The following is a 56,368-nucleotide window of genomic DNA, read 5'->3' as shown; positions in this document are numbered from 1 at the left end:
CGTCGTGGCGGCGCGTGCTCGACGCGTCGAGCTGGGTGAACGGCTGGAAGATGCGGGCGGCCTGCTCCTGCGGGAAGCCGGGCCCGGTGTCCTCGATCTCGATCGACAACTGGTCGCGCTGCTCGCCGCGCAGCAGCGCCGCGTGCAGCGCGACGCCGCCGCGCTCGGTGTACTTGATCGCATTGGTCAGCAGATTGGTGACGACCTGCTGGATCCGGTAGGGATCCGACACGTAGACCGCCTCGTCGTCGGGAACCGTCTTGTCGAACCACAGCGCCTTGTGCCGCGCCCGGTCCGCGACGCTCTCGATCGCCGCGAGCAGCACGTCGCGCGGCACGAACGACTGGCGGCGCAGCGCGAGCTTGCCGGCGTTCATCCGCGACAGGTCGGTGAGATCCTTCATCTGCGCGTCGAGCTGGTCGGCCGCGCGCGCGAGCCGGTTGATGATCAGCTGGTCGGCGGGCGGGAAGCTGCGGTCGGCCAGCACGTCGATGGCCGCGGTGATGCTCTGCAGCGGGGTGCGCAGCTCGTGGCCGACCATGCCGAGGAACGCGTTGCGCGCATTGACCGCTTCCGCCGCCGCGTGCGTGGCCTCCTGCTCGCGCACCAGCACCGCGCGCTGCCGCAGCATCAGCGCGCGCATGCGCCGCGCGTTCAGCACCAGGCCGCTGATGAGGCCGACGAACACCAGCAGCACGCCGATGCTCACGCTCATCAGCGCACGGCGGCGGTGCGTGTAGTCGGTGTACATGCGGTCGCGCAGCAGGCCCTCCGCGTTGCCGACGTTCATCTCGAGATCGGCGAACGGTTCGTCCATCAGGCGGAACCGGCCGGCGAGCGGGATGGCCGCCGCGCGATCGCGGCGCGCGGCTTCGAGGCCGCGTTCCAGGTCCGAGGCGATGTCGCCGAGCCGCTCGACCGAGGCCGTGTAGCCGCGCGTCTGCAACAGCAGGTAGGTGGAATCCGAGGGCTCGCTCAGGCGCGCGAGCTTCGCCTTGAGGATCTGGAATTTCACGTCGACGGTGTCGAAGTCCTCCTGCCCCGCGCCGTAGCGCAGCAGGGCCGCCTCGGCCTTGAGCGCGGCCTGCTCGAACTGCGAGACGGGGACGTAGTAGTTCTCCTGCTGTTCGAGCCGCCCCGTGAGACTGGGCGGCGCGAGGCTGACGAGCGCGTAGCCGAAATACAGCCACAGGACCGTGACGGCCGCGAGCACGATGCCGACGAATGCGAGCATCCGGTCGCCGGCGGGCTGCGTGAACCATTTCATGGCTTGACGTCGATGCGGCGCACGTGGAACACGAAGCGGCGCTGGCTGGTCACGCCGCTCAGCTCGCCGGGATACTGGTCGCGCGGGAACACGATGAAGAGCGGACCGAAGTCGCTCAGCGCCAGACGCTTGCCGTCGCCGCTGTACGCGAGGATCGGGTGGTAGCGCGTGATCAGCGCCATCGGGATCTCCTCGCGGTAGTCGTCGTACGCGTAGACCTTGATCGCGCTGCCGTGCGCGCCGGCGCGCGCGAGCACGTCCTCGAGGCGGGGCCCTTGCCAGGTGCGCCGCGGCGTCCAGTTGGTCGAGGTCTCGATGCGCGCGGCGGGCAGCGCGAGCAGCGCGGCTTCGTCGAAGTGGTAGACGGGATTGCGCGGATCGGCGGGGTGGCCGAGGTTGCCGCCGATCTCGAGCGTCAGCGGACCGGCGTGCGCGCCCGCGCAGGCGAGCAGCGTGGCGCCGGCGAGGCGGCGCGCGGTGCGCGCGAATCGCGCGGCGCGGGTGGGCGGGACGGGATGCGGCTCGGGCATGGTGGTCGTCGACGGGCTGGCGGCGCTGCGCCGGTCCGCCTATTGTGCCCTACGGGCCGCGTTCAGCCGCTGAAGGTGTCGCAGACCCGGTTGCGGCCCATCGACTTGGCCTGGTACAGCGCGGCGTCGGCGAGCCTGACGAGCGCGACGTCGCTCGGCGCGCTGTCCTGGCGCGACGTCACCACGCCGATGCTGACCGTGAGCCGGCCGTAAGGGCTGCCGACATGTTCGATCTCGAGATCGTAGACGGTGCGCCGGACGTTTTCCGCGATCAGCGTCGCGCCCTGCTCGTCGGTGTCGGGCAGCGTGACGACGAATTCCTCGCCGCCGTAGCGCGCGACGTCGTCGGAGGCGCGGCGCACGCATTCGCGCAGGCACTGGCCGACCGCCCGGAGCACGTCGTCGCCCGACTGGTGCCCGTAGTAATCGTTGTACGGCTTGAACTGGTCGATGTCGACGAACAGCAGCGACAGCGGCCGGCCGGTGCGATGGGCCCGGTTCCATTCGCTGTGCAGCGTCTCGTCGAACGCGCCGCGGTTGCTGAGGCCCGTGAGCGCATCGGTGCGCGCGAGCCGCCGCAGCTGCGACTCGGCGAGCTGCCGCCAGCCCAGCTCGCGCGCGAGCAGCAGCGCACCACATACGATCACGGCGCTGAAGACCACCAGCAGCAGCGTGATGCGCCCGAGCCGCTTGTGCCATTCCGCATAGATGTAGCTTTCCGCCGGCGCCACGTCGACGATGATCGGCAGTCCCGGCAGGTGCTTGTAGACGAACAGGCGCCTCGTGCCGTCGATCGACGCGATGCCGCTGAACGCGCCTTCGCTCTCGACCATCGCGCGCTGGAACAGCGGCGAATCCGCGACATTGCGGCCGACGATCGCGCGGTCGTAGGGCAGGCGGTTGATCATCAGGCCGTTCGTCTCGATGATCGCGGCGGTGCCGCCCGGGCCGACCGACAGGCCGTCGAGCAGCGCGCGGAAATAGTCGATGCTGAGCGTGCCGACCACCACGCCGCCGAACGAGCCGTCGGCGCGCGTCACGCGCCGGCTGAGCGCGATCGTCAGCGCGCCGTTGCGCATGCGTGACGCATAGGGCGCGCTGATGAACAGCTCGCGGCCGGGGTGGGTGCGGTGATACCTGAAGTAGTCGCGATCGGCGAAATTACCGGCGCGGGCGGGAATCTGGTGCGCGTCGAGCACGATGTCGCCGAACTCGTTCATCACGTAGATGGTGCCGAGATACTTGCCGGACGCGGCGCGATCGAACAGCACCTTGGCGCGCATCGGCGCGGGCAGCGCCATCACCTCGGGGTCGCCGACCCCCTCGACCACCGCCTGCAGCGACAGGTCGTACAGCTCGATGTTGCGGGCGATGTCGCGCTCGAGCACGAGCACCAGGTTGCGGGCGTTCTCGCGCGCGCGCTGGTACGCGTCGTGGCGCGACTCGTACAGCACCCGCGCGCACAGCGCCCAGACGAACACCAGCAGCAGCATGCCGTAGATGACGACGCCCATCGGAGTCAGCAGGCGTGTCGCGGACGCGTTCAGGCAGCGGCTGGCTGAGGCAGAGGGCATACGCATGATCCCGGGGTGTCCTGTCTGCGGGTGGGCACGACGGCCGCCGGCGCGCAGGGTCGGGCGGCCGGCGGTGCTTGTGTATAAAGCGGTTGATTGTTCATTTCACTATAGCGCGAAAAGGTTGACGATCCGCATGACAAGCGGCTGACGAACGCTCGTGCGCAAGTGCTCGACGGGCGCCGGCCGCTCGTGGCGGGCCGCGCGGCAGGCCCGTCGGAATGGGCGTCGGCGGCGCAGTCGGTCGATTTGACCGATGCCTGCCGCGACGTATCCCGGTCGACGGGCTTGATCTGAATCAAGGCGTGGCGCACGCCGATTTAACAAGCAGAAAACGTGCCGTACCGGCCCGGCGACACATGTTTTCAATCGGCATGCAGGACGCGCGATGGTTGCGCGCGCATGGGTCCGGCGCGTTCAGGCGCGCAGTTCCGCGAGGATCTGGTCGGCGAGGAAATCGCACGGCGGCCGGTTCGATCGCGCGCTGCGCGCGAGCACGATGTCGAGGTCCGGCAGCGGCGGCAGCCCGTGCGCGGCCCCGTGCTGGGAGAAGTGCGCGGGCACCGCGCAGCGCGCGAGCGGCGCGACCGCGAGGCCGGCCTCGACCATGCTGCACAGGCCCATCAGGCTCGGGCTTTCGTAGGACGTGCGATAGGGGATCCGCGCGCGTTCCAGCGCACGGATCGCGTTCGCGCGCGCGACGCTGCCCGTGCCGAACAGCGCGACGGGCAGCGGACGCTCGCGCCAGATCTCCTTGCCGCCCGCGGGCGGCCCGGCCCAGACCATCGGCTCCGCGCGGATCGGGACGCCGCGCAGGCCGCGCATGCGGGTCGCGCAGGCGAGGTCGATCTTGTTGTCCTTGAGCAGCGGCACGAGCGTGCTGCTCGGCAGCCCGATCACCTGGATCTCGACGCGTGGATAGCTGGCCGAGAACTTGCGCAGCACGGGCGGCAGCAGCGACGACGCATAGTCGTCCGGCACGCCGATCGTCACGCGCCCCTTCACCTCGGGATGCACGAGCGAGGCCCAGGCCTCGTCGCGCAGCGCGAGCATGCGGCGCGCGTAGGCGAGCAGCGTGTGGCCGTCGGGCGTCGGCGTGACGCTGCGCGGGCCGCGCACGAACAGCGTCTTGCCGAGCGCGCTTTCGAGGGTCTTGATCTGCATGCTCAGCGCGGACTGCGAGCGATGCACGAGCGCCGCGCCGCGCACGAAGCTGCCCGCATCGGCGACGGCAACCACCATCGCCAGCACATCGAGGTCGAGGGCTTTCATGGCTATCAGAAAAACTGATTGAAAGGATCAATATAACGCGTTTGTCTGAATGCAAGGGCGCGCGCATACTGGGCCGATCGAAACCAGACGCCGCGCGCGGCCGGAGAGCTAGGGAATGACGATGACGTATGAAGCCTTCATGCAGTCGGGGATGCGCCTGGACATGTCGCGGGGCAAGCCCTCGCCCGAGCAGCTCGATCTCGCGACCGCGTGCTTCGACGCGGCGGGTGCGCCGGGCCATCTGTCGCGCGACGGCATCGATTGTCGCAACTACGGGCTGCCGCTCGGCTTGCCGGAGGCGCGCGCGTTCGGCGCCGCGCTGCTCGACGTCGCGCCGGCGCAGGTCGCGGCGATGGGCAATTCGAGCCTTGAACTGATGCACGACGCGCTGGTATTCGCGACCTTGTTCGGCGTGCCGGGCGGCGCGCCGTGGCGCGACATCGCGTTCCTGTGCCCGGTGCCGGGCTACGATCGCCACTTCTCGATCTGCGCGTCGCTCGGGATCCGCATGATCAACGTGCCGATGCGCGACGACGGTCCGGATCTCGACTTCATCGAGGCCCAGGTGCGCGACGATCCCGCGATCAAGGGCATCTGGTGCGTGCCCTTGTACGGCAATCCGACCGGCGCGATCTATTCGGCCGAGACCGTGCGGCGGCTCGCATCGATGCCGACGGCCGCGCCCGACTTCCGGCTGTTTTGGGACGACGCCTATCGCTTCCACCACCTGACGCCGACCGCGCACGCGACGCCCGACGTGCTCGCCGCGTGCGCGGCCGCGGGTCATCCGGATCGCGCGCTGGTGTTCGCCTCGCTGTCGAAGGTCACGTACGGCGGCGGCGGCGTTGCTTTCCTGGCCGCGTCGAAGGACAACCTCGACTGGTGGGCGCGCCATGTGTCGGTGCGCACGATCGGCCCCGACAAGCTGAACCAGCTGCGCCACGTGCGCGCGCTGCGCGACCGCGCCGGTGTCGATGCGCTGATGGCGGGCCATCGCGCCTTGCTGCGTCCGAAGTTCGATGCGGTGCACGCGGCGTTCGGCGAGCTGCTGGAGGGGGTGCCGGACGTCTCGTGGACACGGCCGGCGGGCGGCTACTTCATCAGCCTGTATGGGCCGCGCGGCAGCGCGCGGCGCACGGTCGAGCTGGCCGCGCAGGCGGGGCTCGTGCTCACGCCCGCGGGCGCGGCCTATCCGCACGGCCGGGATCCGGACGACCGGCACCTGCGGATCGCACCGTCGTTCCCGTCGCTCGACGAAGTCACGCTGGCCGCGCGCGGCATCGCGCTGGCGCTGCGCCGCGCGATTCAGGCGGACTGACGCGCGCGGTCAGCCGGGCTGGCCGGCCGGCTGGATTTCCGCCTGCGCGCGCGGCGCGGCCGCGACGTCGCGCAGCCATTCCGTGGTCGCGTTCGGTTGCGTGACGGGCAGCATGTGGCCGCCGTCGACCACCTTCAGGTTCACGCTGTCGAGCTTGCGCTTGAGCGCCTCGCCGTGGCGCTGCCAGTTGAGGATCACATCGCCGCGGCCGAACAGCATGTCCACCGGCACCTCGAGCGACGGGTAGCGGCGCTCCATGTCGGGCAGGTCGTCCGGCGCGGCGACGAGGTCGGACGAGGCGGCATAGAACGCGTCGGGCCGCAGGCCCATCAGCCCGCCGCCCTTGACCGCGAAGTCCTTCGGCACGGGCTCCGGCGCGAAGATCATGTCGATCGCCTTGCGCGATTGCAGGATCGACACCGGGATGCCGAGCGTGTACGACACCAGCCGGCGCACCAGCGCGAAGCGCAGCGCGAGCCCGCGGAACGGGCCGGGCGGCTCGGTCTCGACGTGCGTGAGCGGCGCGATCAGCGCGAGCCGGCTGACCTGGCGCGGATGGTTGAGGCCGACCGCGAGCGCGATCGCGCCGCCCAGCGAGTGGCCGACCACGACCGGGCGGTCGAGCCCGAGCGCGTCGATGAACATCGCGATCGTGCGCGCCTGCGCATACACGTTCGCGCCCGAACGCGCGCCGCGCGTCGCGCGGCCGGAACCGGGCCGGTCGACCACGATCACGCGGTGCGACTGCGCGAGCCGCCGCAGGTCGAGGTAGGCGAAATTGCGCAGCTGGCCGCACAGGCCGTGCACGAGCACGATCGGCGGCCCGCTGCCGTAGTCGACGTAGTGCAGGCGGTCCGCGCCGATGTCGATGAACTTGCCCTCGGGCGGGAACAGCCGCGTGATGCGCCCGGCGGTGTAAAAGGTGAACGCGACGAGCGCCGCGAGCACGATGACAAAAGCGGAGAGAAGCGTCGTTATCACGGGGTCACCTTGCGTCGTAGGCGGGTTGCGGGGTGTCGTCGAGGGCGGCGAGCGGCGCGCGGCGGCGCTCGAAATGCATCGCGTCGTCGATCAGCGAGCCGAAGCGCAGCGTCGCGAGATCGCGCGCGTAGTTCTGGTGGGAGCGCCACGGATTGCGCGAGCCCTGCTTCGGCAGCACGGCGGCGGCGCGCTGGATGTAGCCGGAGGTCAGGTCGACCGCGGGCGCGAGTGTCATGCCGGCGGCGTCGGCGCGCGGCACGCAGCTGTCGTAGCCGTGCGCCTGCATGTGGTTGAGCAGCCGGCAGACGTAGAGCGCGATCAGCTCGGCCTTCAAGGTCCACGATGCGTTCGTGTAGCCGAACGACGACGCGAGGTTCGGCACGCCGCTGTACATCATGCCCTTGTACGACACGCTGTCCGACAACTGCATGGGCCGTCCGTCGACGCTGATCGCCGCGCCGCCCAGCAGTTTCAGCTTGAGTCCGGTCGCGGACACGATCACGTCGGCGTCGAGGCGCTGGCCGCTTTTCAGGCGCAGCCCGGTGGGCGTGAAGCGTTCGATCTCGTCGGTGACGATCGATGCGTTGCCCGCGCGGATCGCCTTGAACAGGTCGCCGTTCGGCACGAGGCAGAGGCGCTGGTCCCAGGGCTGGTAGCGCGGCGCGAGGTGCTTGTTGACGTCGAACTGCGGGCCGAGCTGGCGGCCCGCCGCGCGGAGGATGAATTTCCGGGTCGCGTCCGGGCGGCGGCGCGCGAGATTGTAGAAATACATCGTCAGCAGCACGTTCTTCGTGCGCACCAGCTTGTGCGCGAAGCCGGCCGGCAGCCAGCGGCGCAGCGCGTCGGCGATCCTGTCGCGCGCGGGCAGCGACACGATGTAGGTCGGCGAGCGCTGCAGCATCGTCACGTGCCGCGCGGCGCCCGCCATCGACGGCACCAGCGTCACCGCGGTCGCGCCGCTGCCGATCACGACGACGCGCTTGCCCGCGTAATCGAGGTCGGTGGGCCAGTGCTGCGGATGCACGACGCGGCCCGCGTACTGCTCCATGTCCGGCCAGCGCGGCGCGTGGCCTTCCTCGTAGTCGTAGTAGCCGCTGCACATGTAGAGGAAGCGGCAGGTGTAGCGGATTTCCGCGGTCTGGCCCGCGCCGTCGTCGCGCTGCACGTGCACCGTCCAGCGCGCGCTCGCGGAATCCCAGTTGGCGGCCGTCACCTTGTGGTGATAGCGGATCGCGCGGTCGATGCCGAAGTGTCGCGCGGTGTCCTTGATGTAGTCGAGGATCGTGCCGCCGTCGGAGATCGCCAGCGCGCTGTGCCACGGATGGAAGCTGTAGCCGAGCGTGAACATGTCGGAGTCGGAGCGCACGCCCGGATAGCGGAACAGGTCCCAGGTGCCGCCCATCGCGCCGCGTCCTTCCAGGATCGCGACGCGCGCGGACGGGCAGCGTTCGCGCAGGTGATAGGCGGCGCCGATGCCGGACAGGCCGGCGCCGACGATCAGGACATCGAAATCCGTGGCGGCGTCGTCGCGCGCGGCGGGCCGATCGGCGGTGGGGCTCATGCGGGGTCCTTGCGGATGGAGGAATCGAGATCGCGCGACGAGGCGTCCGCGCCGCGCCGCAGGTGGCGCGCGCGCGATTGGCGGACGAAGCGCAGCACCAGCAGTTGATAGGCGGACCCGAGCAGGCGCGCGAGCCGGTCGAGGCGGCGCGCGTCCGCGCCGACCAGCACGCGCCGCGCATTGCGTTCGACGCCCGCCAGGATCTGGCGCGCCGCCGCATCGGCGCTCGTCACGTTGATGAGCCGGTTGGCCGAGCGGCGGTGCGCGTCGCTGTCCTGGCCGGTCAGCGCATGGATGCTCGTGTCGATGCGCGATGCGGTCGCGATGTTGGTCGCGACGCCGCCCGGATGGATGCTGGTCGCGCTGACGGGCGCGCCTTCGAGTTCGAGTTCCATGCGCAGCGCTTCGGTGAAGCCGCGCACCGCGAACTTGCTGGCGTTGTAGGCGCTCTGGGTCGGCATCGCGATCAGGCCGAACAGGCTCGACGTGTTGATCACGTGGCCGTCGCCCGACGCGCGCAGATAAGGCAGGAACGCCTGGGTGCCATGCACGACGCCCCAGAAGTTGATGCCCATGATCCACTCGAAGTCTTCGATGGACGCCTCCGAGGCGCTCGCCGCGAGCGACACGCCCGCGTTGTTGAAGACCAGGTTGATCCGGCCGTGCGCGTCGTGGGCGGCGCGCGCCCAGGCGAACACGGCTTCGCGCGAGGCGACGTCCACGCGCTGCGACGCCACCCGCATGCCGTAGGGCGTGCAGGCGGCGACCGTCTGCGCCAGCCCTTCCGGATTGACGTCGCTGAGCGCGAGATGGCAGCCGCGCCGGGCGAGTTCCACGGCGAGACTGCGCCCCATGCCCGATCCGGCGCCGGTGATCGCGGCGACCTTGTCCGAAAAACTCCTCATCCGACGTCCCTCCCTGGGGATTTGTCTGTCCGGCTTCGATGGCCTTAAATGTGGTGTATCGTGTCACCACTTTAGTTTTGGCGCTGGCTGTTGTCAAATCACGGAAATGGAGAAAACACTCGAAACACCCCGCAAGGGGCGGCCCTATGGCGGCGTGTCGTCGGAGGCGCGGGCGGCGGAGCGGCGCGCGGCGCTGATTCAGGCGGGCACCCGGCTGTTCGGCACGACCGGCTTTCGCAAGACCACCGTGCGCGCGCTGTGCAAGGAGGCGAGGCTGAACGACCGCTATTTCTATGCCGAGTTCGAGAGCGCCGAGGCGCTGCTGCGCGCGACCTACCAGCACCACGCCGAGGGCTTGAGGGCGCAGGTGCGGCAGGCGGTCGAGGCGGGCGGGCACGAACGGCTCGACGCGCGCATCGACGCCGGCCTGCGCGCGTTCTTCGCGTTCCTGCGCGATACGTGCGCGGCGCGCGTGTTGCTGTTCGAGGTGATGGGCGTGAGCGCCGAGACCGATCTGACCTACCAGCGCAATCTGCTGGAGTTCGGCTGGATGATCATGTCGTTCGCGCAGCCGCTCGAAACCGAGGATGCCGCGCGGCGCGCGGACCAGCGGCTGATCGGGCTGGGGCTGGTCGGCGCGATGACCAACCTCGCCGCGGCGTGGCTGCTGACCGGCTATCGCGATTCGGAGGAGACGATGGTGCGCAACTGCCGGCAGGTGCTGTTGGGGACTTTGCAGTATCGGGGGGCGTGAGGGGGCGGGGCGTGTACGCCGTGCGCGCTGCGAAGCTGATCAGCCGCCGATCAGCAGGGTGGTGGGCGCGGTGGTCAATTGCTGCTGGGGCGCTCGCACATCGATCACGTCTCGCCCTACCTGGAGGTGTCAGCACGAGAGCGGCGTGACGCTGCTGCGGCATTTGACTACCTACCCTGGGAGTGAAGATTTCGAGCCCGAGGCTGATATACCGATGGCGCGCGGTCGCGCGCCGGTGATCACCGTGATGTATGATACTCATTGAGTAGATTAAACGTGAGGCGACCGCGCATGCGCACCCTGGCTGAACACCCTATCGACGCCGATACCAAGCAGACGGCATTCGCCTTTCTGGACAGGGCCGCCAAGGCCTTTCCGGTCAAAGGAGCCATCCTCTTTGGTAGTCGTGCGAAAGGCGGATTCCGCCCGGACAGTGACGCCGATATCGCGGTTGTCCTGCCGGGGCCACGCGGCCAATTCATGGCGGCCAAACTGATGATGGCCGACATGGCGTTTGATGTCTTGCTGGAAACGGGAATCCGGGTGCAGCCCCTTCCCGTCTGGGAAGACGAATGGGAACACCCTGAGTCGTATTCCAACCCCGCGCTATTGCGCAATATCGAAAGTGACGGAGTTCGACTGTGGTAAGCGTCCACGACCTTCTGACGAAGGCCCTTAGGGCATCGTCCTCGGCGGCTTTGCTGCTCGATGATGGTGACATTAACGGAGCGTGCAATCGCGCCTATTACGCCATGTTCGACGCGGCGCGCGCCGCGTTGCTCGCCTCCGGTGCGCCGGTCGATCCGAGCGTCGTGCGAACGCACAACGGTGTGATCGCGGCCTTCGGCCTGCACCTGGTTAAGACCGGTCAGGTGCAGCCTGAGTGGGGCCGCACACTGAACCGGGCTCAGGAAATCCGCCAGGTGGCCGACTATACCGGCGACAGGGTGGACATGGAGCTGGCAACTTGGGTCGTCGAGCAGTCAGGCTTGTTCATTCAGGCGATTCGGGCCGCGTACCAGATTGATGCGCCGGGACCGGCTGACGAAGGTCCGCGACAGCCCCGCCCGTGAACCGCATGAACACGGTCATATGTCGAAATTTGGTGAGAGGATGGTGCGGTGAGAAAGAGTACACCGATGACGCAGCAGGACTTTCTGCGGGAGGCAATGGGCACGATGGGCATGACGCGCGAGCAGTTTGCGGAACGCATAGGTGCAAAGAAGCGCGGGTTGGATAACTGGCTTCTGCCCAGCGATTCCAAGGAGTTTCGCGCCATGCCCGAGATGGCGTGGAAGTTCATTCGCGAAATTTTGCAGAATCATCACGAAAAGGCTTGATAATACTCATTGAGTATATTTCATGAAAATATACTCAATGAGGCGGATGGATGAGAAGCGACGCGTATCGACTGTCTCTCATGCGTCGCGCCCTTGCGCGTAGCATCCAGTATTCACCTTCTACAAGCGATAGAGAAGCGGCGATATCGTCCCGTCATCGAAACAGGGAGGTGTCGTGGACAAAGTCATTCTCATCACGGGTGCATCGAGTGGAATCGGCGAGGGCATTGCACGCGCGCTGGCTGTACCGGGCGCGAAGCTCATGCTGGGCGCGCGCCGCACGGACCGGCTCGACGCCATCGCGCGCGATCTCCGCGCGGCGGGTGCCGCAGTCGAAACCCGCGCGCTCGACGTGACTGATCGCCGATCGGCGCAAGCGTTCGCGGATGCGGCGCTGGAGACGTGGGGACGGATCGACGTACTGGTGAACAACGCGGGCGTCATGCCGCCTGTCGCCGCTCGTCGCCGGCCATCACGACGAATGGGACCGCATGGTGGACGTCAACCTCAAGGGGGTCCTGTGGAACATCGCGGCCGTGCTGCCGCACATGGATTCGCGCGGCGCCGGGCAGATCATCAACATCGCGTCGATCGGTGCGCTCTCGGTGTCGCCGACCGCCGCCATCTACTGCGCGACGAAGTTCGCGGTGCGCGCGTTGTCGGACGGCCTGCGCCAAGAGCATCCCACACTGCGGATCACTTGCATCAATCCCGGTGTCGTCGAAAGCGAGCTGGCCGACACGATCACGCACGCGCCGACCCAGGCGTACATGCGCGAGTACCGCGCGATTGCGCTGCAACCGATGGATATCGGGCGCGCGGTGCGCCACGTGATCGAGTCGCCTATGAGCGTCAGCGTGAACGAACTCACGATCCGGCCTACGGGCCAGACCAGCTGACCCCCCGTTTCCTCAAGGAGCAACCGATGAACGATCAATCGCCCGTGTGGTTCATTTCCGGTGCATCGTCCGGCCTCGGCCGTGCGCTCGCCGAAGCCGTGCTCGAACGCGGCTGGCGCGCGGTGGTGACCGCACGCCGGCCCGACAGCCTGTCGGATCTCGCCTGCCGGTACAGCGAACGTGTGTTGCCGCTGCAGCTCGACGTCACCGATCCGGCGTCGATCGCAAGCGCCGTCGAGCAGGCGCGATCTCATTTCGGCGCAATCGACGTGCTCGTCAACAGCGCCGGCTTCGGGTATCTCGCCGCGATCGAGGAAGGCGAGGACCGCGAGATCCGCGCGCAGTTCGAGGTCAACGTGTTCGGCCTTAACGCACTGACGCAGCGGATTCTTCCCGGCATGCGGCAGCAGCGCCGAGGGCACATCTTCAATATGTCGTCGCTCGGCGGGCTCGTCGCGTTTGCCGCGACGGGCTACTACCACGCGACGAAATTCGCGGTCGAGGCCCTGTCCGAATCGCTGCCCCATGAAGTCGCGCCGCTGGGCATTCGCGTGACGATCGTCGAGCCGGGCGCGTTTCGCACCGACTGGGCGGGGTGTTCGATGCTTGAATCCGCGACTCGGATCGACGACTACGCGGACACGGCGGGAAAGCGCCGCGCGGCGACACGCGCGGTGTCGGGCAAGCAGCCCGGCGACCCGGCGCGCGGCTCTCGCGATCATCGCCGCGTACGAAGCCGACGAGCCGCCGCTGCGCCTGCTCCTCGGCGGTGCCGCGCTGAAGGTCGCGCTGGCGCGGCTCGATGCGCTGCGCGACAACTTCGATGCGTGGGCAGAAACAACGAAGCGCGCAGACTTTCCGGACCAGGAGTGATTTGCCGTAGCCGGCGCGATGTGTTCGGCACGATGCGCGCGGCGCGGGATCCGGATCGACCGCGAAGAATTCACGTTAGCGCAGCCAAAGACCGGCAAGCGGTACGTATCCGAGAGTCATATCTTTCGCGCCACCCACATGTGCTCCGACACGTACATGGGAAATCGTATGTGAAATCGGTATCGTCCAGCCCTCATTGACAAACTGCTTGTCCAGCTCCTTATAACGTTCCATCCGCGTTGGAGCATCCGGGCATTCTCTGATCGCCAGCAATTTTTTATCGATGGACAGCCGGTGCTCCTTCGCTATCCATCGACGGAAGACGGGCTCCTCTGAAAACTGCCAATGGCAGCACATTTCTTCGTTTGAATTGCTATAGCCGCCGCACACAACGAGATCGGCGGACTCCACCCAATCGCATCGAAGGTACTCTTCGTGCGACAGCACTGCAACGGCAACGTCCACATCTGCGGCCTGAAGCCTATTCAGAATCAAATTAAATATCTCCTCGTCTTTGCTGGTCAAGATCGCCACCATCTTCAACTTGGCTGTCTTCGGAATACGTGGTCGACGAGTCCCAAGCGTAGCGACACGATGCCGCCACGCAGGCAAATATCCGAACGCGGGGCGCCGGGAGATACCTTGCGTCGAGATCAACTCGGTCCGCGCAAGCCAGTCTGCCAATGCAAGCCGCTGTGATGCGCTCGAGAAGAACGGCCGGCACGGATTACACACAACCTGCACGCTGGTGGACAGCTCTTGCACAACCTGGCTCTGTCCTGTGGGCGAATCGGAAATTGGGCCAAAGTGAAGATCGAACTTCGATGCTTCATCTGCCTCCGACATCACCCACAAGTCGATTTCCTCGAGCAGTGCGCGTTCTTTGTAGTAGTTTTCGAATGCTGACAGGGAGAGACGATAATCGCTACGCCGCGTGAGCCTGAACGGGCCGCTGCCGATCGGCATGAACGAGAAATCACTGCTCCTCTTTCTAGGGACGATCGATGCACTTTCGGTTGCAAGGTAGTGCAGCCAAAAGTAGTCCCCGGTCTTCAAGCGACACGTCACTTTCCAGCTGCCGCTAACGTCCACGGAGTCTAGATTCCTGAAATGTGACTCATCGTCGCCCATCGCATCGCGTAAACGGAGTAGCGTGTGCTGAACATCCACAGCCTCCAGCGGACTTCCATCGTGGAAGGTCAATCCACGCCTGAGCCAGAAATTCCAGATTTTTCCATTCTCCTCATCCTCCCAATGGTGAGACAATGCGGGAATCAATTGATTTGTAGTCCGATCAAATTCCAAAAGCCGCGCGAAAATATGATGGATTAAATACGCCTCTGTTAAGAATTTAGCCTCTAACGGATCAAGCTCCCTCACGGTACGCGCCAACGGTATTCGGAGCCGGGCGAATGCACCGTCAACCTCCGACACCCCCATGAAATCCGGCAGTCGCGTCATCAGTTGCTTTCGCTGATCGCTGTCGAGGCTGGCAAAGGCCTCCTCCAACTCGCCTTTGGCGAGCAGCGTTGACAGATGATCCAACCACACCTGTTTCGGTGTGGTGAGCAAGGCTAGACGAGAGAAGTGCCCGCGCCCGCGAGCCGCATCCCAGCTGAGCCAACCTCGCGCCTCCATCTTGCGCAGCAAGAGCCGCGCGTTGCGTTCGGTGCAATGCAATGCCTCTGCTAGTGCCGGGAGACCAGGCTGGGCGGCCTTCGCCTCCAGCAGCTCGTGAATTTTCTGAAATTGATCGATGAGTCGCATAAAAGAGGAAATCGCGCCACTGAAATCGTCCGTTTTTATTTTCCGCTATGCCCTTCATCATGTCTACATCCGACGGCATATGGGTCAGACGGCCAATATTCTCGATGGACGTCCGCCAAGCTGGCAGTTTTGTCCGATCAATTACGCTGTGCGTGCGATCCGGCAATCGGGCAGGGCAGTGGCGCGACGGGGGCGCAGCGCGATGCCGGGTCGTTGATTCAAATTATGATTTAGGAATCCTTTATTACCATGAATAAAAACAGCCTGCACGCTAATCTGGAGTCTGGCGCTACTCATAACGGACAGGGGGGCGCGTATGGTGCACTCAGTGGCGTGGGCATCTCGCGCTTCGGCACATGGTTCGTCGAGCGTTTGCACGATGTGCGCAGACGGCCTGTGATCTGGCTGATCGCGATCCTGGTCAGCGCTGATCTCGCAACCATGCTTGAGTTGCTGTCACCTGGCCTGATATTGTTGCCGTTGCTTCTGGGTGTCATGGTAGGCGCGACTGTGCTCAATCTGGCAAATAGGAGCAAGGTGCAGTTGCAGAAAGGGGGCCATCACACGATCGGGTATTGCCTGTCTGCACTATCGGCCGCCGCCATCGGTGGCTATCTGATGATTCAGATAGAGGATTTCCTGCATTTTTCAGTAGCCCATATCTCGATGGCGACCTCAGCGATGCCAAGCGGCCTTCACGCTTCCTCTGTCGTACTTGGCGAATTCAATGGTGAGTCATGGTTCATGGGATCCGTTCTATACGGAATGACGTTTGCCATTGCGATGATGGCGGCGCGGTTTGTACCGAGGTGGATCGTACGTCGGAGAATGGCTGCTCGACAGGCGATGGCCACCGGCACGACAACCGTATCCCATATCATCCGAGCCGCCGTATTTTATGCAGCCCTGTTTGCGGCCGATGCGGCGCTCTCGCATCTCGTTCCTATCTTCGTGCGCGGTCTGGTCCTGACACCAATCGTGAGTGCATTGCTGCTGCTTTCCATGCACGGCACCTCACTCGACAAGGTCTAGAAATTTCGAACATGTGGTCTGTGCTCTGGGCAGTCCATTTGGCGCACAGCACCGCTTAACCTCCACGGGTGACAGGTTGTCAGCGACACCGCTGGGGTTGGCTCAATCGAAGGACTGACGTATAGCGTCATGCTGTTGGCGTTCTTTATTGATGCCGGCGTTGATCCGTAGCCCTGCTGACAGCAATTGAGCGGTAAGCCGTTCGCTTCAGGGCTTCCGGCGGATTTGCTGCAATGTCGTTCTCGTCGCTTTTTTCGACAATGCGCGGTGGCCCTCTCCACTAACTTTGCCAGCACGGGTTTCGTGTCCTTTAATTCCGCCAGCGTGCCGGTCTTGCATATCGCAGAAGTGAATCGGCTGCGTGTGAAAATCGATTCTCACGAAGGGCGTCGTGAAGATCAGGCTTCCAGCGATGCATGATGCGATGGAAAACGGAGCAGCTATGGCCCTCGCCGAGAAGGCGCAGGCGTTGCGTGATTCTGTCGCTTTGCCCTTCGCCGGAGACTGGAGCTTGTTGGATGGCCTCAAGATTCACTGAACAGGAATGGCATGATGACCTCAACCTGCGAGATTGCATTGGGCATAGGCCCACATGCAAATCGTGACATTGCAAACAGCAGCCAGTCGCGGATCGCTTTCGGTGGCGTCGTGCGCGAATCATGGCCGTAAGAGTGGCGATCGAATGCGGAGTCCCCTGTTAGCGAGGTCTTTTCACCAAGTCTCTGCGGTGCATGGTGCCGATGCATGCGTCGCACTACAGTTCATGTCCGAGGTGCTGGCGCCCGTTCCGGATTGATTGCTGCGCTCAGAATATCGCTCGACCGTAGTATCGCAGTCCGCCGGACCAGCCCAGGACGACCCAACGCAGGCCCCCCCGGGAGCAATACCACTCAGCGCGCCAACCGCGCCTTGAGCACCTCGATCAGCGCGCGCACCTTGGCCGACGGATGGCGCGTCGACGGGAACACCGCATGGATCTCGCCCGCCGGCAGCGACCACCCCGGCAGCAGCCGGACCAGGCGGCCGGTCGCGAGATCCTCGTCCGACGCGAAGCTGGTCGCAACCGTGAAGCCGCCGCCCGCGAGCACCGCCGCGTGACAGGCGGTGGCCGTGTTCGACGCGAACGCGCGCCGGCAGCGCAGCGTCGCCCGCCCGCCCGACACGTGCGTGAGTTCCAGCGTGGCGCGCGGCACGCTGGACAGCTGGATGTAGGGCAGGGCGTCGAACGCGGCCGGCGTGTCGAGCGCCGCATGGCGCGCGACGAACCCGGGGCTCGCGACGAGCCAGCGCTCGAAATCGCCGATCCGCACCGCGCGGTAGTTGGAATCCGCGAGCCGGCCGAGCCGGATCGCGACGTCGAGATTGCCCGCGATCAGGTCGACCTGCCGGTCGTCGCATTGCAGGTCGACCTCCAGCTCCGGATGCGCATCGCGCAGCGCGACCAGCGCCGGGGCGACCACGAGCGAACCGTAATCGACCGCCGCGCTCACCCGCAGCGTGCCGCGCAGCGGGCCCGCCCCGCCGGACACCGCGGCGAGCGCCGCCTCGGTGGCGCGCAGGATCTCGCGGCTCGCGTCGTAGAACGCGCGGCCGGCCTCGGTGACGTTGAGCCGCCGTGTGGTCCGCACCAGCAGGCTCGCGCCGACCTCCGCTTCGAGCCGCTGCATGTGCGTGCTCACCATGGTCTTGGCGAGCCCGAGCCGCGCGGCCGCCGCGGTCAGCGAGCCCGCCTCGACCACCGCGACGAAGATGGTCAGCCGGTTCAGATTGACGTCGCGCAGGTCCGCCATCGGATTGTCCATTCATGAAGGATTGTGTTTCGTCGATTATCCACCTTCCGAGGAGAGTTGGCGCGCGTTAGGCTGCGCATGTCCGTCGTCGTGCGGCGGCGGATGCATCGTCCCTTCCAACCTGATCTCCCGGAGCCCCGCTCATGTCCCAATCCGTTCCGTCCAAGCCGATCCGCCTGCATACGACCGCGCTGTCCGGACATGGTCATCGCGTCCAGCTGTTCCTGTCGCTGCTCGGCCTGCCGGTCGAGATCGTGCCGGTCGACCTGTTCGCGGGCGAGCAGCGCACGCCGGCGTTTCTCGCGCTCAATCCGTTCGGCCAGGTGCCCGTGATCGAGGACGACGGCGTCGTGCTGTCCGACTCGAACGCGATCCTCGTGTATCTGGCGAAGCGCTACGGCGATGCGTCGTGGCTGCCCGGCGATCCGGCCGGCGCGGCCGAGGTGCAGCGCTGGCTGTCGCTGGCGGCCGGTCCGATCATGTACGGGCCGTGCCGCGCGCGGCTCGTGACGCGTTTCGGCGCGCCCTACGATCTCGCCGACGCGCAGGCGACGGCGGTGCGCCTGTTCGAACTGCTCGACCCGCAGCTGGCCGGCAAGACCTTCGCCGTGGGCGCGACGCCGACGATCGCGGACGTCGCGGGCTATTCGTACATCGCGCATGCGCCCGAGGGCGGGGTATCGCTCGAACCGTATCCGAACCTGCGCGCGTGGCTCGCGCGGATCGAGGCGCTGCCGGGGTTCGTCGCGTTGCCGGCGCAAGCCTGACGCGGCCGGGCCCGGCCGCGCGCAGACAGGAGTTCACCATGCATGCCGATGTTTCGTCGCCCGAGGCGCTGCCGTTCCACGCGGGCGAGCTGGCCGCACAGGCGCGCGCGGGCGTGAGCGAGTTCGCGGCCGCGGCGAGCCGCGGCATCCGGACCTGGATGCCGGAGCAGCATCGTGCGTTCTATGCGCAGCTGCCGTTCATCCTGGTGGGCGGGCTGGACCCGTCGGGACAACCGTGGGCGACGGTGCGCGCCGGCGCGCCGGGTTTCGTCGCGGCGCCGGCCGAGGACACGCTGGTGCTGTCGGGTGGCGCGCTGCGCGACGATCCGCTGGCGGGGGCATGGCGCGTCGGCGCGCCGGTCGGGCTGCTCGGGCTGCAGCCGCAGACGCGGCGCCGGAATCGCGTCAACGGAGTGATCCGCGCGCTCGACGGCGATGCGATGACGCTCGCGGTCAGCCAGAGCTTCGGCAATTGCCCGCGCTACATCCAGAGCCGCGCGCCGAGTTTCGTCGCGCGCGCGGCCGGCGCGCCGCAGCGTCGCGCGCGCGAACTGGACGAGGTGGATCGCGCGCTGCTGGCGCGCGCGGATACGTTCTTCATCGCGAGCGCGAACGTGTCGGAGGAGGCGGGCGGCGCGCGCGGCGTCGATGTCTCGCATCGCGGCGGCGAGCCGGGCTTCGCGCGGGTCGACGACGCGCGCACCTTGACGACGCCCGATTTCAGCGGCAACAACTTCTTCAACACGATCGGCAATCTGTTGCATGAGCCGCGCGCGGGGCTGCTGTTCATCGACTTCGACAGCGGCGACCTGCTGTATATCAGCGCCCGCGCGGCACTGATCTGGGACGGTCCGGAACTGGCCGCGTTCAGCGGCGCGCGGCGTCTGGTGCGCTTCCACATCGACGAAGTGCGACGCAGCGCGGCGCGCATGCCGTTCACGTGGTCGGCGGCGATCTTCGCGCCCCAGTTCGCCCGCGAGGCGGGGCCGGAGGCGCAGGCAGGGGCGTGACCGGGGCGTGCGGCAAGGCCTGGCCGCGGAGCGGGCGGTGGACGGCCTGGCGGCGCAACTGACCGAGCCCTCTTTGTTGCTCCGGTTCGCCGGAGGCGGCTTCCGGAGCGGGATTGGTGTGCCAAAGTGGCGATTATTGGTCGATCGATGCAAACCTGTGGGCAGAATCGCCTACAATCTGGGCCCGATGAATACGTCGCCGGAGACCAGCGGCGCGTATGGGTTCATTTGCCACCAGCTGCCGATATGCCGAGATGGAACACAAAAACGACGCGCCACATGAATGGTTAAAGCCGGCGCCAGATCATTCGATGCTGCCCGGGGATCCCGCGATTGCCGTACTCGTGCCCTGCTATAACGAAGCGGTCACGATCAGTTCGGTCGTCGAGGATTTCAAGCGGGCGTTGCCCAACGCGCGCATCTACGTATTCGACAACAACTCGGTCGATGACACGGCGCGCATCGCGCGCGCCGCGGGCGCGACGGTGCGCTCGGTGCCCGACCGGGGCAAGGGCAACGTGATCCGACGGATGTTCGCGGACATCGAGGCCGACGTCTACGTGCTGGTCGACGGAGACGGCACCTACGACGCGGCCGCAGCGCCGACGCTCGTTCAGGCGCTCGTCGACGACGGGCTCGACATGGTGGTCGGCACGCGCGTCTCCGCGGAGCGCGCGGCGTACCGGCCGGGGCATCGTTTCGGCAACCAACTGCTGACGCGTTGCGTCTCGACGCTGTTTGGCCGCACGTTCAGCGACATGCTGTCCGGCTATCGCGTGTTTTCGCGGCGCTTCGTCAAGTCGTTCCCCGCGCATGCGGTCGGCTTCGAAACCGAGACGGAGCTGACGGTGCACGCGCTGGAGCTGCGCATGCCGGTGGCGGAGATCGCGACCGAATACGGCAGCCGTCCGGACGGCTCGGAAAGCAAGCTCAACACCTGGCGGGACGGCATGCGCATCCTGCTCACCATCGTCAAGCTGATGAAGACCGAGAAGCCTTTGCTGTTCTTCTCGTGCATCGCGCTGCTGTGCGCGCTGCTGTCGATGGTGCTGGCGGTCCCGGTGCTCGACGACTATCTGCTGACGGGTCTCGTGCCGCGTCTGCCCACCGCGCTGCTGTGCTCGGCGCTGATGCTGTTGAGCGCCATCCTGTTCGTCTGCGGGCTCGTGCTCGATACGGTGTCGCGCGGCCGCGCCGAGGTGAAGCGCCTCGCCTATCTGTCGTTCGGCCAGCAGACGCGACGGGAGCCGCGCTGACGTGCGCGCGCAATTGCTGCGCTTCCTCGTGGCCGGGACGATCGGCTTCCTGGTCGATGCGGCCGTGCTGTCGCTGCTGGTATGGTGTGGCGCCGGTTATTTCGCCGGCCGCGCGTTGTCCTTCCTGACGGCGGTCTGGGTCACCTGGCGGCTGAATCGCCGCTTCACGTTTGCCGCGTCCGGCGATGCCTCGCCGTGGCGCGAATGGTGGCGCTACTTGGCCGCGATGTCGGTCGGCGGCGTGATCAACTATGCGGTCTACAGCGGCGCGGTCCTGTTGTTGCCGCACAATGCGTGGCTGCCGCTCTGGAGCGTCGCGCTCGGCTCGGTGGGCGGACTGGGCGCGAACTTCGCATCGGCGCGGTGGTGGGTGTTCCGGCGCCGTTCAACCTGATCAACATGAATCATTCCTATTCTGCCGCGCCGACGACGCGCGGCGCGCGCCTCGATACGCCGCGCGCGTTCCTGATCGCTTGTCTGGTCGTGCCGCTTTGCTTCGGGCTGTATTCCGTGCTGCTCGGTGTCGACACGAACTGGGACATGCTCAACTACCACGTGTACAACCCGTTTGCGTGGCTGCACGACAAGCTGCTCGTCGACGTGGCGCCGGCGGGCATGCAGACGTACTTCAACCCGTTGCTCGACGTGCCGTTCTACTGGGCGAGCACGCATCTGCCGGCGCGGCTCGTCGCGTTCGCCTACGGCTGGCTGCACGGGCTGAGCTTCGTGCTGCTGGCGGCGATCGGCCGATGCGCGCTGCCCGGGCTGCGCGACGGCGATCGGCTGCGGATTCCGCTGCTGCTTGCGCTGGCCGGTTGCCTGACCGGCAACTTCCTGTCGTGTCTGGGCAATTCGATGGGCGACGACACCACGGCGCTGTTCGTGCTCGCCGGCTTGCTCGTCCTGCTGGCCAACTGGTCGACGCTGGCCGGCGGGACGGCGCGCGCGGTCGCGGTGACGGCGGCGGCCGGCGCGCTCGTCGGCATGAGCGCGGGCCTCAAGCTGACCAATGCGGTCTACGCGGTGGCGATGTGCGCGGCGTTGCTCGTCTACCCGGGCCGCGCCTTGGTGCGCTTGCGCGTGAGCGTGCTGTTCGGCATCGGCGTACTCGTGGGGTTCGCGGTCACGGGCGGATACTGGATCGCGCACATGTGGACGCTGTTCGGCAATCCGCTGTATCCGCAGTTCGGCTCGCTGTTCCCGAATCCGCACACGCTGCCGAACGCGGTCGTCGATACGCGCTGGCGGCCGGTCGATCTGTGGGAAACGGTCGTGTGGCCGTTCATCATGGCGTGGCATCCGAAGCGGGTCAGCGAGACCCAGGTGCGCCAGATCATCTGGCCGATCGTCTACGTCCTGCTGCTGCTGTGGGCCGCGACGGGCGGCGCGCGCCTGCTGGCGCGGCGGCAGGGGGCATCCGTCGACGCGCGCGCGCGCTTCGTCGTGGTGTTCGTCGCGATCGGCTTCGTCGTGTGGATGAAGCTCTTCAGCATCTATCGCTACATCGTCCCGATCGAGCTGCTCGCGCCGTTCGTGGTGTGGGTCGCGTGTCACGCGCTGCTGCCGCGCGCCCGCGCGCGCCGCGCGGCCGGCTGGCTGCTGGCGGTCGCGACGGCCGTCGTGCTCGCGGGCGGCGCGCCGACCTGGGGGCATGCGGGCTGGGAAGAGCCCGTCTATCACGCGGACCTGCCGACGATCGAGCGGCCGCAGGACACCACGGTCGTGATCTCGGCCGTGCAGGGGCACGCATGGGGCTGGGTCGCGACGCAGGCGTCGCCGGCGGTGAAGTTCATCCAGGTCGGCAGCGGGTTCCCCGGCACCGAGGCGTTCCGCCTGCATCTGCGCGACGCGGCGCGCATGCGCGGCGGCCCGATCTACGCGATCGTCGACGCCGAGACGAACTGGCGCAGCGAGTCGGTCGGCCGCGCCAATCGGGTGGTCGAGCGGCTCGGCCTGAACCGCACCGCCGAGCGCTGCGCGATGCTGGCGCGGTTCGTGACGCGTCTGCGGCTGCATGCCTCGGTGGCGCCGTCCCGTCAGCCGGAGCGGCAATGCGAACTGGATCTGCGCGCGGACGACGTGCGCGACATCGCGGGCGAGAACCGCGCGAACCTGAAGCTGGCCGCGCAATCGCTGGCCGGGGTCGGCCTCGCGCTCGACGCCGCCTCGTGCAGCGTGCGCGCCGCGCGGGTCGGCGACAGCGCGCTGCCGTACCAGTGGTGCCGGCTGTCGCCGCTCGGCGATTGAGCGGGCCGGCGCCCGCGAGGGCGTCCCTGCGGCGGCCGCTTCGCGCAAGGCGGCTGCCGCGTGCGTTCCCGCGGCGCGGGCGCGTCGCGACGCCTGTCGATTCCCGCCACTGGCGAAACCGCTGCCGCGCGCGCCGCGCTCGATCTATAATGCGCGCCGCCGCGCGTCCGGGCGCGGCCGGGGGCCCGTCGGGCCGCCCGTGAATCGGCGAGCAAGACAGATGCACGTATACATATCAAGGGACAGTGTGGCGATGGGCGGCGACGTCGACGCGCCGCACGGCCAACGCCTGGCCTGCGCCGACGACGCGGCGCTCGGCGATCTCCTGCGCGACATCGTCGGGTCCGGCTATCCGCCCGGCATCGCGGACGGGCCGGCAAGCGGGTCGGCCCGCTCGGGCGCGCCGCTCGCGGTGATGGCGCAGGGCGGGGGCATGGCCATGCTGCCCGCCGCCGCGCGCGGGACGCGGCGGCTCGACGTGCGCCACCTGCATTTCAGCTATCACGCGCAGGTGCCGGCCGACACGGTTCGCACGGTGCCGGAGCGGTTGACCCTGCACGCGCGGACCTGATTTCAGCCCCACGCGCATCGGCCGGTTTCATCCGACGATGCGCGACGCCGGCGCGCGACGTTTCGCGCTCCTGACTGCCGACCACAAGCCATTCGTAAGATATCGATGTTTGCTCGCCACGCCGTCTTCCGGGACGCGCCTCAGGAACCTGACCGCATGGTCAATTTCAGCGCATGTGTTCCCATTTGTGTCGCAAACCGGCACAGATTCCGTGCAATTTACTTCCGCGAAATGGTTGTTTTCCCTGAGTTTCGGGATGGCACCGCTTTTGCTAATGTTATTTAAATAACGTGATGTGTGATTCGTTGCGCACGACAACGGGGCATCACAGACAGCCGGCGTGACCGGCGCAACAGGGGGCGAGGGAACCGTGCCGATCCGGCGGCGCGGGCCGGAGCCATATCGCTTGATTTCAGCAGGTCCGGCCCGCCGCGCGGTCCCTCGGGGCGCGCGGCATCGATCGTCACTTACCCAAGAAGGAAACCACCGAACGTGGATCAACACACGAGCTTGCGCCGCGCGTCCGCACGCGCCTTACCGCTGTCCCGCCCCTGGCGGGCCGCCACCGTGGGGATCGCGACGGTCGTCGCGCTGAGCGCCGCGCCGGCCCGCGCGGACACGCTCGCCGAAAGCGGCGGCGGCGCGCCGACGCCGCCGGCCAAGACCGGCGACACGCTGCCGGCGTCGCCGTACCTGTCGGACTGGTTCCACCAGAGCATCGGCGTGATCGGCTCGAAGAACATCCGCTTCGGCCCGTACCGCACCAACGACGTCTACCTCGAATACGAGTACTTCGGCCGCAAGGGGCCGTTCGACCTGTACGGCTACGTCGACATGCCGCGCGCGTTCGGCGTCGGCAACGGCTACGACACCGGCATCTCGAACAAGGGATCGCCGCTGTTCAGCGAGCAGGAGCCGCGTGTGTCGATCGACGATCTGGTCGGGCGCAAGCTCGGCTTCGGCCCGTTCAAGGAGTGGTACGTCGCGTTCGACTGGATCTACGACCAGGGCCACAACGTGTCGGGCCGCCAGAACACGCTGTACGCGGGCATCGGCACCGACATCAAGACGCCGCTGCCGGTGTTCCTGTCGGCCAACCTGTACGTGCGCCGCCAGTGGGAGAACTATGGCGCGCCCAACCAGAATTCGTGGGACGGCTATCGCGCGCAGATGAAGTACGTGTATCCGATCGGCGTGTACGCGGGCGGCCACCTGACCTTCGTCGGCTTCTTCAACTACGACTTCGGCTCGCGCCTCGCCGAGCAGACGGGCGGCGACACCCGCACCGACACCGCGTTCGTCGCGACCAACGTGCTGATCTATGAATTCCAGCACTGGCGCTTCTGGACCGCGGCCCGTTACTTCCATAACGGCGGGCAGTGGGGCGGCACCGAGCTGAACTTCGGCAACGGGCCGTTCCAAAACCGGTCGACCGGCTGGGGCTACTACGCCAGCGTCGGCTACAAGTTCTGATTCCTCTTCAAGGATTGACCGTGGATATCCTGCGCAGTCTGTGTGGCATTCTGGTGTTGCTCGTGGTCGGCTACTGCCTGTCGATGAATCGCCGCGCGGTGCGCGGGCGCACCGTGGTCGCGGCGCTCGCGCTGCAGCTCGCGATCGGCGCGCTGGTGCTGTTCGTGCCGATCGGCCGGGCGGTGCTCGCGGCCGTCGCGCGCGGCGTGAACGACGTGCTCGAGATGGGCCAGCACGGGCTCACGTTCCTGTTCGGCGGGCTGGTCGGCGACAAGATGTTCGAGCTGTTCGGCGCGGGCGGCTTCGCGTTCGGCCTGCGCGTGCTGCCGATGATCATCTTCGTGACCGCGCTGATCGCGGTGCTGTACTACATCGGCGTGATGAAGTGGGTGATCCAGGCCGTCGGCAGCGGCCTCGCGAAGCTGCTCGGCGTGAGCCGGGTCGAGGCCTGCTCGGCGGTCGCGACGATCTTCCTCGGCCAGAGCGAGATGCCCGCGTTCGTGAAGCCGTTCGTGCGGCGCCTGAGCGGGCCCGAGATCTTCGCGGTGATGTCGAGCGGGATGGCGTCGGTGGCGGGCTCGGTGCTGGCCGGCTACGCGGGGCTCGGCGTCAAGATGGAGTACCTGCTCGCCGCGTCGTTCATGGCGATCCCGGGCGGCCTGCTGTTCGGCAAGATGCTGTGCCCGTCGGTCGCGCCGAGCGAGGTCGTGATCGATTCGCTCGAATTCGACGAGAAGCGGCCGGCCAACGTGATCGAGGCGGCCGCGTCGGGCGCGAGCGTCGGCATGAAGATCGCCGTCAACGTCGGCACCATGCTGGTCGCGTTCATCGGCCTGATCGCGCTGCTCAACGCCACCGTCGGCGTGGTCGCGGGCTGGCTCGGCTTCGCGCACGTGACGCTGCAGTCGCTGCTCGGCGTGCTGTTCTCGCCGCTCGCGTGGCTGATCGGCGTGCCCTGGCAGGATGCCGCCGTGGCCGGCAACTTCATCGGCCAGAAGCTGATCCTCAACGAATTCGTCGCGTACAGCGGGCTGTCGCCGTACCTGCAGAACAGCGCGCAGGTGGCCGCGGCCGGCTTGCAGGCGCTGACGCCGAAGACGATCGCGATCGTGTCGTTCGCGCTGTGCGGCTTCGCGAACTTCTCGTCGATCGCGATCCTGACGGGCGGCTTCACCGCCGTCGCCCCCGAGCTGCGCTCGGACGTCGCGCGCTACGGCATGCGCGCGCTCGCGGCCGCCACGCTGTCGAACCTGATGAGCGCGACGATCGCCGGGCTGTTCTTCTCCCTGACCTGACAAGGCGCGTTGCCATGCAACTCTCTCGCAACCAGCTGACCGAAGCGGCGCTCAAGGCGCTGCATCTGGTCGATCTCACGTCGCTCAACGACGACGACACCGACGCCGCGATCGCGGCGCTCGCCGCCGCGGCGGACACGCCGGTCGGCACGCCCGCCGCGCTGTGCGTGTATCCGCGCTTCGTCGGCGCGGCGCGCGCGGCGCTGGCCGCGCGCGGCCTCGCGCTGCCGATCGCGACCGTCACCAACTTCCCGCACGGCGCGGCGGACCCGGAGGCGGCCGCGCGCGAGACCGCCGAGGCCGTCGCGCTGGGCGCTGACGAAATCGACGTGGTGTTCCCGTACCGCGCGCTGCTCGCGGGCGATGCGCAGGTCGGCCGCGAGCTGGTCGCGCAGGCGCGCGCGGCGTCGGCGGGCCGCTGCCTGAAGGTGATTCTCGAAACCGGCGAACTGCGCGAGGCGGCGTTGATCCGCCGCGCGAGCGAGATCGCGATCGAGGCCGGCGCGGATTTCATCAAGACCTCGACGGGCAAGGTCGCCGTCAACGCGACGCTCGACGCGGCCGCCGCGATGCTCGCGGCGATCCGCGACGCGGGGCGGCCGGTCGGCTTCAAGGCGGCGGGCGGCGTGCGCTCGGCGCAGGAGGCGGCCGCCTATCTCGCGCTCGCGGAGCGCGAACTGGGCGCGGGCTACACCGCGCCCGCGACGTTCCGGTTCGGCGCGTCGAGCCTGTTGGCCAGCCTGCTCGCGACCCTCGGCCACGGCGTCGGCGCGGCGCGCGGCGGCGCGTATTGACGGTAGCAAAGGAGCCCTCATGTTTTTGCCCCAGGAAGTGATCCGCCGCGTGCGCGACCGTCTGCCGCTCGAAGCGGGCGAGATCGCGCGCTTCATCGGCGGCGTGAGCGCCGGCCAGGTCGGCGAAGGCCAGATCGCGGCGTTCGCGATGGCGGTCTATTTCAACGAGCTGCCGATCGAGGCGCGCGTCGAGATGACGCTCGCGCAACGCGATTCGGGCGACGTGCTCGACTGGCGCGGGCTCGACCTGCCCGGGCCGGTGGTCGACAAGCATTCGACGGGCGGCGTCGGCGACCTGACCTCGCTGCTGCTCGGGCCGATGGTCGCCGCGTGCGGCGGCTACGTGCCGATGATTTCCGGACGCGGGCTGGGCCACACGGGCGGGACGCTCGACAAGCTCGAAGCGATTCCCGGCTACGACGTCGCGCCGGACACCGCGCGCTTCAGGCGCGTCGTGAAGGAGGCGGGCATCGCGATCATCGGCCAGACCGGCCGGCTCGCGCCCGCCGACAAGGCGATCTACGCGGTGCGCGACGTGACCGCGACGGTCGAGTCGATCTCGATGATCACCGCGTCGATCCTGTCGAAGAAGCTCGCGGCGGGCCTCGACGCGCTCGCGATGGACGTGAAGGTCGGCTCGGGCGCGTTCATGCCCACCTATGAGAAATCGGTCGAGCTGGCGCGCAGCATCGTCGACGTCGGCAACGGCGCGGGCATGCGCACCACGGCGACGCTGACCGACATGAGCCAGGCGCTCGCGCCGTGCGCCGGCAACGCGGTGGAGATCCGCTGCGCGCTCGACTACCTGACCGGCGCGGCGCGTCCGGCGCGCCTGCATGCGGTGACGCTCGCGCTCGCGGGCCAGATGCTGCGGCTGGGCGGGCTCGCGCGCGACGCCGCCGAGGCGCAGGCGCGGCTCGAAGCCGTGCTCGCATCGGGAGCCGCGGCCGAGCGCTTCGCGCGGATGGTGGCGGGGCTCGGCGGCCCGGCCGACCTGCTCGATGCGCCGGCGCGCCATCTCGCGACGGCGCCCGTCGGCATCGAGGTGCCCGCGCCGCGGGCCGGCTGGATCGGCGCGGTCGACGCGCGCGCGCTCGGGCTCGCGGTGGTCGGGCTCGGCGGCGGCCGCAGCCGTCCCGACGACGTGCTGGACCCGGCCGTCGGCCTGACCGGGCTCGCGGAACTCGGCGCGCGCGTCGACGCCGGGCAGCCGCTCGGCGTCGTGCACGCGCGCGACCGCGACGCCGCGCAGCGCGCGCTCGCCGAGGTGCAGCGCGCGTACCGGATCGACGCGGCGGCGGCCGAGCTGCCGCCCGTGATCCACGCCTTGATCGATTAAACGGAGGAGTTGTCATGCGCGCCATCGTTCTGGTTCTCGATTCGCTCGGCATCGGCGCGACGCCGGACGCCGGGCGTTTCGGCGACGCGGGCTCGGACACGCTCGGCCATATCGCGGCGCGTTGCGCGCAAGGCGCGTGCGACGGCGACGGTCGCGCCGGCCCGCTGCGCGTGCCGCAGCTCGAACGCCTCGGGCTCGGTCTCGCGAACCGGCTCGCGACCGGCATGCTGCCGGCGGGCTTTTCCGCGACGCCCGACCTGATCGGCGCGTACGCCGCCGCGCGCGAGCTGTCGTCGGGCAAGGACACGCCGTCGGGCCACTGGGAGCTGGCCGGCGTGCCGGTGCGCTTCGATTGGGGCTACTTCCCGCAGGCGCGCGATTCGTTCCCGCCCGAGCTGCTGGACGCGCTCGTGCGGCGCGCGGGCCTGCCCGGCTATCTCGGCAACTGCCACGCGTCGGGCACCGAGATCCTCGCGACGCACGGCGCGGCGCACATCGCGACGGGCAAGCCGATCTTCTATACGTCCGCCGATTCGGTGTTCCAGATCGCCTGCCACGAGACCGCTTTCGGGCTCGACCGGCTGTACCGGCTGTGCGAGATCGCGCGCGAGGAAGTCGACCGCTACGATATCTGCCGGGTGATCGCGCGGCCGTTCGTCGGCGCGACGCCCGCCGGCTTCCGCCGCACCGGCAACCGGCGCGACCTCGCGGTGCCGCCGCCCGCGCCGACCCTGCTCGACAAGCTCGCGACCGCGGGCGGCCAGGTGATCGCCATCGGCAAGATCTCGGACATCTACGCGGGCGCGGGCGTCACGCGCAAGATCAAGGCGGACGGGCTCGACGGCCTGTGGGCGGCGACCTTCGACGCGCTGCGCGATGCGCCTGACTTCAGCCTCGTGATGACGAACTTCGTCGATTTCGACCAGCAGTACGGCCATCGCCGCAACATCGCCGGCTATGCGGCGGAGCTGGAGCGCTTCGATGCGCGCCTGGCGGCGCTGTATCCACTGCTGCGCGACGACGACGTGCTGGTCCTCACGGCCGACCACGGCTGCGATCCGACCTGGCCGGGCTCCGACCACACGCGCGAGCATGTGCCGCTGCTCGTTCACGGGCCGCGCATCGCGCCGGGCAGCCTCGGCGTGCGCGCATCGTTCGCGGATCTCGGGCAGAGTCTTGCCGGCTGGTTCGGGCTCGACGCATTTGCCGACGGCGTCGCGTTTCTCGACGCGAAGGGGACGCGCGCGGGCGCGCACTGACCGACACGACACGACATGACATGACATGACACGAGGGAAACACGACATGGATCAGACCACATTGATCGACGCCGCGAAGGCCGCGCGCGACAAGGCGTATGCGCCGTATTCGCGCTTCCGGGTCGGCGCGGCGCTGCTGACGAAGGACGGCAAGGTATTCCACGGCTGCAACGTCGAGAACGCGTCCTACGGGCTGTGCAACTGCGCGGAACGCACCGCGCTGTTCGCCGCGATCGCGTCGGGCTATGCGCCCGGCGACTTCGCGACGCTGGCCGTGATCGGCGATACCGACGGCCCGATCGCGCCGTGCGGCGCCTGCCGGCAGGTGATGATCGAACTGGGCAAGCCGACGCTCGAAGTGGTGCTCGCGAACCTGAAGGGCGACGTCAGCGTGACGAGCGCCGAGGCGTTGTTGCCGGGGGCGTTCTACCTGGAGTGACGCGCGTGGGGCGGCGTGGCCGTGCGTCGCGCGGGCTCCCGTAAAAGCTCACCCGGCCCGCTTGAACGCGGCGGCGCGCGGCGGATGATCCGCCCGCGCCGCCGCGTTTTCGTTTGGGTTGTTCCGGTGTCCCGAACGCCGGCGCGCCCGGGGCCGCTACGCGCGGCCCGCTTCGTCCGTGCGGTGCAGCAGGCGCTGCAGCACGGCGGGCGAACACGCTTCCACCATCAGGTAGCGCGGCAGGTTCATGCCGGGCGCATCGCGGCGGAGCTTGCACGCATCGAACGTGAAACCCGCGCGGTATCCGGCTTCGCCGGCCAGCGTGGCGAGCGCCGCGTCATGCGTGCCGAAGGGCCAGGCCAGCATGTCGACGGGGCCGCCGCAACGGTCTTCCAGGTCGGCGCGCGCCTGTTGCAGCTGCGCGAGCGTGACCGCATGCGGCGGCGCCGCGACGCCGAAGCCCGGCTGCCACCAGGTATGGGTCTGCACGTCGAACTGTCCGGTCGCATGCAGTTGCCGCAGGTGGCTCCAGGACAGCGTATCGACGGCCGCGTCGATCGCCGAGGGCTGCACGAACAGCGTCACGGGCAGGCGCTCGGCGCGCGCGAGCGGGCCCAGCCATTCGCGGATCGAGCGATGGCCTTCGTCGACCGTGAGCGCGACGGCCTTGGGCGGCAGCGGCGCATCGCCGTCGTGCCGCCACGCGACGATGTCGCGCAAGGGCACGATCTGGTAGCCGCTGTCGCGCAGCTGGCGCAGTTGCGCGTCGAGCGCGGCGATGCTGATGGTCATCGGGTCGGTGCCCGGCTCGGCCGCGAAGCGGTGATAGACCAGCACCGCGACATCGTGTCGCGACGCGGGGGCGGTGACGGCGGAAGGGGCCGGGCGCGCCGCGCGGGTGGAAGCGCGGGATGGGGTCGGGCGATCGTGTGGCGACATGATGTAAGGGGGATTGAGCGGCGCGTGATGCGTGTTGCGCAAGCATGCGATGGTTGGCCGTTTGCGCGTTGCGCCACGTCAAGCCGGCCGCAACGCGGGCGGTTTCGCGCGCGCGGCGCGGGCCGGGTGCGCGGGATCTGAGCCCGATCAGAAAGCGGCCGGTGGCTCGTTGATGCAGGTCAATCGACGTGGCGGATATTTCCCGATGATGAGACGACGGTCGCACGAGGCGATCGTCTGTCGTGCTGCTCCGATGAGGCGACTGACGGATGGGCGGGGTCGCTTGAGGGGGAATGCATGGGAATCGGAATGCAGATCGTTTATGCGGGGTTTGGCGGCTCGGCGCGCGTGGAGGCGGAGGCGTGCGTGCAGCTGCTGCGTCTCGAACGGATGGGCGCGCGGCTCGCCGGATGCGGATTGACGATCGAGGCGCGCGAGGGCGGCGCGGGCTATCGGGTCGGGCTGGAACTGACGTTCGAGGATGGCGCGACGCGGCGGCTCGCGCCGGTCGTGGACGAGGATGCCGGCGCGGCGCTGCGCGGCGTGTTCGATGCGGCGACGGAGGCGATGCGGGAGGCGGTGCGGTGAGGGGCCGCCGGTCCCGGCATGGGGCCGCTCACAGCGCCGCGAGCGTGCCGTATGCGCCGTTTGCGTAGAGCAGCGGGGCCGCGTCCGGACCGTTCGTGATGGTTTCGCACTGGCCGACGAAGATGCTGTGCGTGCCATGCTCGAAGACCGAGGCGATGCGGCAGACCAGGTTCGACTGCGCATCGGCGAGATAGGGCAGGCCGTCCGCCGTGACCCGCCAGTCGCCGACGGCGAACTTCGCGGCGGGATCGTCGGCCTTGCGGCCGAACGTGGCCGAGACCTGCTGATGCCGGGCCCCCGGCACATTCATGCAGAAGCGGTCGCACCGGCTCAACGCGGCATGGCACGTGGTGTCGCGATGGATGCAGACGAGCAGCGAGGGCGGCTCCACGCACAGCGAGGTCACGGCGGTCGCGGTCATGCCGTACCACGTGTCGTCGCGGCGGCAGGTCACCACGCATACCGAGGCGGCGAGCCGGCGCATCGCGTGGCGGAAGGTGTCCGGGAGCAGCGGATCCACGGCCGTTTCCGGATGCGCGCGCCGCGCGTCCACGGATGCGCCGTCTCGCATCATTGCGGGTCGCGCGTCGCGACGTCGAGCGCCGCGGGCGTCGCGATGCGCAGGAACGGCACGATCAGCAGCAGCGTGGCGACGCCGAATCCCACGAACGCGGCGCGCATGCCGAAGTATTCGGCGACCAGCCCGCCGAGCCCCGCGCCGATCGGCATCGCGCCCCAGCCGAACAGGCGCGCGGCGGCGTTGTAGCGGCCGAGCAGCGAGCCGGGCACGAGCGCCTGGCTGAGGGTGCGCGCGTTGATGGTCCACAGCGTGCCGCCCAGGCCGCCCGCGAATGCGCTGGCCGCGACCGCCCACAGGTTGAGGGTCGCGGCGGGCACGGCCATCATCGCGAGGGTGCCCAGCAGGTCGACGAACATCACCGCGCGCCGCCCGAACCAGCGGTTCAGGGTGGTGACGCTGAGCGCGCCGACGAAGCCGCCGACGCCGAGCGCGCTGAGCGCGACGCCGTAGCCGCGCGCGTCGAGGCCCATCACCTTGGTCGCGAACAGCGGCATGAGCGCGAGCCAGGCGCCCCAGCAGGCGCACAGCACGGTCAGCGTGATGGCCATCAGGCGCAGCACCGGCTCGCGCCACAGATGATGCAGCCCCTCGACGATCTGCTGGTGCACGGGCTCGCGCCCGGCGTTCGGCGCGCGCTCGACGCGAAAGCGGCCGGTCAGGAGGAACAGCACCAGGATGCCGATCAGATAGGCGCCCGACACGGTGCCGAGCGCGAGCGCCGTGCCGGCCGCGACGAGCAGGCCGCCCACCAGCGGACCGCAGAACTCGTTGCAGACCGTCTCCGCGCCGGCGACCCAGGCATTCGCGCGCTCGCGGCCGGCGGGCGCGACGGCGTCGGGGATCAGCGCGGCCGCCGAGGTCAGCGCGATCACCTCGGCGATGCCGAGCGTGAGGCCGCCCACGTACAGCGCCGGCAGCGTGATGCCTTGCGACAGCGACAACAGCACGAGCGTCACGATCGCGGCGAGCCGCATGCCGTTGGCGAGCCATAGCAGCTGGCGGCGATCGGCGCGGTCGACCAGCACGCCGACGTGCAGCGCGACCAGCAGCCACGGCAGGGTGAGGGTGAGCGAGACGCCGGAGACCTGCATCGGCGACTGCGTCAGGGTGGTCGCCATCAGGGGCAGCGCGATCTTGGTCACGCCGTCCGCGAGATTCGTCAACGCGGTGAAGGCGACGAGCACGAAGGTGTTGCGTCCACTGGCGGCGTCCAGTGCGAGATCCGATCGGGTTACCGTGTTCAAGCCTGTCTCCGGTGCGGAAGGGTCGGTCATCGGGTGTCGTGATCGTCCAGGCGGCGGGCGGCGGGCCGCAACTCGGCGAGCGCGACGTCGCAGCGGTATTCGACGCCGCCGTGCAGCAGATGGCGGGTGGTCTTGGCCGGATACGGGCGGCGTCGCAGGCCGCGCGAGATGACTTCGTCGGGGGTGAGGACGAGGTCCGGGCGGCGCGACCCAATATTACTCGCGAATAGGCGAGCATCAAACACGGTATCCATGCATGGCCGCGACGGAATATCAGGCGGGCAATGAAACAGCGGTATGGCCGACGAATCAGGATTGATCGGCGTACCGGAGGCGAGGACGTGAGCTTGATAACGCCCGAGGCGGTTGCGTCACCCCAAGAGTCATGGAGAAATATGGCTGCGCGAGCGGTCGAACCTGCTGCGCTGTCCGTTCCGGCGGATCGCGCGGAAGCGTGAAAATTTCGCTCAACGAAAAATATCGGGCGAATGACCGGCGCACGCCGTGCCCGGATCAAGGCGCATGGACCTTGATCGGCCTCGATCCGGCGCGTCAAAAAGAGCAGTGCGGTTCATGACCGCACTGCCGCGACGACACCTCGATGGAACGATTCAGCCCGCGCGCGTCAAACCCGCGCGAGTCCCTGCGGATCGGTGATGCGGATCTGCTTGCCGCGCGGATCGATGAGCTTCTCGCGCTGGAATTTCGACAGCATCCGGCTCACGGTCTCGAGCTTCATTCCCAGATAGCAGCCGATCTCCGCGCGCGTCATCCGCAGGTTGAACTCCGCCGCTGAGTAGCCGCGCGCCTTGAAACGCGCCGACAGGTTCAACAGGAACGCGGCCACGCGCTGCTCGGCCGACATCGTGCCCAGCAGCATCATCTGGCTCGACTCGCGCACGATCTCGCCGCTCATCATCTGGTGCAGGTGATGCTGCATCGGTCGCAGGTCGCGGCACACCGCTTCCAGTTGGGAGAACGGAATGATGCACACGGTGCTGTCCTCGAGCGCAACGGCGTCGCTATTGTGGCGGCCGCTGCACACACCGTCGAGGCCGAGCGTCTCGCCGGCGATCTGGAAGCCGGTCACGTGCTCGCGGCCGTCGCGATGCATGACGACCGTCTTGAACGAGCCGGTGCGCACCGCATAGATGCTCTGGAATGGATCGCTGTTGCGAAACAAGGCTTCGCCGCGCTTCACGTGACGCGTGGTGCCGATCATCGCGTCGACGCGCGCCAGATCGCTCGCGGTCAGATCGGCGGGCAGGCACACGGCGCGCATCGCGCAGGTCGAGCAGCGCGCGGCGGCTGCTTTCGGCGCATCGTGATGAGGGGGCGGCATCGCGTGCGGCGCGACGACGGACGGGGTGTGAGCGGGAGCAGCGGCTGGGGCGATCGACATGTTCGACTCCTGTTTATTGGGCGACGGGCACATCGCGCAGGCGCGCCATCGCGGCGATGGCGCGGCATGCTGTACCGAATTCGGCGGTTTTGTCGAAGAAGAAATCCGCGCCTGCCAGGTCGCTCGCCGTGCGAAACGCCGGCCCGGACTGATTCGTCAGCACGACGATCGCCACCTTGGGCGCGACGCGCGTGAGCGTTGCAATCAGTTCGAGCCCGCTGCTGTCGGTGAGCCGCAGCTCGATCACGGCAACGTCGGCCTGGGACGCGAGAATGCCTGCCAGCGCCGCCTGCGCGTCCTCCGCCTCGCCCACGACCGCGACCTCGGGCGGTGCGTCGAGCAGGGCCGCGAGCCGACGCCGCAGGGCGGCGGCCGGATCGACCAGGAAGACCTTCAATGCAGCGGTGGCGTGATTCGCATTCATGGCGGCAAGTATGCGGGGGCCGCTGCGTCGGCGAAATCGGCGCGGGTTGAAGATCCGGTAAGGATTTACGTACTTCGTGTAGGGAATTTCCTACAGTGTGTGAAGGTACGGCGGGGTGATTGTTGCGCGCACCGTCTCGACGACGGGCAATCTTTCATTGTGCGCGAGCCCGCGTGGCGGGGCCTAGCGCGGTTTGTCACGCGCTTGACATGTGTCAAGCGCCGCCGCACCCCGGTGCCTACAGTGCAGCGCATGGGCGGGCCGGCTGTCGACGCGAGATGTCGCGGCGGCCGGCCCGCATCGTTTCTCAATCGATGCCCGCCGCGCGACGAAGGCGCGAGGCGGGCGGACCCCGGGAGAACAGAATGCAGACGAAACGCGTGGCCTTGGTGACGGGCGGTATGGGCGGTCTGGGCTCGGCAATCAGCCGCCGGCTTTACGACGCTGGGTTCGCGGTGGCGGTGACGCACTCGGCCCACAACGATCACGTGGCGACCTGGCTCATGCACGAGCGCGATGCGGGGCGCCAGTTCCGCACGTATGCGGTCGACGTCGGTGATTTCAGCGCGTGCGAGCGTTGCGCGGAACAGGTCCTGAAGGATTTCGGGCAAGTCGATGTGCTGATCAACAACGCGGGCATCACCCGCGACGTCACGTTCGCAAAGATGACGAAGGGCGATTGGGACACCGTCCTGCGCACCGATCTCGATGCGTTGTTCAACATGACGAAACCGTTCATCGCGGGGATGGTCGAGCGCCAGTTCGGCCGGGTGATCAACATCGGCTCGGTGAACGGCTCGCGCGGCGCGTTCGGCCAGACCAACTACGCGGCCGCGAAGGCGGGCCTGCATGGGTTCACGAAAGCGCTGGCGCTCGAGACGGCGCGCCACGGCGTGACCGTCAACACGGTGTCGCCGGGCTACCTCGCCACCGCGATGGTCGAGTCGGTGCCGCGCGACGTGCTCGAACAGCGCATCCTGCCGCAGATTCCGGTGGGCCGGCTCGGGCGTCCGGAGGAGATCGCGTCGTTCATCGCCTATCTGTGCTCGGACGACGCGGGCTTCATGACGGGCGCGGACGTCGCGCTCAACGGCGGCATGCACATGCGTTGAGGAGCACGGGCGCATACGGCCGATGCGGAATGTCCGATGCGGGTCGCCACCGGGGATGCGACCCGCATCGGATGCACGACGGGAATTGCCACACTTTCTGAACTTGTCGAACACGGTAATTCAACGAACAGTGAGGACTCCGGCCCTACCGTATTAATTCGGGTTATTTCAAAAAACGAAGGGGTGGCCCGTGAGATACGATTGGCGCCGGGTGTGGACCTGGCTGGCTGTGCTTGGTTGTGCTTTGTTCCTGTCCACGGGCGCGCGAGCGGCCGGCGGACCGTCTTATACCGATATCGTGTCCGCGAGCAGCGGGCTCTGCCTGTCGAGCGTGGGCAACGCGTCGACCGCCGGGGCCGCCATCGTCCAGACTTCCTGCTCGGGGAACGCCAATACGACCTGGGCGTTCGTGCCGGTCGGCAATCGCTATCACATCGTGTTGCAGGGAACGGGCCTGTGCCTCAACGTGCCGGGCGGTACGGGTGCGAGCGGGATGCAGCTGATCCAGTACGGCTGCCAGAGCAGCAGCGCACTCAATGATCAATGGACCGTCGTCGCGGTCGGCGCCAGCTATCGGATCGTCTCCGCGCAGAACGGCCTGTGCGTGAATGTGAGCGGCGCCTCGACCGCCGACGGCGCAGCCTTGATCCAGTACGCTTGCCAGGGCGCCTCGACGACCAACGACCAGTTCAACCTCTATCTGCCCGTGCAGGCGGCCACCAACATCGTCGGAGCCGGCAGCGGTCTTTGCATGATCGCGAACGGCAGCGCCGTCACGCAGGGCGCGTGCGACAACCAGGGCGGCACGGCCTGGAACCTCGTGCCGGCGGGCAGCGGCTATCACGTCGTGTCCAGCACCGGCCAATGCCTGAACGTGTACGGCGGCAAGGGATCGAGCGGCACGCCGTTGATTCCGTATGCCTGCCAGGGCGATAACGCGACCAACGACCAATGGACGGTCCTGCCGGTGGGCGGGCGCTACCGGCTGGTGTCGGTGGCGAGCGGGATGTGCGCGAACGTCAGCGGCGGCTCGAATGCCGCCGGCGCACCACTGATCCAGTATCCCTGCCAGGGCGCGACCACGCTGAACGACCAGTTCCAGCTTGCGTTGCCGCAGACGTTCCCGGCCACGCTGCCGTCCGCGTGGAGCCCGGTGATTCCGTTGCCGGTGAATCCGATCGGCGTCGCCAATACGCCGGCGGGCAAGCTCGTGATGTGGTCGGCCTATCAACCCTTCAGTTACCAGGGCGACGACGGCGGCAACGTAACTCAAACGTACACGGCGGTGTTCGATCCGGCGACCAATACGGCCACGCAGTATCTCGAAACCTCGGCCGGTTCCGACATGTTCTGCCCGGGCACCGCGATGCTCCCGGACGGGCGCCTGCTCGTGAACGGCGGCAGCAGCAGCGCCAAGACGACGCTCTACGACGCATCGACCAACGCCTGGAGTACCGCCGCGGCGATGAACATTCCGCGCGGCTACCAGGGCGACACGCTGCTGTCGACGGGCGCGGTGCTGACGCTGGGCGGCTCGTGGAGCGGCGGCCAGGGCGGCAAGAGCGCCGAGCTCTGGACCGTCGGCGGTCGCTGGACGGTGCTGTCGGGCGTGCCGGAGGCCAACGTGGTCGGCCCCGATCCGCAGGGCATCTATCGCGGCGACAACCACCTGTGGCTGTTCGCGCAGGCGAACGGCAGCGTGTTCCACGCGGGGCCCAGCTCACAGATGAACTGGATCTCGACGAACGGCAGCGGTTCGATCCAGTCGGCCGGCAAGCGCGGCGTCGATCCGTTCTCGGTCAACGGCAACGCGTTGCTGTACGACGTCGGCCAGATCCTGAAGGTAGGCGGCGCGAAGTCGTATCAGCAGAACGGCGCGACGCCGACCTATGCGTCGAACGCGGCCTATCTGATCGACATCACGCGCGGCCCGAACCAGACGGTCGGCGTGAAACGCATCAACGGCATGACTTATCAGCGCGCGTTCGCGAGCAGCGTGGTCCTGCCGAACGGCAATATCGTGGTCGTCGGCGGCCAGAGCGTGCCGCAGCCGTTCACCGATACGAGCGCCGTACTGGTGCCGGAGATCTGGGATCCGGTCACGCAGCGCTTCAACCTGCTCAAGCCGATGCAGACGCCGCGCACCTATCACAGCACGGCGATCCTGATGGCGGACGGGCGCGTGTTCGTCGGCGGCGGCGGCCAATGCGGCACCGGTTGCGCGAACAATCACCTGAACGCGGAGATCCTGACGCCGCCCTATCTGCTCAATGCGGACGGCACGCCGGCCACGCGTCCGGCGATCGTGTCGGTCCCCGCGAGCGCCGCGCGCGGCACGACGATCGCGGTGTCGACGCAGGGGGCAGTCTCGTCGTTCGTCTTGATGCGGATGTCGTCGATCACGCACACCACGAACAACGATCAGCGCCGGATTCCGCTCGCGATCGCGGCGTCGAGCGGCACGGCCTACCAGCTGACGATCCCGACCGATGCCGGTGTCGCGCTGCCCGGCTATTACATGCTGTTCGCACTCGACGCAAACGGCGTGCCGAGCGTGTCGAAAGCGATTCAGATCAGCTGATGCGGCGGCGAATCACGAAGCGCGCGGGCGTCGCGCTGTGCGCGGCGCTGGTGGCGGCGGTTGCCGCGATTGCCGTGCGGGCGGCGCCCGAGCCGTCGCCGAGCGGCGACGCCGCGCGCGGACGGGCGCTGTTCACCGGGGCCGCGCCGCTGCAGGCCCGGCTCGCCTCGCATCCGTCCGATCTGCCGGCGGCGGTCGTGCGGTGCGCGAATTGTCATGCGGCGGGGGGCGGGGCAGCGGTGGCGAATTCGATCGCGCCGCGCCTGTCGCGCGGCTGGCTCGTCGATTGGCAGAGCCGGCGCGGCGGTCCGCCGAGCCGCTACGACCGCGACGCGTTCTGCGCATTGCTGCGCGACGGCGTCGACCCTTCCTATGTACTGATCAACGTCCAGATGCCCCGCTACCGCGTCGATGCGCGCGACTGCGCGGCGCTCTGGCATTTCCTGACCGAGGGATCCGATGGACGCTCCTGATTCGCGCGCGCGCCGTCGCGCGCTGTGCGCGGCCGCGCTCGCGGCGGCGGCCTGGCCCGTGCTCGGCCGCGCGCAGGATGCGCCGCTCAGCTATCACGGCGGCCGCATCGCGCCGCCCGTGCCGGTGCCGGACTGGCCGGTGCGCACGGCGGACGGACGCGAGACGCGCCTTCAGGCGCTGCTGGCCGGACGCGTGACGGCGTTGCAGTTGTTCTTCACGGGATGTTCGGCGACCTGTCCGATCCAGGGCGCGGTGTTCCAGCGCGTGCAGGCGCTGCTGGGTTCGCGGCGGCGCGCCGACGTGCAGTTGCTATCGCTGAGCATCGATCCGCTCTCGGACACGCCGCAGCGCATGAAAGCGTGGCTCGCGCGCTTCGATGCGCGGCCCGGCTGGGTGGCGGCCGCGCCGTCACTGAGCAACGTCGATGCGGTCCAGCGGCTGTTCGGCGGAGGCACGACGGGGCTCGACAATCACAGCACGCAGGTGCAGGTGATCGATCGCGACGGGCGGCTGATCTGGCGGACCTATGAGCTGCCGTCGGCCGAATCGATCGTGTCGATGCTCGGGCGATAGCGCGACCACGGCGGATCCGGCCGACTCATCGTTAATTCAGTACATACCGGAAACGACGTTGCGTCGAGCCGCATCACGGACGGTCATGTAACGAACAGTAAGGACTCCGGGCTTACCGTATTAATGCTGGTCATTCCAATAAGCTACGGGGTGGCTCATGAGATACGATTGGCGCCGGGTGTGGGCCTGGCTGGTTGCGTTTGGCTGTGCATTGTTGTTCCTGTCCACGGGCGCGCGCGCGGCCGGCGGACCGTCTTATACCGATATCGTGTCCGCGAGCAGCGGGCTCTGCCTGTCGAGCGCGGGCAACGCGTCGACCGCGGGGGCCGGCATCATCCAGACTTCCTGCTCGGGGAACGCCAATACGACCTGGGCGTTCGTGCCGGTCGGCAATCGCTACCACATCGTCCTGCAAGGCACGGGGCAGTGCCTGAACGTGCCGGGCAGCTCGCGCGCGAACGGGACGCAACTGATCCAGTACGGCTGCCAGGGCAGCAGCGTGCTCAACGATCAATGGACGCTCGTCGCGGTCGGCGCCAGCTACCGGATCGTTTCCGCGGTGAACGGCCTGTGCGTGAACCTGAACGGCGGCTCGACCGCCAGCGGCGCGCCCGTGATCCAGTCCAGCTGCCAGGATGCCTCGTCGACCAGCGACCAGTTCAACCTCTACCTGCCCGTGCAGGCGGCCACCAACGTCGTGGGGGCCGGCAGCAGCCGCTGCATGGTCGTGAACGGCAACGCCGTCACGCAGGGCGCGTGCGACAACCAGGGCAGCACGGCCTGGAGCTTCGTGCCGGCGGGCAGCGGCTACCACGTCGTGTCGCAGCGCACCGGCCAGTGCCTGAACGTGTCCGGCGGCAGCCGCACGAGCGGCACGCCGTTGATTCCGTATGCCTGCCAGGGCGATACCGTGACCAACGACCAATGGACGGTCCTGCCGGTGGGCGGCCGCTACCGGCTGGTGTCGGTGGCGAGCGGGATGTGCGCGAACGTCAGCGGCGGCTCGAATGCCGACGGCGCACCGCTGATCCAGTATCCCTGCCAGGGCGCAGGCGTCCTGAACGACCAGTTCACGCTTGCGTTGCCGCAGACGTTCCCGGTCACGCTGCCGTCCGCGTGGAGCCCGGTGCTGCCGTTGCCGGTGAATCCGATCGGCCTCGCCAACACGCCGGCGGGCAAGCTCGTGATGTGGTCGGCCGCCGACAGCTTCGGTATCCAGAACGACGTCGGCACCAAGGCGACCCAGACGCAGACGGCGGTGTTCGATCCGGCCACCAATACGGCCACGCAGTACCTCGAAACCTCGGCCGGTTCCGACATGTTCTGCCCGGGCACCGCGATGCTCCCGGACGGGCGCCTGCTCGTGAACGGCGGCGACAGCAGCCCGAAGACGACGCTCTACGACTGGTCGACCAATACCTGGAGCGCCGCCGCGATGATGAACATTCCGCGCGGCTACCAGGGCGATACGCTGCTGTCGACGGGCGCGGTGCTGACGCTGGGCGGCTCGTGGAGCGGCGGCCAGGGCGGCAAGAGCGCCGAGCTCTGGACCGACGGCGGACGCTGGACAGTGCTGCCGGGCGTGCCGGAGGCCAACGTGGTCGGCCCCGATCCGCAGGGCATCTATCGCGGCGACAACCACCTGTGGCTGTTCGCGCAGGCGAACGGCAGCGTGTTCCATGCGGGGCCGAGCGCCCAGATGAACTGGATCTCGACGGGCGGCAGCGGCGCGATCCAGTCGGCCGGCAAGCGCGGCGTCGATCCGTACGCGATCAACGGCACCGCGTCGCTGTACGACGTCGGCCTGATCCTGAAGGCGGGCGGCGCGAAGTCGTATCAGCAGAACGGCGCGACGCCGACCTATGCGTCGAACGCGGTCTACCTGATCGACATCACGCGCGGCCCGAACCAGACGGTCGGCGTGAAACGCATCAACGGCATGACCTACCAGCGCGCGTTCGCGAACAGCGTGGTCCTGCCGAACGGCAACATCGTGTTCGTTGGCGGCCAGAGCGTGCCGCAGCCGTTCACCGACACGAGCGCCGTGATGGTGCCGGAGATCTGGGATCCGGTCACGCAGCGCTTCAACCTGCTCAAGCCGATGCAGACGCCGCGCACCTATCACAGCACGGCGATCCTGATGGCGGACGGGCGCGTGTTCGTCGGCGGCGGCGGCCAATGCGGCGCCGGTTGCGCGGCCAACCACCTGAACGCGGAGATCCTGACGCCGCCTTACCTGCTCAATGCGGACGGCACGCCGGCCGCGCGCCCGGCGATCGTGTCGGTTCCCGCGAGCGCCGCGCGCGGCGCGACGATCGCGGTGTCGACGCAGAGTGCGGTCGCGTCGTTCACTCTGATGCGGATGGCCTCGGTCACGCATTCGACGAACAACGACCAGCGCCGGATTCCGCTCGCGATCGCGGCGTCGAGCGGCACGGCCTACCAGCTGACGATCCCGACCGATGCCGGTGTCGTGCTGCCCGGCTATTACATGCTGTTCGCGCTCGACGCAAACGGCGTGCCGAGCGTGTCGAAAGCAATCCGGATCAACTGATGCGGCGGCGAATCACGAAGCGCGCGGGCGTCGCGCTGTGCGCGGCGCTGGTGGCGGCGGTTGCCGCGATTGCCGTGCGGGCGGCGCCCGAGCCGTCGCCGAGCGGCGACGCCGCGCGCGGACAGGCGCTGTTCACCGGGGCCGCGCCGCTGCAGGCCCGGCTCGCCTCGCATCCGTCCGATCTGCCGGCGGCGGTCGTGCGGTGCGCGAATTGTCATGCGGCGGGGGGCGGGGCAGCGGTGGCGAATTCGATCGCGCCGCGCCTGTCGCGCGGCTGGCTCGTCGATTGGCAGAGCCGGCGCGGCGGTCCGCCGAGCCGCTATGACCGCGACGCGTTCTGCGCATTGCTGCGCGACGGCGTCGACCCTTCCTATGTACTGATCAACGTCCAGATGCCCCGCTACCACGTCGATGCGCGCGACTGCGCGGCGCTCTGGCATTTCCTGACCGAGGGATCCGATGGACGCTCCTGATTCGCGCGCGCGCCGTCGCGCGCTGTGCGCGGCCGCGCTCGCGGCGGCGGCCTGGCCCGTGCTCGGCCGCGCGCAGGATGCGCCGCTCAGCTATCACGGCGGCCGCATCGCGCCGCCCGTGCCGGTGCCGGACTGGCCGGTGCGCACGGCGGACGGACGCGAGACGCGTCTTCAGGCGCTGCTGGCCGGACGCGTGACGGCGTTGCAGTTGTTCTTCACGGGATGTTCGGCGACCTGTCCGATCCAGGGCGCGGTGTTTCAGCGCGTGCAGGCGCTGCTGGGTTCGCGGCGGCGCGCCGAGGTGCAGTTGCTGTCGCTGAGCATCGATCCGCTCTCGGACACGCCGCAGCGCATGAAAGCGTGGCTCGGGCGCTTCGATGCGCGGCCCGGCTGGGTGGCGGCCGCGCCGTCGCTGAGCAACGTCGATGCGGTCCAGCGGCTGTTCGGCGGAGGCACGACGGGGCTCGACAATCACAGCACGCAGGTGCAGGTGATCGATCGCGACGGGCGGCTGGTCTGGCGGACCTATGAACTGCCGTCGGCCGAATCGATCGTGTCGATGCTCGGGTAGCGGGCGGGTTCTTCGCCGCGGCGCGCCCTGTTCAAGCGCGCACGGCCTCCACCACGCGCGCGGCGAGCGGATGATGCTGGCCGCGCCGCGAACGGATCGCGTGGATTTCCTCGCTCACGCCCTCGGCGCGCCCGAGCGGGCGCAGGTCGCGCAGCAGCGTGGCGTCGCCCGCGCCGAGCTGGCTGAGCGGAAACACGCCGAGCCCGCGCGCGGCGAACACGGCCATCAGCGCGCTGTCCTCGAATTCGCCGGCGATGCGCGGCCGCACGCCGACGCTTTCGAGCCAGCGGTCGAGCCGCGCGCGCAGCGGCGAGTGCGTGGTCGGCAGCAGGACCGGCAGCGCGGCGAGGCTGCCGGGGAAGCCGGCGCGCGCGGCGCGCGTGACCAGCGCGGCCGGCCCGTACCAGTCGACCGGCGATTCGGCGAGCCGCTCGCTCGTCACGCGCAGGTTCGCGTTGTACGGCGCGGGCTGCCCCGCCAGCACCAGGTCGAGGTGATGCAGCGCCAGTTCGCCGAGCAGTTCCTCGTGCTCGCCCTCGTGACACAGCAGCCGCAGCGCGGGCGTATCCAGCACGGGCGCGAGCAGGGCATGCGCGGCCAGCTTGGAGATCCCGTCCGACAGCCCGACCGCGAGCCGCGCGACCGCGCCGCTCGACGCCTCGCGCACCTCGTCCGGGATCAGCCGCCCGAGCTGGAAGATCTCTTCCGCCCGTGCGAACGCCGCCTGGCCGGCGTCGGTCATCGTCACGCCGCGTCCGGCGGGCTTGAGCAAGGGGTGCCCGAGCGCTTTTTCCAGCTCGCGCACCTGCGCGCTGATGGTCTGCACGGCCATATCCAGCCGCTCGGCCGCGCGGGCGAAGCCGCCTTCCTTCACGACCACCCAGAAGTAATACAAATGGCGAAAGTTCAGCATGGCGGTTAACTTCGGAAAAACCGAATCAAAGATCTGATTATCGCTGATTTTTTCGAAACGAAAATGCGTGCATCATCGGGTCTTTCGACCTGAACCCCGCGCATCCTCATGGACTACCTGCTCGCACTCGCTGTCGACCCCGCCGTCTGGGCGGCCTTGCTCACGCTCGTCGTGATGGAGGTCGTGCTGGGCATCGACAACCTGATCTTCATCTCGATCCTGAGCAACAAGCTGCCCGAGGCGCAGCGCGCCCGCACCCAGCGGATCGGCATCGCGCTCGCGCTGGTGATGCGGCTCGCGCTGCTCGGCATGGTGGCGTGGATCGCGCGCCTGACCGAACCGGTGTTCTCGCTGTTCGACCATGCGTTTTCCTGGCGCGACGTGATCCTGATCTCGGGCGGCCTGTTCCTCGTCTGGAAGGCGACCCGCGAAATGCATCACCACGTGTCGCGCGACGGCGACGCGGCGGGCGGCGCGAGCGGCGCGGTCGGCCTGGGCATGTGGGCGGCGATCAGCCAGATCATCATGCTCGACCTGGTGTTCTCGATCGACAGCATCGTGACGGCGATCGGCATGACGGAACACGTCCCGATCATGTTCGTCGCGGTGATCGCCGCCGTGATGGTGATGCTGTTCGCGGCCCAGCCGCTCGCGCGCTTCATCGACCGCAATCCGACCATCGTGATGCTCGCGCTCAGCTTCCTCGTCGTGATCGGCATGACGCTGATCGCGGAAGGCTTCGGGACGCACGTGCCGAAGGGCTATATCTACGCGGCGATGGCGTTCTCGGCTTTCGTCGAAGGGATGAACATGCTGGCGCGGCGCGCGAAGCGCCGCCGCTCCGGCGCGGAGTAAGCGCGTGCCGCCGCCCGCGACGGGCGGCGGCTTTTTCCTCGCACGATCGAAGGCAACCCGCTGTCGCAAGGAGCGTCACGATGAAATGTCCGGCCTGCAAGACCCCCGACCTGTTGATGACCGAGCGCCAGGCCATCGAGATCGACTACTGTCCCGCCTGCCGAGGCGTGTGGCTCGACCGCGGCGAACTGGACAAGCTGATCGCCCGCGCCGATGACGCGCGGCCCGCCGGGCGCGACGCGGCGCGCGCGCCCTCGCTCTCGCCCTCGGCCGCGCGCCACGACGACTGGGGCCAGCGCGGAAGCGCGCCGCGCGACGGCGGCCATGCGCATTCCGGTTACCGCAAGAAGAAATCGCTGTTCGACCTGTTCGACTTCGATTGAGCGCGGCGCGTCAGCCGAGCGCGCCGGCGACGATGCGGGCCGCGTCCGCGAGGATCGCGTCGCCGCCCTTGCCGCCCGTGTAGAAGAGCGCGAGCAGCACCGGCTGCCGCTCGGGCGGCCACAGCGCGCCGATGTCGTTGACGGTGCCGCGCGCGCCGGTCCCGGTCTTGTCGGCCACGCGCCAGCCGGCCGGCACGCCCGCGCGGATGCGCTTGTCGCCCGTCGTGTTGCCGAGCAGCCAATCCCGCAGCTGCGTGCGCTGCGCGGGCGGCAGTGCATCGTCGACCAGCAGCGCGCGCAGGCTGCGCGCCATCGCGCTCGGCGTGCTGGTGTCGCGCGGGTCGCCCGGCAGCGCGCTGTTCAGCTCCGGTTCCCAGCGGTCGAGCCGGAACGTCGCGTCGCCGATCGAGCGCGCGAACGCGGTGACGGCGGCCGGCCCGCCGAGCACTTTCAGCAGCAGGTTCGCCGCGGCGTTGTCGCTGTACTGCAGCGTCGCCGCGCACAGTGCCGCGACCGTCATGCCCGCGCCCACGTGCTGTTCCGTGATCGGCGAGTAATCGAGGAGGTCGCGCTTGTCGTAGCGGATCACCCGCTCCAGCAGGCCGGCCTCGTGCTGCGCGCGGGCCAGCACCGCCGCGGACAGCATCAGCTTGAAGGTGCTGCACAGCGGGAAGCGCTCGTCGGCGCGGTGGCCCAGGAGCGCGCCGTTCGCGGTATCGAGCGCGCAGACGCCGAGCCGGCCGCCCGCCTTGCGCTCGAGGGCGGCGAGGCGCGCGACGGCGGGGGCGGACGAGGCGGCGGTGTCGGCCGCATGGGCGCGCAGGGCGAACGCGAGCGGCGCGGCGCTGCCGGCCAGCAGCAGCGTACGGCGGAGCGGGGAGTGAGTCATGAGCAGGCTCTCTTTCGATCGGGTGGATGGGGTGCGACGGCGCCGGCGCATCAGGACTATCGGTCCTTTTCGAAATGCTTGCAAACGACGATAATTACCGGCAAGCAAAAGAAAATCTAATGGACCGATATGCGACCCCATCTTCCTCTGAATGCGCTTCGGGCGTTCGAATCGTCGGCGCGGCACCTGAGCTTCACGCGTGCGGCGCTGGAGCTGCGCGTGACCCAGGCGGCCGTCAGCCAGCAGGTGCGGCAGCTCGAGGAGCGGCTCGGCTGCACGCTGTTCAAGCGCCTGCCGCGCGGTCTCGGGATCACCGACGAGGGCCGCGCGCTGCTGCCCGTGCTCAGCGACGCGTTCAGCCGGATCGAGACGGTGCTCAAGCAGTTCGACGGCGGGCATTTCCACGAGGTGCTGACGATCGGCGTGGTCGGCACCTTTGCCATAGGTTGGCTGATGCCTCGCCTGCGTCGGTTTCGCCAGACGCATCCGTTCGTCGAGCTGCGGCTGCTGACCCACAACAATCTCGTCGACCTTGCCGCGGAAGGGCTCGATTTCGCGATCCGCTTCGGGGAGGGCACCTGGCACGGCACGCACGGCACCTTCCTGCTCGACGCGCCGCTCACGGCGCTGTGCGCGCCGGAGATCGCCGAACGGCTCGACACGCCGGCCGCGCTGGAGCGCGAGACGCTGCTGCGCTCGTATCGCGCGGACGAATGGCTGAACTGGTTCGCGGCGGCGGAGCTCGCGCCGTGGCCGCTCAACGGCCCCGTGTTCGATTCGTCGCGCCTGATGGTGGAGGCGGCGATCCAGGGCGCGGGCGTCGCGCTGGCGCCGCCCGCGATGTTCGTGCGCGAGTTGCAGGCGGGCGTGCTGATGCGGCCGTTCGAGGTCGAGATCCGCACGGGCGGCTACTGGCTCGTGTGGCTGCGTTCGCGCGCGATGTCGCCCGCGATGCAGCTGTTTCATGACTGGATCGTCGCCGAGGCGGAGGAAGGGACGCGGGCGGTGGCGTGACGGCGCGGGCACCGGGCGCGGCGAAGCCGCCGGCCGCGAACGCGGGACGCGCGCGCGGCGTCGCGTTCCGCGTTCGCGGCGGGGCTTACTGGAACATGCGATTCAGGTCGGCGTGCGGCGCGCCGTCGGCGAAGGCGTCGAAGCGGCCCTCGACGAGCCCTTGCGCCGCGCGCATGAAGCCGCCCCATGCGGTGCGGGCGAGCGCGCCGCCCACGCTGACGCGTCGCACGCCGAGCGCGGCGACGTCCTGCAGCGTGAATTCGGACGGCGAGCCGATCAGCAGGTTCACCGGCTTCGGCGCGACCGCGGCGACCACGGCCTCGATCTGTTCGCGGGTGCGGATGCCGGGCGCGTAGAGCACGTCGGCGCCCGCCTCGGCGTAGGCCGCGAGACGCTTGATCGTGTCGTCGAGGTCCGGCGCGCCGACCAGGAAGTTCTCCGCGCGGCCGACCAGCAGCACGTCGCCGCCCGCCGCGTCGATCGCGTGCCGCGCGGCCCTGATGCGTTCGACCGCGACGTCGAGCGCGAACAGCGGCGCGGTGGGCGCGCCCGTCGAATCCTCGATCGACAGGCCCGCGACACCGGTATCGACCGCGAGCCGCACGCTGTCGGCGAGCGCATCGGGATCGGCGCCGAAGCCGTTCTCGAAATCGGCGTTGACGGGCAGGTCGGTCGCGGCGACGAGCGCGCGCAGGTGCGCGAGCACGGTGTCGCGGGTGAGGTGGTTGTCGGCATGGCCCAGCGACCACGCGAGGCCGGAACTGGTGGAGGCGAGCGCCTTGAAACCCAGGCTTTCCAGGTAGCGGGCGCTGCCGATGTGCCAGGGGTTCGGCAACATGAAGCAACCGGAGGCGTGCAGCGCGCGGAACGCGGCGCGTTTTTCGGCGATGGTGCGGGTCATGCGTGTCTCCTTGGGGTGAAGGGCGAGGCGATGAGGCGGCGCGCGACGCGCCGGTGTTTCAAGACGGGGCGCGCGGCCGGCGCGGCGATTTCATTCGAGATTGCCCGTGCGCTTGAGATCTTGCCGTGCGTCGGCGGCGATTTTCCAGGCGGCTTCCTGGTTGTCGCGCAGGTCGTTGTTCTCGAAGGTGCCGCCGCTGTCCTTGCGGATGTCGATGCCGATCTGGGCGTTGCCGGTGATGCGGTTGGTGTGGAGCGTGGGGTTGCCGCCGCTGAGCACCACGACCCCCGAGTGGGCGTTGTCGACGATCTGGTTTTTCTCGATGATCCCTTGCCCGTCCTTATGGACATACAGACCATTCGTTTTCCCTTTGCTGATGAGGTTCTTGCGCAGGATCGGGTTGCTGCCTTCCCGGATCTCGACACCCGATAGCGTATTGCCGATGATCTCGTTGCCTTCCAGCACGCCTCCGCCGTGTTCGTGGACGAACACGCCGCTGCCCTTGCCATCGCGGATGTGGTTGCGTCTCAGCGTGGGATTCGCGCCCTTCTTGATTTCCACGCCTGCGAGCGCATTGCCGTAAATCTCGTTGTTCTCGATCGTGCCCAGGCCGTCGGTGTTGAAGAATACGCCGCTCGCGTGATTGTCGTGGATGCGATTGAGGTAGAGCGCGGGCTGGGCGCCGTTCTTGATTTCCACGCCTGTCATCTGATTATTGAAGATGTCGTTGTTTTCCAGCGTGCCCTTGCTGTTGTCGCAGATGAAGACACCCGAAGCCTTGCCGCTATGAATGCGATTGCGGCGTAACGTGGGGTTGCCGCCGTCCTGGATGATGACGTTGCTGCCGACGTTGTCGAATATCTCGTTGTCTTCGAGCAGCCCGCGACCGGTGTCGGCGACAACGACGCCGAATGAGCGTCCGCCGTGGATGCGGTTTCGGTGGAGGGCGACATGCGCGCCTTCCGAGATCGCCACGCCAAGCTGGGCGTGGCCGACGATTTCATTGTCTTCCAAGGTGCCGAGGCCGTTCTCGTAAGCGATGACGCCGTCCGATGCGCCGTCGTGTATCCGGTTCCGGCGGATTCTCGGGTCGGCGCCGTCGTGGATGGCGATGCCGGCGAGACTCTGGCTGGAGATGGCGCAGTCTTCCAGGTCGAGGCGGCCCTGGGTGATGTCGACGCCATACCATTTGTCTCCTCCTGCCTGTCGAAGCGTCAGGTTCGCGATGCGCCCCATGCTGCTCCTGAAGAGCACGACGTCCTGATCCTGCGCCTCGATCACGATGTCGCCGCGATTGCCGTCGCCGATGATCTCGACCGGCTTGTCGATGACGAGCCCTTCCCGGTAGAGGCCGGGACGCACCAGGATGCGCGCGCCCGGCGCGGCGGCGGCGAGCGCCGCGTTGATCGTCAAGTGATCGCCGCGATGGAAGGCGTCCACGATCAGCGTGGGCACTTCGGTGCGCGCCTCGGGGCCGCGCGCCTGCTCCGTCGCCTTGGTGGCGCTCGCCTGCGTGCCGGCCGGATTGCCGTCGGATTCCGTTGCGCTGTCCGCCTCGCGCGTCTCGACTTCCGGCGCGACTTCCGGCAGCGCGGCCACGCGCACCTCCAGCGCCTCCACGATCTGCCGCGCGATGCCCGCGAGCCGCTTGCCGACTTCCGCCGAGGTGAGCGCATCGAAGCGCAGCGCGCGCCAGTCCGCGTACTGGCGCGTCGCGAGCAGCGCCGCGAGCGGATCCTTGTCGCGCTTCTGCGCGTCGTTCATCGACGGCGCATCGAGGTAGTAGACCGGCATGATCAGGTCGTTGCGCCCGAGCTTCTGCTCCCGTTCGAGGAAGCGCTCGAGTTCGCCGCGGCACGCCTGGCTCTTGAAGAACGCGGGCGTGACGATCGGAATCAGGAACGTGACCGCGTCGATCGCGCCGTCGAGGCGCGCTTTCCACTGCTCGCCCCAGCGCAGATCCTTGCGGTCCTGGAAAATATCGAAACGCTCGCCCAACTGCATGCCAATCTCGCCGCTCAGGCGTTCGCGAAACTGGGTCAGCCGCCCGTTCTCATGCTCGTCGTCCACGTGCACGTAGCTCATGAACGCAATCGGATTGTTTGCCACGCGAAATCTCCTTGTTATTCCCTGCGTATTCGTCCCGGCGCGGATGCGTCATCCGCCGGGAAAGCGCGGCCGGCGCTTTCCCGTTTCTCTCGTCCCGCAGCGTATCAGAGCGCGCCGCGCCCCCGCGCGCTCACCCCGCTTCCTGCCCCGACCAGCGCCCGACGAACGGCAGGACCGCCCGCACGAACGCGGCGTTGTCCTCGACGTGCGGGATATGCCCGAGCCCCGGCAGCACCGTCAACGACGCATTCGGCAGCAGTCGCGCGCCGTCCGCGAGCGGCGTGACCGTGTCGGCGTTGCCCCAGATCACGTCGACCGGCATCGGCAGCGCGGCGAGCGCCGCGCTGCGCTCGCCGCGATCGCGGCCGGCATCGTTGAGGAACGCGTCGAGCCACTCGCCGTAGGCGGTGGTCGTGCCGGCGACCGACAGCGGCCGTTGATAGACGGCGACCACCTCGGGCGACAGCGCGCCGTGCCGCGTCGTGAAGCGTTCGAGGAACCAGCGCGTGAGGTGCGGATTGGTGGCCGTCGCGGCGATCAGCGGCCGGCGCAGCGCGGGTACGCCAAGCCCGCGCGCGACGAGGCCCGGCGCGGCGGGCGGTGGCGGATCGAGGCGCAGCGCGACGTCGACCAGCACCGCCGCGCTGAAGCGCCGCGGCTGCGCGAGCAGCGCCTCGACGGTCGCGCGTCCGCCGAATGAATGGCCGACCAGGATCGCGCGGCGCACGCCGAGCGTATCGAGCAGGCCGAGAATGCGCGCCGCCTGGTGCGATGTGTCGTAGGCGTCGGCGGCCGGGCGGCTGGTATAGCCGAACGGCGGCAGGTCGAGCGCGATGGTGCGGTAGCCGGCGCGCGCGAGCGCGTCCATGGTGGGCAGCCAGGTCGCGCTCCATGCGCCGAGCCCGGATACGAACACGATCGGCTCGCCCGTCGCCGGGCCGCGCTCCTGGATCAGCATCGACACGTCGGCCGCGCGCACGAAGCGGCTGCCCGGCGGGGCGGCGCTCGCCGCCGCGTCGCGCTCGCGCGCGCGGGCCGCGTAGTTCGCGATGCTCGCGGCACACACCGCAAGCAGGACCGGCGCGACGATCAGCGCCGCGAGCACTTTTTTGAAATTCATCGGGATTCGGATAATGCGGGATATTCGACGACTGATGCGGCGCGCCGATCAGCGGTTTTTTGCGTAATGGTGAAACTTCTGAAGCAATGATGCAATGCCATCCATTACCGTGAAATTATCTTGGTATCGGCTAATTATAGAGAATACACTGCGCGTTTAGTGCCCGATAAACACTCAAACCGGGATACGGATTAAAAGATGTCCGCACTTTCACTGGCTTTCGCTTTCTTCAAGCGTCGCGGCCGCATCACGCGCAGCACCTGGCTGTCCCGGCTCGTCGTGGCGGGCCTGTTCTGCGCCGCGTTCGGCGAGTGGGCCGGCCGCTTCGCGGGCGAGGCGGGCGCCGGCGTGTTCGCGCTGCTGTTCATCTGGGCCGCGCTCGCGTTGTCGATCCAGCGCCTGCACGATATCGGCCGTTCGGGCGCCGCGCTGTGGGTCGCGCTCGTGCCGGTGCTCGGGCCGCTGTGGGTCGTCGTTCAACTGCTCAAGCGCGGCGCCGCGCACGAAAACCGCTTCGGCCCCGATCCGGCGAGCCGCGACGATTATCTGCAAGTCCCTATTTCCCGCTGATGCGCGACATGCCAACGGTCAACGACGTTACCCAGCTCAACCGGATTCCGGTTTTCTCGATCGCCACGCCCGCTTCCACGCAGGAGGTGGTCGACGCGCTGGTCCGGACCCAGCTTCCCGTGTCGATCGGCGGCGGCCATTTCAGCATGGGCGGCCACACCGCGAGCCCCGGCACGCTTCACCTCGATCTGCGCCGCATGAACCGCGTGCTGCGCTTCGATCCGCTTGTCGCCGTGATCCGCGTGCAGGCCGGGATCCGCTGGTGCGACATCCAGCGCTTCGTCGATCCGCACGGCCTCGCCGTCAAGATCATGCAGACCTATGCGAACTTCACGGTCGGCGGCGCGTTGTCGGTGAATGCGCACGGCCGCTACATGGGGCTCGGGCCGGTCGTGCTGTCGGTGCGCGCGATCACGCTGGTGCTGGCCGGCGGCGAGGTGGTCGAGGCGTCGCGCAGCGCGCATCCGCGCCTGTTCGACGCGGCGATCGGCGGTTACGGCGGGATCGGCGTCATCACCGAGGCGGAGCTGGACCTGGTGCCCAACACGCGCGTCGCGCGCAGCGACCGCAAGATGCGCACCGCCGACTACAAGCGCTGGTTCGACGCGAACATTCGCGGCCACGGCGACGTGGTGTTCCACAACTTCGATCTCTATCCGCCGTGCTATACGCGCGGCCGCGCGGTCAGCTGGACCGTGACCGACGCGCCCGCCACCGCGCCGCGCCTGCAGCCGCTCGCGCGCGGCTTCCTCGCGGCCAAGTATCTGCTGTGGGCGATCACCGAGACGCCGCTCGGCAAGTTCCGCCGCGAGTATCTGTACGACCCGCTGCTGCACCTCGGCACGAAGGTGCACTGGCGCAACTATGAAGCCGGCTACGACGTCGCCGAGCTGGAGCCCGTCGGGCGGCGCGACCGCACCTACGTGCTGCAGGAGTATTTCGTGCCGGCGGAGGCGGTCGGCGAGTTCGCGCAGACGATGGGCGCGGTGCTCGCGCGGCACCAGGTCAACGTCGTCAACATCTCGATCCGCCATGCGCTCGGCGACGACCGCACGCTGATGGCGTGGGCGCGCGGCGAGACCTTCGCGTTCGTGCTGTATTACAAGCAGCGCACGCGCGAGAACGCGCGCGAACGCGTCGCGGTCTGGACCCGCGCGTTGATCGACGCGGTGCTCGCGGTCGGCGGCACCTACTACCTGCCGTATCAGCTGCACGCGACGCACGAGCAGTTCCATCGCGCGTACCCGCGCGCGCGCGAGATGTTCGCGCTGAAGGCCGAACTCGATCCGCACTACCGGCTGCGCGGCGCGCTGTGGGACCGTTACTACGCGCCGTTGCTGCAGCCCGCGGCGAGCGCGCCGGCGCGGCCGAGCGCCTCGCTGTTCGCGGCGGTGTACGGCGGCGAGCGCGAGGCGGACCGCTTCTATACGTTCCTGCAGAACATCTTCAACGTGTTGCCGGCGGATCGCCTGCACGCGCTGATCAAGGACGAGACCGCGAAGCGCGCCGACGACGAGACGATCTATCGCGGCGTCCAGGCGCGCCTGAAGTCGATCACGCCGCCGCTCGCGATGCTCACGCATGCGCTGCCGTCGCTCGCGACGCAGAAGGCCGAGATGGGACGGCAGGCGGCGCAGCTGCTCGGCGACGCGGCGCTGCGCGATTACGTCGAGATCGGCACGACGGGCCGCTATGTGAAGGCGATGCGCAAGCACCTGAAGCTCGGCGGCCGCGTGACGCTCGTGCACGAGGTCGCGCCGGGCAACTCGCCAGTCGACATCGTCGAGCGCGGGCAGATCGGGCGGATCGGCGACTTCACGCCGCTGCACGACTACGCGCCGATCGCGCTGCCGTCGGCCAGCGCCGATCTCGTCAGCTGCTTCGTCGGCCTGCATCACATGGCGCCCGACAAGCTCGCGCCGTTCCTCGACTCGATCGCGCAGATCGTGCGGCCCGGCGGCTACTTCATCGTGCGCGATCACGACGTCACGAGCGAGGCGATGGATGCGTTCGTGTCGCTCGCGCATACCGTGTTCAACGCCGGCCTCGGCGAGAGCTGGGAGACCAATCGCCGCGAGCTGCGGCACTTCGCGAGCGTCGATGCCTGGATCGCCCGGATCGAGGCGGCCGGCTTCCGGCACACGGGCGCGCGGCTGCGGCAGGACGGCGACCCGTCCGACAACCTCCTGATGGCGTTCCAGCGCACGGGGGCCGCGGCATGACGCGCTGGTTCAGGCAGGCCATCGCGGCGTTGTGCCTCGCGAGCGCGGGCGCGGGCGTGCCGGCCGCACCCGGCGCGGCTTCCGGCGACAGCCTGGTGCCGCCCGAGGCGCGGCGCGGCGCCGAGCAGACGCTGCTGACGTTTCCGGAGTGGTATCTCGTGCACAGCCCGGCCGAGTACGCGCGGATCGTGCGGCGCGCGCCGTCGCACGCGTTCCCGTTCCTCGCTCAGGTCGCGCAGCTGTGGTCCGGCTATGCGGACGTGACGGCCGAGCAGATGCGCGACCGCTATCCGCTGAATGGCGGCTATCACGTGATGATCTGGGTGATCGCGACGAGCACCACGGTCGAGTATGCGCTGCGTTCGCTCTACGAGAACACGGTCGGCCGCGCGAGCTGGCTGCTCGGCGGCGAGCGGTTGACCGACGAGGATCGCTACGGCGCGCAGGCCGCGCAGGAATACGTCGATTTCATCCGCCAGGAGCCCTGGTACCTGTTCGACTTCACGGCGCGCCTGCGTCACTTGTGGACCGACGTGCCGCTGTGGGGGCCGGGGATCGTGCGCAAGTGGGAGCGGCGCTATGCGCTGACGTCCGAGTACGCGGTGAAGGCCGTATACGGCAAGCTGATCGAGAAGGCGACGCGCGCCGCATATACGCCCGCGCTGATGACGACCGACGTCGTGGTCGACCGGCTGCCGCCCGAGGGCGCGCTGCCGCCGCGGGTCGAGGTGCTGAAGCGCTGGCCGGACGGCCGCGCGCTGCTGTCGCTGCCGCGCTATTTCGATTTCCGGCTCGCGGCCACCGCGCTCGCGCGGCGGGGCGTCCGGTTCGTCGACATCGCGGGCAACGACTCGATCATCCTCGTCACCGTGTGGGCGCCGCGCGACGCGGCGCTGCCGGCCGGCCAGGGGCGGGTGCTGTTCGAGCAGCCGCTGACGGACCCCGCCGGCATGCGGCGGCTCGGCGTGCTGGTGCCGGTCCGCGACCTGTCGGCATTCCTGGCCGGCGCGCCCGCGCTCGGGCTCGTCGCCGAGCACGTGTACGACTACTAGCGGCTCGGCGCGCGGGCCGCACGCATGTCATGCGGGCCGCCGCCGGCGTCGTGCGCGAGCGTGAAGCCCGCCTGCTCGTGCAGGCGGCGCGCGGCGGTGTCCGGTTTCGCGCCGAACGCGAGCCGGGCCGGACCTTGCGCGCGGGCGTCGGCGGCGAACCGTTCCGGCATTCACCGGCCGATACCCGGGCCGCGCCGCTCGGGCCGGACATGGATCGACGCGAGCAGCGCCGCGCCGTCGTGGATTGCCCGGAGGCAGTCGCCGATCGCCGCATCACCGGCTTCGGTCATCACCATCCGTTCGAGATCCTGCGTTCCTTGCCGCAGAGGCGCGTGCGTGCCGTCCTTCCAGCGGTTTTCGCGTGGCGATTCAATCCGGCGGAGGTGGTCGAGTTCGCCCGGATGGATCGGCGGCGCGGGCGGGGCGGAGAGGGCCGCCGCCGGTCATGCCGCTGTCTCTTCTCCCCATCTCCGCGCCCACCCGACATACTTGTTCATCTGGTGGGGGATGTT

55 protein-coding genes and 3 pseudogenes (1 of these 58 cut by a window edge) are annotated in these 56,368 nt (G+C 68.5%); 38 read left to right on the top strand and 20 right to left on the bottom strand.

Going from position 1 to position 56,368, the window contains the following annotated elements; all coding sequences use genetic code 11:
* From AC1RQF_RS20315 to AC1RQF_RS20300, 4 genes are all read right to left on the bottom strand, one after another.
* Positions 1-1,267 carry the 5' portion of a hybrid sensor histidine kinase/response regulator gene (locus AC1RQF_RS20315; RefSeq protein WP_492872817.1) on the bottom strand. 551 nt of this gene lie to the left of the window's left edge, so 1,267 of the gene's 1,818 nt are visible here — the first part of the coding sequence; the start codon lies at positions 1,265-1,267; its stop codon lies beyond the left edge, outside the window.
* Positions 1,264-1,797 (bottom strand): putative pterin-binding protein, encoded by a 534-nt coding sequence (locus AC1RQF_RS20310; protein WP_492872816.1) that lies wholly within the window; start codon positions 1,795-1,797, stop codon positions 1,264-1,266. Before AC1RQF_RS20310 ends, AC1RQF_RS20315 begins: the two co-directional genes overlap by 4 nt.
* Positions 1,798-1,859: 62 nt before the next feature.
* Positions 1,860-3,371: a sensor domain-containing diguanylate cyclase gene (locus tag AC1RQF_RS20305; protein WP_492872815.1), complete on the bottom strand. Its 1,512-nt coding sequence runs from the start codon at positions 3,369-3,371 to the stop codon at positions 1,860-1,862.
* Between the two features lie 417 nt (positions 3,372-3,788).
* Complete coding sequence (locus AC1RQF_RS20300) at positions 3,789-4,643, bottom strand: LysR substrate-binding domain-containing protein (protein ID WP_273996861.1); 855 nt, start codon at positions 4,641-4,643, stop codon at positions 3,789-3,791.
* 115 nt (positions 4,644-4,758) lie between these two features.
* Between AC1RQF_RS20300 and AC1RQF_RS20295 the strand changes: the two genes are divergently transcribed.
* On the top strand, positions 4,759-5,961 hold the full coding sequence (locus AC1RQF_RS20295; protein WP_273996860.1) for an aspartate aminotransferase type Ic: 1,203 nt from the start codon (positions 4,759-4,761) through the stop codon (positions 5,959-5,961).
* 9 nt (positions 5,962-5,970) lie between these two features.
* On the opposite strand, the gene AC1RQF_RS20290 is transcribed toward AC1RQF_RS20295, so the two are convergent.
* From AC1RQF_RS20290 to AC1RQF_RS20280, 3 genes are read right to left on the bottom strand one after another with little or no spacing between them, the layout of a single operon-like run.
* Positions 5,971-6,942, bottom strand: a complete 972-nt coding sequence (locus AC1RQF_RS20290; protein ID WP_273996859.1) for an alpha/beta fold hydrolase — start codon at positions 6,940-6,942, stop codon at positions 5,971-5,973.
* Positions 6,943-6,946: 4 nt separating this feature from the next.
* Positions 6,947-8,503 carry a flavin-containing monooxygenase gene (locus tag AC1RQF_RS20285; RefSeq protein ID WP_492872814.1) on the bottom strand — a complete coding sequence of 519 codons (1,557 nt, stop codon included), beginning with the start codon at positions 8,501-8,503 and terminating at the stop codon, positions 6,947-6,949.
* Entirely contained in the window at positions 8,500-9,408 is a 909-nt protein-coding gene (locus tag AC1RQF_RS20280) for an SDR family NAD(P)-dependent oxidoreductase (protein WP_492872813.1), read from the bottom strand. Before AC1RQF_RS20280 ends, AC1RQF_RS20285 begins: the two co-directional genes overlap by 4 nt.
* Positions 9,409-9,514: 106 nt before the next feature.
* On the opposite strand from AC1RQF_RS20280, the gene AC1RQF_RS20275 reads away from it, so the two are divergent.
* From AC1RQF_RS20275 to AC1RQF_RS20245, 7 genes and pseudogenes are all read left to right on the top strand, one after another.
* A complete protein-coding gene (locus AC1RQF_RS20275; protein ID WP_273996856.1) occupies positions 9,515-10,162 on the top strand; it encodes a TetR/AcrR family transcriptional regulator in 648 nt (215 codons plus the stop codon).
* A 291-nt stretch (positions 10,163-10,453) separates the two neighbouring features.
* A complete protein-coding gene (locus AC1RQF_RS20270) occupies positions 10,454-10,810 on the top strand; it encodes a nucleotidyltransferase domain-containing protein (RefSeq protein WP_252983326.1) in 357 nt (118 codons plus the stop codon).
* The gene (locus AC1RQF_RS20265) at positions 10,804-11,235 is read left to right on the top strand and encodes a HEPN domain-containing protein (RefSeq protein WP_492872812.1); all 432 of its coding nucleotides are present in this window, start codon (positions 10,804-10,806) and stop codon (positions 11,233-11,235) included. Before AC1RQF_RS20270 ends, AC1RQF_RS20265 begins: the two co-directional genes overlap by 7 nt.
* A gap of 66 nt (positions 11,236-11,301) precedes the next feature.
* Positions 11,302-11,502, top strand: a complete 201-nt coding sequence (locus tag AC1RQF_RS20260; protein WP_273996854.1) for a transcriptional regulator — start codon at positions 11,302-11,304, stop codon at positions 11,500-11,502.
* Positions 11,503-11,677: 175 nt separating this feature from the next.
* Positions 11,678-11,896, top strand: a pseudogene (locus AC1RQF_RS20255) (SDR family NAD(P)-dependent oxidoreductase); the annotation flags it as partial.
* 97 nt (positions 11,897-11,993) lie between these two features.
* A complete protein-coding gene (locus AC1RQF_RS20250; RefSeq protein ID WP_337995287.1) occupies positions 11,994-12,401 on the top strand; it encodes an SDR family oxidoreductase in 408 nt (135 codons plus the stop codon).
* Between the two features lie 26 nt (positions 12,402-12,427).
* Positions 12,428-13,274: pseudogene (locus AC1RQF_RS20245) on the top strand (oxidoreductase).
* A gap of 75 nt (positions 13,275-13,349) precedes the next feature.
* On the opposite strand, the gene AC1RQF_RS20240 reads toward AC1RQF_RS20245, so the two are convergent.
* Complete coding sequence (locus AC1RQF_RS20240; protein WP_492872811.1) at positions 13,350-15,041, bottom strand: SgrR family transcriptional regulator; 1,692 nt, start codon at positions 15,039-15,041, stop codon at positions 13,350-13,352.
* A gap of 249 nt (positions 15,042-15,290) precedes the next feature.
* Between AC1RQF_RS20240 and AC1RQF_RS20235 the strand changes: the two genes are divergently transcribed.
* Positions 15,291-16,073 (top strand): hypothetical protein, encoded by a 783-nt coding sequence (locus AC1RQF_RS20235; RefSeq protein ID WP_492872810.1) that lies wholly within the window; start codon positions 15,291-15,293, stop codon positions 16,071-16,073.
* Between the two features lie 391 nt (positions 16,074-16,464).
* A complete protein-coding gene (locus tag AC1RQF_RS20230; protein WP_273996851.1) occupies positions 16,465-16,611 on the top strand; it encodes a hypothetical protein in 147 nt (48 codons plus the stop codon).
* A 352-nt stretch (positions 16,612-16,963) separates the two neighbouring features.
* Here AC1RQF_RS20230 and AC1RQF_RS20225 read toward each other — a convergent pair whose 3' ends face one another.
* On the bottom strand, positions 16,964-17,863 hold the full coding sequence (locus AC1RQF_RS20225; RefSeq protein ID WP_273998424.1) for a LysR family transcriptional regulator: 900 nt from the start codon (positions 17,861-17,863) through the stop codon (positions 16,964-16,966).
* A 143-nt stretch (positions 17,864-18,006) separates the two neighbouring features.
* On the opposite strand from AC1RQF_RS20225, the gene AC1RQF_RS20220 reads away from it, so the two are divergent.
* The 12 genes and pseudogenes from AC1RQF_RS20220 (at position 18,007) to AC1RQF_RS20165 (ending at position 30,313) form a co-directional block, all read left to right on the top strand.
* Complete coding sequence (locus tag AC1RQF_RS20220; protein ID WP_273996850.1) at positions 18,007-18,630, top strand: glutathione S-transferase family protein; 624 nt, start codon at positions 18,007-18,009, stop codon at positions 18,628-18,630.
* A 38-nt stretch (positions 18,631-18,668) separates the two neighbouring features.
* A pseudogene (locus AC1RQF_RS20215) lies at positions 18,669-19,604 on the top strand (pyridoxamine 5'-phosphate oxidase family protein); the annotation flags it as partial.
* Positions 19,605-19,951: 347 nt separating this feature from the next.
* The gene (locus AC1RQF_RS20210; RefSeq protein WP_273996849.1) at positions 19,952-20,896 is read left to right on the top strand and encodes a glycosyltransferase; all 945 of its coding nucleotides are present in this window, start codon (positions 19,952-19,954) and stop codon (positions 20,894-20,896) included.
* A 1-nt stretch (position 20,897) separates the two neighbouring features.
* Positions 20,898-21,290, top strand: coding sequence for a GtrA family protein (locus tag AC1RQF_RS20205; protein ID WP_273996848.1), 393 nt, complete (start codon positions 20,898-20,900; stop codon positions 21,288-21,290).
* Between the two features lie 5 nt (positions 21,291-21,295).
* The gene (locus AC1RQF_RS20200) at positions 21,296-23,143 is read left to right on the top strand and encodes a hypothetical protein (protein ID WP_492872808.1); all 1,848 of its coding nucleotides are present in this window, start codon (positions 21,296-21,298) and stop codon (positions 23,141-23,143) included.
* A gap of 253 nt (positions 23,144-23,396) precedes the next feature.
* Positions 23,397-23,714: a hypothetical protein gene (locus tag AC1RQF_RS20195; RefSeq protein ID WP_492872807.1), complete on the top strand. Its 318-nt coding sequence runs from the start codon at positions 23,397-23,399 to the stop codon at positions 23,712-23,714.
* Positions 23,715-24,206: 492 nt separating this feature from the next.
* Entirely contained in the window at positions 24,207-25,187 is a 981-nt protein-coding gene (locus AC1RQF_RS20190) for a nucleoside-specific channel-forming protein Tsx (RefSeq protein WP_273996845.1), read from the top strand.
* Positions 25,188-25,207: 20 nt separating this feature from the next.
* Positions 25,208-26,482, top strand: a complete 1,275-nt coding sequence (locus tag AC1RQF_RS20185) for a NupC/NupG family nucleoside CNT transporter (RefSeq protein WP_273996844.1) — start codon at positions 25,208-25,210, stop codon at positions 26,480-26,482.
* Positions 26,483-26,496: 14 nt separating this feature from the next.
* A complete protein-coding gene (gene deoC / locus AC1RQF_RS20180; RefSeq protein ID WP_273996843.1) occupies positions 26,497-27,276 on the top strand; it encodes a deoxyribose-phosphate aldolase in 780 nt (259 codons plus the stop codon).
* 19 nt (positions 27,277-27,295) lie between these two features.
* Complete coding sequence (deoA, locus tag AC1RQF_RS20175) at positions 27,296-28,615, top strand: thymidine phosphorylase (RefSeq protein WP_273996842.1); 1,320 nt, start codon at positions 27,296-27,298, stop codon at positions 28,613-28,615.
* Between the two features lie 14 nt (positions 28,616-28,629).
* On the top strand, positions 28,630-29,874 hold the full coding sequence (locus tag AC1RQF_RS20170; RefSeq protein ID WP_492872806.1) for a phosphopentomutase: 1,245 nt from the start codon (positions 28,630-28,632) through the stop codon (positions 29,872-29,874).
* A gap of 46 nt (positions 29,875-29,920) precedes the next feature.
* Positions 29,921-30,313 carry a cytidine deaminase gene (locus AC1RQF_RS20165; RefSeq protein WP_273996840.1) on the top strand — a complete coding sequence of 131 codons (393 nt, stop codon included), beginning with the start codon at positions 29,921-29,923 and terminating at the stop codon, positions 30,311-30,313.
* Between the two features lie 156 nt (positions 30,314-30,469).
* Here the strand turns inward: AC1RQF_RS20165 and AC1RQF_RS20160 are convergent, their stop codons facing one another.
* On the bottom strand, positions 30,470-31,150 hold the full coding sequence (locus tag AC1RQF_RS20160; protein ID WP_273996839.1) for a polysaccharide deacetylase family protein: 681 nt from the start codon (positions 31,148-31,150) through the stop codon (positions 30,470-30,472).
* A gap of 411 nt (positions 31,151-31,561) precedes the next feature.
* Here AC1RQF_RS20160 and AC1RQF_RS20155 point away from each other — a divergent pair, with 411 nt between their 5' ends.
* Positions 31,562-31,840 carry a hypothetical protein gene (locus AC1RQF_RS20155; protein ID WP_443111459.1) on the top strand — a complete coding sequence of 93 codons (279 nt, stop codon included), beginning with the start codon at positions 31,562-31,564 and terminating at the stop codon, positions 31,838-31,840.
* 28 nt (positions 31,841-31,868) lie between these two features.
* Here the strand turns inward: AC1RQF_RS20155 and AC1RQF_RS20150 are convergent, their stop codons facing one another.
* From AC1RQF_RS20150 to AC1RQF_RS20140, 3 genes are all read right to left on the bottom strand, one after another.
* Complete coding sequence (locus AC1RQF_RS20150) at positions 31,869-32,360, bottom strand: flavin reductase family protein (protein ID WP_492872804.1); 492 nt, start codon at positions 32,358-32,360, stop codon at positions 31,869-31,871.
* 50 nt (positions 32,361-32,410) lie between these two features.
* A complete protein-coding gene (locus tag AC1RQF_RS20145; protein ID WP_492872839.1) occupies positions 32,411-33,604 on the bottom strand; it encodes an MFS transporter in 1,194 nt (397 codons plus the stop codon).
* An 86-nt stretch (positions 33,605-33,690) separates the two neighbouring features.
* Positions 33,691-33,918 carry a hypothetical protein gene (locus AC1RQF_RS20140; protein ID WP_492872803.1) on the bottom strand — a complete coding sequence of 76 codons (228 nt, stop codon included), beginning with the start codon at positions 33,916-33,918 and terminating at the stop codon, positions 33,691-33,693.
* Between the two features lie 200 nt (positions 33,919-34,118).
* On the opposite strand from AC1RQF_RS20140, the gene AC1RQF_RS20135 reads away from it, so the two are divergent.
* A complete protein-coding gene (locus tag AC1RQF_RS20135) occupies positions 34,119-34,241 on the top strand; it encodes a hypothetical protein (protein WP_273996835.1) in 123 nt (40 codons plus the stop codon).
* Between the two features lie 48 nt (positions 34,242-34,289).
* Here the strand turns inward: AC1RQF_RS20135 and AC1RQF_RS20130 are convergent, their stop codons facing one another.
* Entirely contained in the window at positions 34,290-35,006 is a 717-nt protein-coding gene (locus AC1RQF_RS20130) for a helix-turn-helix domain-containing protein (protein ID WP_273998420.1), read from the bottom strand.
* Positions 35,007-35,079: 73 nt separating this feature from the next.
* A complete protein-coding gene (locus tag AC1RQF_RS20125; protein WP_273996834.1) occupies positions 35,080-35,490 on the bottom strand; it encodes a response regulator in 411 nt (136 codons plus the stop codon).
* Between the two features lie 365 nt (positions 35,491-35,855).
* On the opposite strand from AC1RQF_RS20125, the gene phbB reads away from it, so the two are divergent.
* The 7 genes from phbB to AC1RQF_RS20090 all read left to right on the top strand — a co-directional run bounded on the left by phbB (position 35,856) and on the right by AC1RQF_RS20090 (position 43,828).
* On the top strand, positions 35,856-36,602 hold the full coding sequence (gene phbB, locus AC1RQF_RS20120; RefSeq protein WP_273996833.1) for an acetoacetyl-CoA reductase: 747 nt from the start codon (positions 35,856-35,858) through the stop codon (positions 36,600-36,602).
* Between the two features lie 190 nt (positions 36,603-36,792).
* A complete protein-coding gene (locus AC1RQF_RS20115) occupies positions 36,793-39,183 on the top strand; it encodes an RICIN domain-containing protein (RefSeq protein ID WP_492872801.1) in 2,391 nt (796 codons plus the stop codon).
* Complete coding sequence (locus AC1RQF_RS20110) at positions 39,183-39,656, top strand: hypothetical protein (protein WP_337995267.1); 474 nt, start codon at positions 39,183-39,185, stop codon at positions 39,654-39,656. Before AC1RQF_RS20115 ends, AC1RQF_RS20110 begins: the two co-directional genes overlap by 1 nt.
* Positions 39,643-40,230 (top strand): SCO family protein, encoded by a 588-nt coding sequence (locus AC1RQF_RS20105; protein WP_273996832.1) that lies wholly within the window; start codon positions 39,643-39,645, stop codon positions 40,228-40,230. Before AC1RQF_RS20110 ends, AC1RQF_RS20105 begins: the two co-directional genes overlap by 14 nt.
* Before the next feature lie 157 nt (positions 40,231-40,387).
* Entirely contained in the window at positions 40,388-42,784 is a 2,397-nt protein-coding gene (locus AC1RQF_RS20100; protein ID WP_492872800.1) for an RICIN domain-containing protein, read from the top strand.
* Positions 42,784-43,257: a hypothetical protein gene (locus AC1RQF_RS20095; RefSeq protein WP_492872799.1), complete on the top strand. Its 474-nt coding sequence runs from the start codon at positions 42,784-42,786 to the stop codon at positions 43,255-43,257. The genes AC1RQF_RS20100 and AC1RQF_RS20095 overlap by 1 nt, the downstream gene beginning before the upstream one ends.
* The gene (locus AC1RQF_RS20090; RefSeq protein WP_273996831.1) at positions 43,244-43,828 is read left to right on the top strand and encodes an SCO family protein; all 585 of its coding nucleotides are present in this window, start codon (positions 43,244-43,246) and stop codon (positions 43,826-43,828) included. Before AC1RQF_RS20095 ends, AC1RQF_RS20090 begins: the two co-directional genes overlap by 14 nt.
* 31 nt (positions 43,829-43,859) lie before the next feature.
* Here the strand turns inward: AC1RQF_RS20090 and AC1RQF_RS20085 are convergent, their stop codons facing one another.
* On the bottom strand, positions 43,860-44,741 hold the full coding sequence (locus AC1RQF_RS20085) for a LysR family transcriptional regulator (RefSeq protein WP_273996830.1): 882 nt from the start codon (positions 44,739-44,741) through the stop codon (positions 43,860-43,862).
* A 108-nt stretch (positions 44,742-44,849) separates the two neighbouring features.
* Here AC1RQF_RS20085 and AC1RQF_RS20080 point away from each other — a divergent pair, with 108 nt between their 5' ends.
* Positions 44,850-45,596, top strand: coding sequence for a TerC family protein (locus tag AC1RQF_RS20080; RefSeq protein WP_273996829.1), 747 nt, complete (start codon positions 44,850-44,852; stop codon positions 45,594-45,596).
* A gap of 80 nt (positions 45,597-45,676) precedes the next feature.
* A complete protein-coding gene (locus AC1RQF_RS20075; RefSeq protein WP_492872798.1) occupies positions 45,677-45,979 on the top strand; it encodes a TFIIB-type zinc ribbon-containing protein in 303 nt (100 codons plus the stop codon).
* A 10-nt stretch (positions 45,980-45,989) separates the two neighbouring features.
* On the opposite strand, the gene bla is transcribed toward AC1RQF_RS20075, so the two are convergent.
* Entirely contained in the window at positions 45,990-46,868 is an 879-nt protein-coding gene (gene bla, locus AC1RQF_RS20070; RefSeq protein WP_273996827.1) for a class A beta-lactamase, read from the bottom strand.
* 129 nt (positions 46,869-46,997) lie between these two features.
* Here bla and AC1RQF_RS20065 point away from each other — a divergent pair, with 129 nt between their 5' ends.
* Entirely contained in the window at positions 46,998-47,882 is an 885-nt protein-coding gene (locus tag AC1RQF_RS20065) for a LysR family transcriptional regulator (protein WP_273996826.1), read from the top strand.
* 85 nt (positions 47,883-47,967) lie between these two features.
* Here AC1RQF_RS20065 and AC1RQF_RS20060 read toward each other — a convergent pair whose 3' ends face one another.
* The 3 genes from AC1RQF_RS20060 to AC1RQF_RS20050 all read right to left on the bottom strand — a co-directional run bounded on the left by AC1RQF_RS20060 (position 47,968) and on the right by AC1RQF_RS20050 (position 52,012).
* Positions 47,968-48,783, bottom strand: coding sequence for an isocitrate lyase/PEP mutase family protein (locus AC1RQF_RS20060; protein ID WP_273996825.1), 816 nt, complete (start codon positions 48,781-48,783; stop codon positions 47,968-47,970).
* A gap of 90 nt (positions 48,784-48,873) precedes the next feature.
* Positions 48,874-50,892 (bottom strand): right-handed parallel beta-helix repeat-containing protein, encoded by a 2,019-nt coding sequence (locus AC1RQF_RS20055; RefSeq protein ID WP_273996824.1) that lies wholly within the window; start codon positions 50,890-50,892, stop codon positions 48,874-48,876.
* A 130-nt stretch (positions 50,893-51,022) separates the two neighbouring features.
* Positions 51,023-52,012 (bottom strand): alpha/beta fold hydrolase, encoded by a 990-nt coding sequence (locus tag AC1RQF_RS20050; RefSeq protein ID WP_492872797.1) that lies wholly within the window; start codon positions 52,010-52,012, stop codon positions 51,023-51,025.
* 198 nt (positions 52,013-52,210) lie between these two features.
* Between AC1RQF_RS20050 and AC1RQF_RS20045 the strand changes: the two genes are divergently transcribed.
* The 4 genes from AC1RQF_RS20045 to AC1RQF_RS20030 all read left to right on the top strand — a co-directional run.
* Positions 52,211-52,582, top strand: a complete 372-nt coding sequence (locus tag AC1RQF_RS20045; protein ID WP_273996822.1) for a DUF805 domain-containing protein — start codon at positions 52,211-52,213, stop codon at positions 52,580-52,582.
* 8 nt (positions 52,583-52,590) lie between these two features.
* On the top strand, positions 52,591-54,804 hold the full coding sequence (locus AC1RQF_RS20040) for an FAD-binding protein (protein ID WP_492872796.1): 2,214 nt from the start codon (positions 52,591-52,593) through the stop codon (positions 54,802-54,804).
* Positions 54,801-55,856 (top strand): hypothetical protein, encoded by a 1,056-nt coding sequence (locus tag AC1RQF_RS20035; protein ID WP_492872795.1) that lies wholly within the window; start codon positions 54,801-54,803, stop codon positions 55,854-55,856. Before AC1RQF_RS20040 ends, AC1RQF_RS20035 begins: the two co-directional genes overlap by 4 nt.
* A gap of 29 nt (positions 55,857-55,885) precedes the next feature.
* A partial coding sequence (locus AC1RQF_RS20030; RefSeq protein ID WP_492872794.1) for a hypothetical protein occupies positions 55,886-56,368 on the top strand: 483 nt, incomplete at its 3' end.

This window comes from Burkholderia sp. GW821-FHT14F03, from assembly GCF_058803765.1.
Note: the sequence above shows the minus strand (reverse complement) of the source record. Positions and strands in the feature narration are given on the sequence as shown.

Coding starts and splice junctions, on each gene's coding strand:
- AC1RQF_RS20310 (WP_492872816.1), bottom strand. CDS start 1,797: ATGCCCGAGCCGCATCCCGTCCCGCCCACCCGCGCCGCGCGATTCGCG.
- AC1RQF_RS20305 (WP_492872815.1), bottom strand. CDS start 3,371: ATGCCCTCTGCCTCAGCCAGCCGCTGCCTGAACGCGTCCGCGACACGC.
- AC1RQF_RS20300 (WP_273996861.1), bottom strand. CDS start 4,643: ATGAAAGCCCTCGACCTCGATGTGCTGGCGATGGTGGTTGCCGTCGCC.
- AC1RQF_RS20295 (WP_273996860.1), top strand. CDS start 4,759: ATGACGATGACGTATGAAGCCTTCATGCAGTCGGGGATGCGCCTGGAC.
- AC1RQF_RS20285 (WP_492872814.1), bottom strand. CDS start 8,503: ATGAGCCCCACCGCCGATCGGCCCGCCGCGCGCGACGACGCCGCCACG.
- AC1RQF_RS20280 (WP_492872813.1), bottom strand. CDS start 9,408: ATGAGGAGTTTTTCGGACAAGGTCGCCGCGATCACCGGCGCCGGATCG.
- AC1RQF_RS20275 (WP_273996856.1), top strand. CDS start 9,515: ATGGAGAAAACACTCGAAACACCCCGCAAGGGGCGGCCCTATGGCGGC.
- AC1RQF_RS20270 (WP_252983326.1), top strand. CDS start 10,454: ATGCGCACCCTGGCTGAACACCCTATCGACGCCGATACCAAGCAGACG.
- AC1RQF_RS20260 (WP_273996854.1), top strand. CDS start 11,302: ATGACGCAGCAGGACTTTCTGCGGGAGGCAATGGGCACGATGGGCATG.
- AC1RQF_RS20250 (WP_337995287.1), top strand. CDS start 11,994: ATGGTGGACGTCAACCTCAAGGGGGTCCTGTGGAACATCGCGGCCGTG.
- AC1RQF_RS20240 (WP_492872811.1), bottom strand. CDS start 15,041: ATGCGACTCATCGATCAATTTCAGAAAATTCACGAGCTGCTGGAGGCG.
- AC1RQF_RS20235 (WP_492872810.1), top strand. CDS start 15,291: ATGAATAAAAACAGCCTGCACGCTAATCTGGAGTCTGGCGCTACTCAT.
- AC1RQF_RS20225 (WP_273998424.1), bottom strand. CDS start 17,863: ATGGCGGACCTGCGCGACGTCAATCTGAACCGGCTGACCATCTTCGTC.
- AC1RQF_RS20220 (WP_273996850.1), top strand. CDS start 18,007: ATGTCCCAATCCGTTCCGTCCAAGCCGATCCGCCTGCATACGACCGCG.
- AC1RQF_RS20210 (WP_273996849.1), top strand. CDS start 19,952: ATGCTGCCCGGGGATCCCGCGATTGCCGTACTCGTGCCCTGCTATAAC.
- AC1RQF_RS20200 (WP_492872808.1), top strand. CDS start 21,296: ATGAATCATTCCTATTCTGCCGCGCCGACGACGCGCGGCGCGCGCCTC.
- AC1RQF_RS20195 (WP_492872807.1), top strand. CDS start 23,397: ATGGGCGGCGACGTCGACGCGCCGCACGGCCAACGCCTGGCCTGCGCC.
- deoC (WP_273996843.1), top strand. CDS start 26,497: ATGCAACTCTCTCGCAACCAGCTGACCGAAGCGGCGCTCAAGGCGCTG.
- deoA (WP_273996842.1), top strand. CDS start 27,296: ATGTTTTTGCCCCAGGAAGTGATCCGCCGCGTGCGCGACCGTCTGCCG.
- AC1RQF_RS20170 (WP_492872806.1), top strand. CDS start 28,630: ATGCGCGCCATCGTTCTGGTTCTCGATTCGCTCGGCATCGGCGCGACG.
- AC1RQF_RS20165 (WP_273996840.1), top strand. CDS start 29,921: ATGGATCAGACCACATTGATCGACGCCGCGAAGGCCGCGCGCGACAAG.
- AC1RQF_RS20155 (WP_443111459.1), top strand. CDS start 31,562: ATGCAGATCGTTTATGCGGGGTTTGGCGGCTCGGCGCGCGTGGAGGCG.
- AC1RQF_RS20140 (WP_492872803.1), bottom strand. CDS start 33,918: ATGGATACCGTGTTTGATGCTCGCCTATTCGCGAGTAATATTGGGTCG.
- AC1RQF_RS20130 (WP_273998420.1), bottom strand. CDS start 35,006: ATGCCGCCCCCTCATCACGATGCGCCGAAAGCAGCCGCCGCGCGCTGC.
- AC1RQF_RS20125 (WP_273996834.1), bottom strand. CDS start 35,490: ATGAATGCGAATCACGCCACCGCTGCATTGAAGGTCTTCCTGGTCGAT.
- phbB (WP_273996833.1), top strand. CDS start 35,856: ATGCAGACGAAACGCGTGGCCTTGGTGACGGGCGGTATGGGCGGTCTG.
- AC1RQF_RS20110 (WP_337995267.1), top strand. CDS start 39,183: ATGCGGCGGCGAATCACGAAGCGCGCGGGCGTCGCGCTGTGCGCGGCG.
- AC1RQF_RS20105 (WP_273996832.1), top strand. CDS start 39,643: ATGGACGCTCCTGATTCGCGCGCGCGCCGTCGCGCGCTGTGCGCGGCC.
- AC1RQF_RS20100 (WP_492872800.1), top strand. CDS start 40,388: ATGAGATACGATTGGCGCCGGGTGTGGGCCTGGCTGGTTGCGTTTGGC.
- AC1RQF_RS20095 (WP_492872799.1), top strand. CDS start 42,784: ATGCGGCGGCGAATCACGAAGCGCGCGGGCGTCGCGCTGTGCGCGGCG.
- AC1RQF_RS20090 (WP_273996831.1), top strand. CDS start 43,244: ATGGACGCTCCTGATTCGCGCGCGCGCCGTCGCGCGCTGTGCGCGGCC.
- AC1RQF_RS20085 (WP_273996830.1), bottom strand. CDS start 44,741: ATGCTGAACTTTCGCCATTTGTATTACTTCTGGGTGGTCGTGAAGGAA.
- AC1RQF_RS20080 (WP_273996829.1), top strand. CDS start 44,850: ATGGACTACCTGCTCGCACTCGCTGTCGACCCCGCCGTCTGGGCGGCC.
- AC1RQF_RS20075 (WP_492872798.1), top strand. CDS start 45,677: ATGAAATGTCCGGCCTGCAAGACCCCCGACCTGTTGATGACCGAGCGC.
- bla (WP_273996827.1), bottom strand. CDS start 46,868: ATGACTCACTCCCCGCTCCGCCGTACGCTGCTGCTGGCCGGCAGCGCC.
- AC1RQF_RS20065 (WP_273996826.1), top strand. CDS start 46,998: ATGCGACCCCATCTTCCTCTGAATGCGCTTCGGGCGTTCGAATCGTCG.
- AC1RQF_RS20060 (WP_273996825.1), bottom strand. CDS start 48,783: ATGACCCGCACCATCGCCGAAAAACGCGCCGCGTTCCGCGCGCTGCAC.
- AC1RQF_RS20050 (WP_492872797.1), bottom strand. CDS start 52,012: ATGAATTTCAAAAAAGTGCTCGCGGCGCTGATCGTCGCGCCGGTCCTG.
- AC1RQF_RS20045 (WP_273996822.1), top strand. CDS start 52,211: ATGTCCGCACTTTCACTGGCTTTCGCTTTCTTCAAGCGTCGCGGCCGC.
- AC1RQF_RS20040 (WP_492872796.1), top strand. CDS start 52,591: ATGCCAACGGTCAACGACGTTACCCAGCTCAACCGGATTCCGGTTTTC.
- AC1RQF_RS20035 (WP_492872795.1), top strand. CDS start 54,801: ATGACGCGCTGGTTCAGGCAGGCCATCGCGGCGTTGTGCCTCGCGAGC.